Source organism: Microbacterium sp. ABRD28, from assembly GCF_003850245.1.
Classification (GTDB): Bacteria; Actinomycetota; Actinomycetes; order Actinomycetales; family Microbacteriaceae; genus Microbacterium.
Window position 1 is genome coordinate 114398 of record NZ_CP031015.1, and the last position, 53758, is coordinate 168155.

Sequence of the window (53758 nt, forward strand, 5' to 3'; positions counted from 1 at the left end):
GCGATCGTCGGCGATTCGTATGCTCGAGAGTCGTTCATCCTTCGTCCTCCTTGTTCATCAGGGCGCGTTCCAACGCGTCCAGCTCCTCGAACTGACCGGTGGCGATCAGGTTCGCGCGGTGCAGCACCTCGAGCTGAGCGACGTTGTAGAGCTGGCCGACTGCCTGACCGACGGTCGCCTCGGCGTGAGCGGCATCACGGCGGGCGTACGCGCCCGGGTCACGCAGCCACGGGTAGGCTTCGTGCGCTTCAGCCAGATCCGGCGCCAACTCCTCGCCGAGGCGGCGCCGTGTGGCGCGGTCGGCGTCGGCCGGCAACGCCGCGAGCGCGACCTCGGCCGGTGACACGGGAGTGTCGCGGATCATCTGCTCCAGCTCGCCGATGGCGTGATCGTCGAAGACGCGCGAATAGATCATGACCAGCGACTGATCCGGCTCGGTGAGCCGGTCGGCCAGCGGAGCGAAACGAGCGGGAAGCGACGCGGGAGAACGGTGCTGCAGGATGACGGCGAGCTCTTCCCGAACCCGTTGCAGCCGATCGATGGTCGCCGCCAGCTCGGCATCGAGCACCGCGATGGCGTCATCGGGACGCTCTTCGGAACGGTCCAGCGTCGCGATCTGTGCGAGCGGAACACCGAGCTCAGCGAGCCGCACGATCTGCAGCAGCCGGACGAGGTGCGCCACCTGGTACTGCTTGTACCCGTTCGACAGCCGCTCGGGCTCCTCGAGCAGGCCGACCTTGTGGTAGTGCCGAACGGCCTTCACCGTCGTGCCGGCCAGGTCGGCGAGCTGTCGCGTGCTCCAAGCCATGGTCGAGCTCCTCGGGGTCTATTCTGCGCAGCATCCATTCCAAACCATGCCCCAGGGGCACGGTCAACACCCAGCCCCAGACTTGACCGTGCCCCGAGGGCACGGTCTGAGGTGGGAGCCGACCCGAGATTCCGCCCGTCGCGCTTCGGTACGCGCGACGGATGACTTCCGAGGAGACCATCGTGCACCTATCCGCGCTGCGCTGCCGCACCCTCGCCCTCGGGGCGATCATCCCCCTCGCGATCGGCCTCGCAGCCTGCACCGAAGCCCCCGCGGCGACGGTCGCCGGCGACACCGAGGCCGTCACCCACGAGGAGAACGACCGCGTCCCCGAGGGCGCAGCCTGGACCCAGCATTACTTCCCGTCGGCACCGGGCCTCGACGGTGAGGAGGTCGAGCTGCACGCCGACGTCCTGCTTCCCGACGACCTCGCCGAGGGCGAGCAGGTTCCGGTCATCCTTTCGGTGGGATCGTACTTCGGCCACTCCGGCGAGATCACCGACGAGGACTGGACGCATCCCGGCCCTTCGGACCGGTTCGCCGACCTCATCGAGGGCGGCGATCTGTTCGACGAGCGCTATGCGTTCGTCATGGTCGACCTGCGCGGTTTTGGCGGATCGACCGGATGCTTGGACTTCATGGGCGACGGCGAGCAGGCCGACGTCGCCGCGGCGATCGAGTGGGCGGCGTCACAGCCGTGGTCGACGGGCGACGTGGGCATGTACGGCAAGTCGTACGACGCCATCACCGGGATCGTCGGCACCGTGCTCCAGCCGGAAGGCCTCCGTGCGGTCGTGGCGCAGGCACCCATGTGGGACAAGTACCGCAACAATCGGTCGGGGGGCGTCCCCCGGCTGCCGCTGACCGTCGCCGTGCAGACCTACAACGAGATCGCGACTCTGGAACAGCTGCCCGATGACACCGAGCGCTACCGCGAGAACGCCGCGTACGAGCAGGCACATCCCGAGTGTGTCGCGATCAACACGCTCAGTGCCCAGACCGCGGATCCGGCATCGCCGTATTGGACGAGCCGAGACTTCGCCGCGCGCGTCGAGGGGTCGACGACCCCGCTGCTGTTCACGCAGGGGTGGGCGGAGTGGAACACCGAGTCGGAGGCGATGGAGGAGTTCCTCGCGAACCACGAGGGCCCGGTTCGGGGCTGGTTCGGACCGTGGGATCACATCCGAGGCAACGAGGTGGATGAAGACGGCACCGTGAAGACCGGTCGCGAGGGGTGGTTCGACGAGGTCATGGCGTTCTACGACGAGCACCTCAAGGGCGTCGAGCCGACCGAGGAATACCCTGCCTTCGTGATTCAGGACAACACGGGGTCGTGGCGGGCGCAGGAAGACTGGCCCATCGTCGACGAGACCGCCGACATCGCCCTGCAGGGAGGCTCGTACCTCGACGACGGGGCCGAGGGCGACCCGACCGTCGACACCGGCAACCGCTTCGTGCAGACGTCGGAGCCGGTGGCCGCAGACACCAGGATCACCGGCACCCCCTCGATGACGCTCACGTCGGAGGGCCACGGCAACCTGATGGTGAAGCTGTACGACGTCGCCCCCGACGGCACCGCCGTGCTGATCAACGAGCAGGTCGCCGCCGTGACTCCGGGAGAGGTGACGCTGGAGATGAAGGCCGGCGACTGGCGGCTGGCCGCCGGGCACGCGCTGGCCGTGCAGATCGGTACCATCGAAGCCGGTCCGCTGAGCGACTGGATCGACACCCCGTCGAACGAGCGCATCGCGGTCTCGGACGTGCAGCTGAAGCTCGCGCTGCAGGACCCCGCCGCCGACGTCGACATCCCCGGCGAACGGGCACTGTACCTCGACAGCTATCTCGCCATCTCGACCGCCACGCTCCCTGAGGCGCCCACGACCTTCACGATCGACGGCGCGGAGGGCGGAACATCTTCAGGAGGGGAATGAACACCATCCCGTGGGTCAGAGCCGTCGCGGGGGCGCTCGTCGCGGCATCCGTCCTTCTGATCGCGCCGGCCTGCGCGCCGTCGACGGAAGTTCCGGATGCCGCGACACCGGCGCCGACGCCGACGTCAACGCCGACTCCCACGTCCACGCCGAGCGCGATCGATCTGGGCGCCGAGCTCGGCGCACTGGAGGCGACCTACGACGCCCGGGTCGGGGTCTACGCCCTCGACACCGAGACGGGGCAGACGGTGGCGCATCGCGCCGACGAACGCTTCGCCTACGCCTCGACCTTCAAGGCGCTGTTGGCCGGCGTGGTCCTGCACGAGATCGACGACCTCGACCGCGTCGTCACCTACAACAGCGAAGCGCTCGTGAGCTACTCCCCCGTCACCGAGCAGTACGTGGCGACCGGCTTGAGCATCGGCGAGCTGGCCGAAGCGGCCGTTCGCACGAGCGACAACACCGCCGCCAACCTGCTGCTCGACCAGCTGGGCGGGCCGGAGGGATTCGCCGCCGCACTCGCGCGATCGGGCGACGAGATCACCCAGCCCGAACGGCGCGAGCCCGAGCTCAACTCGGCCGTACCGGGCGATCCGCGCGACACCAGCACGCCTCGCGCGCTCGTGGAGACGCTGCGGCAGTACGCCCTCGGAGACCTCCTGGCCGACGCCGAGAAGCAGACGCTGATCGACTGGATGAGCGGCAACAGGACGGGCGACACCCTCATCCGCGCCGGAGCTCCCGAGGGATGGACCGTCGCCGACAAGTCGGGCACGGGCGGTCACGGCACGCGGAACGACATCGGCCTCGTCTGGCCTCCGGACGGCGAGCCGATCGTCATCGCCGTCCTCACGACGCGGGGTGTCGGCGACGCCGCCACCGACGACGCGCTGGTCGCCGAGGCGGCTGCCGTCGCGCTGGCGGGCCTCACGGAGGACGACTAGCTCACCGACTGTCGATCCGGCCGATCCCCCCGCCGGCGCGCGCGAAGGTCTCACGAGCCTCGTGCCAGACCTGCGGGTCGCCGCCGGCCGCCGCGCGCAGATAGGCCGCAGAGAGACGGGCGAGAACGGCGACGCGCTCGGGATTCTCGTCGGTGGTCTCCGCCGCTTCCCAGCTCGGAATGCCCCCGAGCGAATGCTCGGCGCCGAACAGCGTGAGCAGGTCGGTCGCGCCGGCGCTGTGGACATACGCGTCGGTGAACCAGTCCGGCCCCCGGCTCGACATCTTGGACTGATCCCGATCCCCCGCCACGACGAGGGTCGGGGTCGTCAGTTCTGCGAAGGACGGGTTCATGAAGGGGAAGTGCGCCTTCGCGAACGGATGCAGCTGCTCTCCCCCCAGCCCGGTCGCCGCGAGCAGGACGCCGGCGATGACGCGATCGTCGCCGTGGTCGCGACCGACCGCGCCGTCGGCGCCGATGGTGCGTGCACCGAGGAGCAGCTGCACGGTGTGCGCACCCCAGGAGTGCCCCGCCGCGACGACGGCGGCCCGGTCGATACGGCCCGCCAGCCCCGGCATCGATCGCTCGATCACGTCGAGCTGGTCGAGCACGGCCACGAGGTCATCCCGCCGCTGCAGCCAGATCGAACCGAACCGGTCGTCGTCGACGCCGATGCCGTGCCGGCGGGAGTCGAGGTGCGTGGGCTGGACCACGACGAAGCCCTGCGACGCCCAGAAGGTCGTGAGGGGAGCGTACCCGTCGAGCGACCAGCCGTTTCCGTGGGAGAACAGCAGCACCGGCAGGTCGCGACCGTGCGCGGGAACCGAGACCCGCACCTCGAGCGGGAACGGTCGCGCCGGCGCTGCGAGGGTGACGGGAGCGACGGACACGACGGGCGCCGACGCACCCAGCACGGGGTCGAGGGCGGCCACGATGGTGGAGTCGCGAAGCGGGGTGGGTGTGTGCACGAGGTCTCATTTCCAGGATGTCGGCGACTCCGCCATACTTAAGCGGAGCATCGTTCCGCAACGATACGGAATAGTGCTCCGTTTTGCAAGGAGGGCTGATGGGCGACGGTGAGACGCGCGGCAGACGACGCGACGCGCGACGCAATGAGGAGGCGATCCTCGAGGCTGCAGCGGCGGTGTTCGTCGAGGCGGGCATCCAGGCACCCGTCCGGGCGGTCGCGGAGCGGGCAGGGGTGGGAATGGGCACGCTGTACCGCCACTTCCCCACTCGTGCCGACCTGGTCGTGGCGCTCTACCAGCACCAGGTGGATGCCGCTGCCGCAGCCGGACCGGCACTGCTGCGCGAGAGCCCGACCCCGGCAGCGGCACTGCACGCCTGGGTGACGCTCTTCGTGGAGTTCCTCGTCACCAAACATGGCCTGGCCGACGCGCTGCAGGGCGACACGGAGCGCTTCGGCGCGCTCCACCAGTCCCTCACCGACCGGCTGGTGCCCGTCTGCGCCGATCTGCTGCACGCCGCCGCGCCGTACGCCCCCATCGAGGCGTACGCCTTCCTGCGGGGAATCGGCAACCTCTGCATCGGTGGCACGGCACCCGGGTACGACCCGGAGCGCCTCGCGCACCTTCTCGTCGACGGCGCATTGGCGTCATCCGGTTCGTGATTCTGGGCGAGTAACCCTCAGACCCCGTGCGGCCGCACCAGCCCGCCGGGGCGGAGGACCCGATCGGCGAAGCGTGCGCCGATGAGAGCGTGCGCCTCGGGGCCGGGGTGGAGATCGTCGGGGAGCGGCAGGTCTTCGGCATCTTCGGGGCCGTAGAGATCACGACCGTCGAGGTAGTGCAGGTGGGGGTCGTCGGCCCGCGCCGCGACCACCTGCTCGAGCGCCTCACGGATGACCTCGAGGGTCAACCGTCCGGCGGCGGTGTCTCCCGGCGTGCCCGTGGCGATGAAGCGGGTCTCGCCCGATGCCGCGGCGACGGGATCAATGCCTCCGGGACCGGGGGTGTTCTCATGGATGCCGCAGAAGATCGGCGACACCAGCAGCAGCGGGGTCTCGGGATGACCGTCTCGAATGGTGTCGAGGAAGCCGTGGACCGCCGGCACGAAGCTGCGGACCCGCATCGCGTCGAGGTTCACCACGTTGATGCCGAGCTTGACGCTGATGAGGTCGGCAGGCGTGTCGCGGATCACGCGCGACAGGAAGGGGTCGACCAGCGCGCTGCCGCCGAAACCGAGGTTCTGCAGCTGCACGCCTGCACGGCGCGCCGCCACGACCGGCCAGATGCCGGTGGGCGTCGCGGCATTGGAGCCGTGACTGATCGAACTGCCGTGGTGGAGCCATACGGGATCCGTCGACGGCGCGGGTCGCACGGGGGCGTCGGTGCGGAGCGAGACGATGTCGACCTGCTCGTTGTGCGGCAGCCACAGCTCGACGGTCCTCTCCCCTTCTCCCGGAAGCGAGACCTCCACCGTGTCAGGCGCTCCAGTGACCAGAGTCGTCGCCCCGGTCTGCATGTCGAGTTCGAGCGCGTCACCGCCCGAGAGGGCGTGGCTCCCGGCCGGCGCGCCATCGATCACGACGTCCACCGCCCCGCGGGGCCGGGCGAAGCCGCGATACGCCACCCGGGTGGTGTGCAGCTCGAGAACCGCGAGGGTCGCCGAGGTCACGAACCGGAGGCGGACCCCTGACGGCTGGGCCTCCATGAGGGTCAGCTGCGGGTCGGCGTCACGCTCACGGACGTGGCGCGGCAGGCGGTGGGGCCGCAGGCCCCGCTCGGTCGGTTCGATCTCGACGGCGCCGAGGACGAGGTCGGGGAGGGTCGCGTCGATCATGGATGAAGTCCTTCGATGTCAGTTGGCGAGCTCGTCGAGCCACGACGAGCGCAGGCGGAGGGCGCGCTCGGTGCTGGCGATGACGACGGCGATGGTGACGATCACGTTCAGAACGGGCGGGAGATGGATCGGAGACGTGAACGTGCCGATACTGTCGGCGATCGCCGGCACCTGCGAGATCGTCTCGATGATCTGCGGCACGGTGATGCACACACCGACGAGCACGACGAGTGTAGCGATGACGCCGATCACGGTGCTCAGAACCGGATGACGGTGATGAAGCCGCGCCCGCAGGCCCTCCGCCGAGCGAGGGTGAGGGGTCAGTTGACGCTCCTCTCCGGCATCCGGAACGAAATGGCAGCGCCGAAGGCCGGAGGCGCGCGCGGCGACCTCGATGTGACCGCCGGGCACGGCGAACCGCGCGGGAAGCCTCGACACCGCCATCTGGCGGCCGTCGCGGTAGAGGCGGGCGCGAACCTCGCCGTCGTCGCGATCACCGAGCTGGCGGACGTCGACGGCGAACGTGGTCGTGGCGCCGTCGACCGTGGCGAGGTCGAGGAGGAACAGCGACCGGCCGAGGGTCTGCCACCAGCGGAACGGCGGCAGGGGGCGCCCGTCACCGGGCTTCGCGCGGCGCTCGGCGAGGCGGGCGCGCAAGGAGGGGGTGTTCTTGTTGGAGGACATGTCAGAGCAGAAGCTGGCTGAGCGGGTGGGCGGAGACGCGGGCGTTCTCGCGGACGACGCGGAGGAACTGCGTGGTGGACATGGTTCCATCGCACCGCATGTCGGCCCGCGGTGGCAGTGTCGTGGCGACATCTTCTGGGGTGACATTCGTCAGGGGTGGGCTTTCGGGATGCGCATAAATGTTCTACAGAAGTGTGCTGAGTGGGAGAGCAATGTCGGAACCCCCTGCGATGATGTGGGCAGGTCATCGAGACGGGGATTCCAGTGGACGCGAACGAGAAGCGGCGGCGGGCGGAGGAGAGGCGCGCCGGGGTGTTCGCGGATGAGCTGGCCAAGCTGCGGCGGCGTCGGGCGGCGCTGGAGGCGAAAGAGACCCGGTTGCTGGCGGACGCGTATGCGTTGACCTTGGAGCAGCGGTCGCGGGTGGGGTCGGTGTCGTCGCGGGAACGCGATATGCCGCTGCGGTCGATGGCGCTGGAACTGGGGATGGCGGTCAGGGTGAATGACCGATCGATGCAGTCGCAGATGCACGACGCTCACGAGCTGATCGAGTTGTTCCCGCAGACGATGGAAGCCCTGGTGGAGGGGCGGGTGACGCGGGCGCATGCGCAGGTGATCCAAGACGCCGGCCGGGTGATCGAGGATGCCACCGACCGGGCGGCGTTCGAACGCATCGTCCTCGTCGAAGCCGAACGTCAGACCGTGCCGAGGACGAAGAAGTACGCCATCCAGCGTGCGGCGGTCCTGGACCCGCGGCCGTTGCAGGAGCGACATGACCGGGCTGTGCGGGAACGACGCGTGTGGGTCACCGACCTCGACGACACCCTGTCGACGTTGACGATCCTCGGCACGAACGTCTACATCCACGGCGCGTACAACCGGCTCACCGGGCAGGGCACCACGATCAAGGACGTCGACCGCGCGAAGCGGCGCGCGCACGCCGCCGCACGGGCCGAAGCTGAAGCGAACGGCGGGAGCGGCGGCACGGGGCCCCGGTCGGGGCCGGGGTCGGGTGCGGGGTTCACGCTCGGCGAGACCGGGACGGACGACAACGGGAACGTCAGCGGAAACACCGCGGAGCCGTGGTTCGACGACCGCTCGCTGGATGAGATCCGCTGCGACCTCGCCCTGGACATGCTCCTCGCCGGGTCCCCGGTGATCGATCCCACCGACGGGGCGAAGGGCGGGCTCGGCGCCATCCGGGCTGAAGTGCAGATCACCCTCCCGATCACCACCCTCACCGGGGTCACCGCGTCGGGGGCGGAGTTGAACGGGGTCACCCCGATCGACCCCGAAACCGCGAGACGGATGGCGGGAACCGCGAGGGTGTGGGACCGGGTGATGACCGACCCGATCACCGGAGTCGTCACCGCCGTGGACCGATACCAACTGCATCCCTCCCAAACCCGGTTCCTCAACGCCAGAGACGTCACCTGCCGAACACCCGGATGCCGCAGACCCGCGAAACTCTGCGACAAAGACCACTCGAAGGACTTCGCGTTAGGCGGACCAACCTCCAACGACAACCTCTGCAACGAATGCGTGAGGCACCACACGCTGAAACACGCCACGAACTGGCACGTCGAACAACTCCCCGGCGGGGTGCTGAAATTCACCAGCCCCGGCGGGAAGAACTACGACAGCCACCCACCCTCACGCGTCGCCTTCGTCCCCACCGACGACGGCGGACTCACCGTCGCCCCCTTCTGACATCAGGCGGTGCGGTCAGGCATCGGCGAGTTGAGACTGGGTGACGCGTCGCTTCTCGCGGATGAAGACCTCTCGACGGCAGCGCGCCACCACGTCTCCGCTCTCGTCGGTGATCGTGGTCTCGAACCACTCGCGAACCTTCGCGCCGCCGGCCGCGCGTGCACGAAGGTCGGCGACCTGGTCGGGCGACACGCGGAAGTGTGCCGTCAGCACCCCACGACCGGGCTTCAGGAACTCGATCTCGCCGCGGGTATCCCACACGACGTAGTCACGCCCCAGCTGATGCATCACCAGCATGAAGAAGTAGGGATCCGTCATCGCCGACATCGATCCCCCGAACGCCGTACCCACGTAGTTCCGCGTGAAGCGATTCACGTGCAGGTGGACGACCGCTTCCGTCCAGTCGTCGGCGAAATGCCGCACTCGAATGCCGCTGAACAGGTTCGGCGGCCAGAGGCTCATGCCCCAGGCCAACCGGCGAGGAGTAGCACGCATCTCACGATTGTCGAAGCGGCCCCCTCCGACGGACAAAACCCTTGTCGACGGGCGCACACCACCCGATCGTCGCCGCACGGGTTCCTCAACATTTCCACAGGACTGGCGCAATGAGCGGCCCACCAGCGCGGAGCGCGCCTATCGTGGGTCGCAACCCGTCCGGAAGCACCACCGAGACTCGAAGGAGAGTCTTATGGTCACCACCCTCCTCTTCATCGCGATCGTCGCCGTCGTCGTCTGGATCGCCCTCTCGATCACCGCAGGCCTGCTCGTGGGCCGCAGCATCTCCGTCGCCGACCAGCACGAGCGACCCGTCGTACCCGCCCGGACGATGTCAGCACGCAGCGCCCCGACGCACTGACCGATACCGAGGCACGGGCCGGCCCCGCGGCATCCGTCTGCGACGAATGCGTGAACAGGCCCGCGCGCCCGAAGACGCTCTCAGGCTTCCCCTCTACGCTGATCGAGGACTCCCCCGGTCTGGCAACGCCCGCACGCACTCCCCCGGCGTGCGGTGACGTGCGAACTCCCCCCGTTTCGCCGCCAGGCTTCGAGAGTCCGGGCCCCCTCGAGCGCCCCTCGCCAGACGTGCGCTCGAGGGGGCCGTTTCCGCGTGCGGGTCTGAGATGCGACGAGGCTGTCGATCACGCCGCGGACGGCGACGCGGCCTCGAGGTGCGGACGCGCGGCATCCATGAAGGCCGTCGGATCGTCGGCCCAGAAGCGGATCTCGTCGACACGCACGACGCCCTGCGGCATCGCCACCTCGACCGGACGCTCGAGCTCGACTGCGAGGTTGGTCTCATCCTGCATCGGCAGATGCACGATCCACGCGTCATCCGTCCGCCCGGGCGTGAACTTCTCGCCCTTGTGCCGGACTTCGCGCCGGCGGGCGACCGAGAGGACATCGTCCCAGGAGAGGGCGATCTCCAGGTCGGTGCTCTGACGGATGCGAAGGCCGTCGGGACCGACGGCGTGCGGACGCGTGAGGTAGCCCGCGAGCATCCCGAGCATGAAGACGACACCCCAGATTCCGAGGATGAGCAGAGGAATGCGCACGAACGGCCACGGATGCACGATGAGATCGACGATCGGGACTTCGAGCGCCGAAAGCACGATGAAGATGGTGAGGATGCCGGTGACCGGTCGGTGATACGAAACGGCCACCGCGCCCGCCGGTACCCGTGGCCGGAAGAAGACGAGCCGAGCAAGACTGACCCACCCCGCCGCCTCCATCTGGGCCGCACGCCGCGCGAGACGCTTCGCCCGATCGGCTCGCGTCTCGGCGGGGAAGGCGGGACCCGGAGCTCCCGGCTCTGTTCCGGCGGCCGACACCGGGGCCGATGCGGATGTCACGGGGCGTCCTTCCGCTCGCGGGCGGCGCCGAGCATGATCTCGTAACGGTCCGCCAGCTTGTTCAGGCCTGCGGCGAGCTCCGACTTCTCCGTCGGCGCGAGTTCGGCGACGAGATCATCGGCCATCTGATCGCGCTGAGCGACCATCTGCCGCATGACATCGCGCCCGAGAACGGTGAGGGTGACCAGCGTCGCGCGCCGATCGGTCGGGTGAGGGGCGCGCTCGACATGCCCGCTCGCCTCCAGCGCATCGACGAGTCCGGTGACGTTGCGGGGGCTGACCTCCAACGCCGTCGCCAGCGCCTGCTGCGTCGACGGCCCCGTCGACTGGAGAACCCAGAGAAGCGCGGCGCGAGACATCGTCAACGTCGTACCCGCGAAGGGCTCGGCCATGTCGCGCTGCACCAGTTCGGCCAAGCGCATCACGCCGTCGAGGATGCGCAGGGCGTCGCTCGTCATGCGTCCTCGCTCGACGGGACAGACTGCGAGGTGAGCTGGCCCAGGAGGGCGGAGACATCGGAGGCGATCCACTCCTCGGCGATGAGTCCGTCGCTCACGCGATAGTGCTCGAGGCTCTGCCACGAGACCGTGCGGCCCGTGGCCGCAATCCCCAGGAAGTCACCCGTGTGGCGAGCGGTGTACGTGATGTTGAAGGCGACGAGGTCACCGTCGGCCAGTTCGTGTCGGACGTCGAGCGTCAGGTCGGAGAAGGACGCATTCATGATCGCGACATTCCCGAGCCAGGCTTCACGACCGACGAGAGTTTCCGGCGCACCGTGGACGGTAATGCGGAAGTCGTCGGCGAGGAGGGGAAGAACCTCATCCGACCGGCCGGCGGCCACGAGGTCGAGCCCTCTGCGCAGGAGGGTGATATTCGGATGTCTCGCCTCGGCCATACCTCCGCCTTTCGTGAATATACTTCACAATGTATCAGCATCACGGTTGCGTCAGCGACTCTGGCCGGTCAGTTCTCGATGTCGTCTAGGCTCGCGGGATGGCAAACGGCAAGAAGCGGCCGAAGAACGGCATCGCGCTGGGCATCGCGCTCGGCCTGCCCTTCGGGGCCGTCATCGGCATGCTGCTGTTCGACAACATCGCGGTCGGGACGGCGCTCGGAATGGTCTTCGGCATCGCGATCGGCGCCGCCATCGACGCCCGATCGACGTCGGACGAAGAAACCGAGTAGCCGGGGTCAGCGACGCGTCGCGCGATCGTGCCGTACGCGGGCGATCACGGTCGCGAGGACGATCAGGACGACGGCGATGATCGCCGCCACACCCGTCGGGGGCGAGTAAGGCTCGTCGGTGAATCGCGCCACGGCGACCCACGCGATCCCCCAGGTGAGCGACAGCGCCGGAGCGATGCGTCCGCCACCCCAGAAGGCCAGCGCGATGCCGACCGCGGCCGCGACGGCGAGGACGAACGACGACCACACCTCGGGCGCGATGCCGAAGCCTTCGAAGCCGATCGCGTAGAAGATCGCCGTGGCATTCGCGGCAGTGGCGATGATGACCCAGCCGAGATAGAGGCCGATCGCACCGTCGGCGACGACGACCTCGACCTTGTTCTTCGGGCGCGTCTGCCGCAGGATCACGAAGATCCGGCACAGCACCACCAGCAGCAGGGCGATCACCGGCAGGCTGAGGAAGAGCAGGTTCAGCTGGACGACGCCGATCCAGACCGCGTTGAGGATGAGGGAGGCGGCGACCCACCAGCCGATCCGCTGCTGCCGCTCATCGAAGCGCTGCGCGGGCAGGGCCTGCCAGATCGCGTAGGCGAGCATGCCGGTGTAGATGACGCTCCAGATGCGGAACGCCCCGGTGCCGGGGGCGATGAGCGTGGAGTCGGAGTTGAGGAACCCGCCGGCGGCCTCTTGGATCGGGGTGCCGAAGAACACCCCCGAGCCGATGAAGGCCGCCACGATCGCGAGGATCGAACTGACGAGGATGATCACCTGACGCGCGATCGCCCGGGTGCGGGTCGTGGCCTCGGTGGTCGTGTGAGACGCGGTCTTGCTGGACATCGTGACTCCTTGCTCGTGGCATCGAACGCTCCGCCAGACACCGGGCGCTCACCAGGTTGTTCTCACGGTAGGCCGGTCGCGGATGCACCGCGAGGAGTTGCTATTCAGGGGTCGGTGTGCGGGTGTAGCGTTCGACGCACGCCACCATGGCCCCCAGAGAGCGAGCCTCACCGTGACCTCCATTTCCGTCATCCGTCGCCCTCGTCGCCTCGGACTCGCCCTTCTCGCCGGTATCGGCTCCGCGCTGTTGGCGCTCGGAGGTTCCTCGGCGGCGCAGGCATCGGGCGCCCCGGAGGTGACGACGGCTGAGAGCTCGATCGCCGTCGGCGACTCCACCGTGGTCACCGCCACGGGGCTCGGCGGACTCGAGCAGGCCTTCTTCGGACTCGGCGACCCGTCGGCCGGCGTCTACACCGAGAGCAACGACAGCATCTACGAGGCCCCCGTTTCGAACGGCGAGGCGACCGCGACCTTCAGTGCGCTGGCCGAGGGCACGAACACCATCTCGGTCGGCGATGGCGAGAACGTGCTCGCGACCGTCGAGATCACCGTCACCGCCGGCGGAGGCGGCGCCACGATCACCGCGAACCCGACGTCGATCGAAACAGGTGAGAGCACGACGGTCACCGCGACCGGGCTCGGCGGAATCGAGCAGGCTTCGTTCGGGCTGGGCGGCACCGGAGGCGGCACCTTCGACGGCGGAGGCACGTCGGCGCAGGTGCCCGTCACCGACGGCGAGGCGACCACCACCTTCACCGCCACCGAGGCGGGCGACCTCGTCATCGCGGTCGGCGACGGCGAGACGCCGCTCGCGTCGGTGGAGGTGACGGTCACGGCCGCACCGACGCCGACACCGACCCCCACCCCCACGACGGCGAGCCCGACACCGACGCCGGAGCCGGCGGGCGACGACTCGGGGCTGCTGATCGGGATCATCATCGCGCTCGTCGTGCTGATCCTCGCGATCGTCATCACCTGGATCGTTCTGTCGCGGCGAAGCAGGAAGGCGGGGGCGGGCTCGGGCACCAGCGGCCCCGGCGGGGACAGCATGCGGATGGACGGCGCGTGATCCGCGGGACTGCGTCATCATCCGCGGGGTTCCGCGGGACTTAGGGCCCTGGAAAGGGGCACCCTTGCGGGCGACGGTAGGCGATGGAAGAACCGGAACCCGCAAGGAAAGGAACCCCATGGCGATCGCAGCCGACCGCGACCTCGATGTGCAGACCCTGGTGAGCGACGAGCTCGCGTGGACTCCGGAGGTGGATGCCGCGGGGATCGGCGTCGCCGTCGAGGACGGAACGGTCACCCTCTCGGGCGAGGTGGACACCTATGCCGAACGCCTCGCCGCCAAGCATGCCGCCCTGCGCGTGCGGGGCGTGCGTGCCGTCATCGACAACCTCAGCGTGCACCCCAAGACGGCGATGTCGGTCACCGAAACCGACATCGCGAGGGAGGTCGAGCGGGCACTGAGGGCCTCGACCAACGTCCCGGACACGGTGAAGGCCGAGATCGACGAGCACCACGTGACCCTCATCGGCGAGGTCGACTGGGACTACCAGCGCCGGGCCGCCGCGCGCGCCGTGCACTACCTGCGCGGCGTGCACACGGTCAGCAACATGATCACCCTCGCGTCACGCCCGACCGCCGCCGACACCGAGGAGCGCATCAAGAACGCGTTCGTGCGCAACGCCCGTCTGGATGCCAGCCACATCCACGCCAGCGTCACCGGCAGCAAGGTCACGCTCACCGGCACGGCGACATCGTGGGCCGAGCGCCGCCACGCCGCACACGTCGCCTGGGCGTCGCCGCACGTCACCGACGTGGACAACCAGATCACCGTCCGCCCGCTCTGAAAGAGACCACATCATGGCACGCAGCATCGTCCGATTCGACCCGTTCTCCGGCCTGGAGACACTGCGCCGAGACCTGTTCGACGACGGGTTCTTCCGCGGCCTGCGCGGAATGAACCTCCCCACCACCGACATCTACACCGAAGACGACAAGGAACTCGTCGTCGAAGCACACCTCCCCCACTTCGAGGAGAAGGACATCTCGGTCGACGTCGACGGCTCGCAGCTGGTCATCCAGGCCGAGCGCCACGAGAAGGAAGAGGACAAGAAGAAGAAGTACGTGATCCGCGAGAGCAGCAGCAGCTTCTACCACAGTATCGCGCTGCCCGAACAGGCCCAGCAGGATGCCATCACCGCCGGGTTCGAGAACGGCCTGCTGAAGGTGAGGGTGCCGCTCGCGCAGGCGTCGAACCCGCGGAAGGTCGCCATCGCCAGCGGGAGCTGACATGGCTCTCGCCGCCCTCGCAAGGGTGCGCCCCCTCATCGATGCACGCGCACCCTGGTGCGTGACGATCTACGGAGAAGCCGCAGCCTGGCTGCACGGCAACCATCTGCCCGAGCCCGCACGCGCCCAGGTTCGCACCGCCGTCCGGATGCTTCTGGACGGCGGTGCCCCGGCGCCCGTCGTCGCGCAGATCCGCGGGCAGCTCGACCAGCTGGCCAAGCCCCGCGCCGACCACGAGGCGCGCAGCCACCGCGTCCACGGGGTGGGCATCTTCGCCACGCCAGAACATGCCGACCTGATCCCGCTGACCACGGCGCCCGCACCCTGGGTGGGGGTCGGCGACCGCTTCGTCATCGGACCACTCGTGGAGGGGATGCTGGCAGCGCAGCCCCGCGCGTTCGTGCTCGCCGCGTCGGAGAACCGGGTGCGCCTGATCGATGCATCCGCCACCCACGCCGAGGAGATCGACGTCCCGGGGCTCCCCGATGACCTTCGGAGCGCGGCACGCCTCGATGTCGGTGGAGACCGCGAGACCCTCGCGCATCTGAGGATCTCGGAAGACCCCGACGAGCGCCTGCGGGCGTATGCGCGCGAGATCCACCACGCTGTCGAGGAGGTGCGACGCCCCGCACGCGCAGTGCTGATCCTCGCCGCGGCCGAGCCGCTGCTGAGCATCCTCGCCGCCACCGCGCCGGAGCCGAAGCTCGTCGTCGGTCGGCTGACCGGCAATCACGACGATGACGGGCCCGAGCAGCTGGCCGACCTCGCCGACCCGCACATCCGCGCACACCGCGACCGCTGGCGCGGCGCGCGGGACGAGCGCATGGCCGAGTCACCGCCCGACCGCCGTCTTCGCGATCTCGACGCGATCGAGAAGGCCGCCGTCGAAGGTCGGATCGACACCCTCTTCATCGACACCGACTGGCGCGCGCCGGCCGCGGACGGTGAGAGCGGGGCCGGCGGAGCACGTCGGCCCGACCGCGGCGACGAACTCATCCGCAGCGCACTGGCGCACGACGCGACCGTCATCCCCGAGCATGTGCGCACCACCGGCGATGCCGGGGCGGTCGCGGCCCTGCTGCGCTACACGGTGGTCTCCTGACCTCCGGGAGACGAGGGGCACGGAGACGATCATGTTCGACGACCGGATCGACGCGGGGCGGCGCCTGGGGGCCCATCTGCGCCGATTGGGTGTGACGGCGAGTGTCGTGGCGGGGCTTCCCCGCGGCGGAGTGCCCGTGGCGGCCGAGGTGGCGACCATCCTCGGAGCACCGCTCGACGTGATCATCGTCCGCAAACTCGGCTATCCCCGCCACCCCGAGGTCGCGATGGGAGCGATCGGCGAGGAGGGCGTGCGCCTGGTCGACACCGACCTCGTCCGCCACCTCGGTGTCACCCGCGCCGAGATCGACGCGGTCGAAGCGCGCGAGCGCGATGTGCTGACCCGCCGTGCCGCGGCGCTGCGCGGTGATCGACCGCCGCGGAACCTCGCCGGCGCGAGCATCCTCATCGTCGACGACGGCATCGCGACGGGCGCCACGGCCTCGGCCGCGTGCCTGGTCGCCCGCGAGCGCGGCGCCGCCGAGGTGATCGTGGCCGCACCGGTCGGGGGCAGCGACGCCGTCCGCCGCGTGCGCGGCGCCGACCGGGTGATCTGCCTCGAGCAGCCCGCCGGCTTCCAGGCGGTGGGCGAGTACTACCGCGACTTCGGCCAGACCACCGACGCCGAAGTGGTGGCTCTGCTGGAGAGCACGAAGGAACACCCATGAGCGCTCGGATGGATGATCTGTTCGCTGACGCGCACGACCTGGCGCGACCGCTCGCGGGCGGCGATGCGGCATTCGATGCGCTCGTCGACGCCGCGCGCGGGCGCCGGTTCATCGCGATCGGCGAGGCCTCGCACGGCACGCACGAGTTCTACGCCTGGCGGGCCCGGCTCACCCGGCGCCTCGTCGAAGAGGGCGGCGTCACCTGGATCGGCGTCGAGGGCGACTGGCCCGACTGCTGGCGCATCGACCGCTGGGTGCGGGGCATCGCCGACACCGACCTCGACGCCCGCGGTGTGCTCGCCGGCTTCGACCGGTGGCCGACCTGGATGTGGGCGAACAGCGACGTCGCCGATTTCCTCGACGCCCTCCGCGACCACAACGCCCGCCTGCCCGCCGCCGAGAGGACGGGGTTCTACGGCCTCGATGTGTACTCGCTGTGGGATTCGCTGGCGCGCATCATGGCCTGGCTCCGCGAGCGGCAGCCCGACGCCCTGCCGCTGGCGGCGAGGGCGTGGCAATGCTTCGCGCCGTTCGACGAAGACCCGCACCGCTACGCCTGGAACACCCGGCTCGTGCCCGCCTCGTGCGAGACCGACGTCGTCGAGCTGCTGACCGAGGTGCGCCAGCGCGTCGCCGCAGACGGCGACGACGCCTTCGACGCCCTCCAGAACGCCACGGTCGCCGTGGAGGCCGAGAAGTACTATCGCGCGATGGTGCGCACCGATCGCGGCTCATGGAACATCCGCGACAGGCACATGACCGACACCGCCGACCGCATCGCCGCCCATCTCGGACCCACCGGCACCGGGGTGCTGTGGGCCCACAACACCCACGTCGGCGACGCCCGGGCGACGGACATGGCGAGCGCCGGGCTGCTGAACCTCGGTCAGCTGCTGCGAGAGCGCCACGGCGCTCGAGACGTGCTGCTGGTGGGAATGGCCGCGCACCGCGGCGAGGTCACCGCTGCCCGCGCCTGGGGCGATGCGGAGGAACGGATGCCGGTGCCCTCCGCGCGCGCCGACAGCCACGAGGGCATCCTCCACCGCGCGATCGGCGAGCCCGCCGTGCTCGCCTTCGGCGCCGACCGGTCACGGCCCTGGCTCACGCACCTCGCCGGGCACCGGGCGATCGGCGTCGTGTACGACCCCGCACGCGAGGTCGGCAACTACGTGCCCACGATCATGGGCGCCCGCTACGACGCCCTGCTGTGGGGCGAAGACACCGCTGCGCTCCGGCCCCTGCACCACGAGACCGTTCCCCACGAGGCGGAGTACGAGACCGAGCCCACCGGCTTCTGACCCCATGGTGGGGACTCTGGTCGATGACGGGAGAGGACGGGGAAGGCGGGACCGCGCCGAAGCCGAGCGCCGCGAGCCTGCACTCACCGCCCTCGCTGAGCTCGATGGATTGACGCCCGACCCGCCACGGGGGTGAGGGCCGGCACGACGCGGAGGAAGACGACCAATCCGACCAGCTCGACGAGCGTCTGAGTGACCACGGCCAGCGGAGTGAGCGCAAAGGACGCGGGCAGGGCAAGGGCGAGGGGCAGCACAACGAGCGAGTTGCGCGTGGCGCCGCTGAAGATGAGGGCCCGGGTTTCGGCAACCGGCAGCCGCGCGAGCCGCGCCGCACCCAGACCGGCGAAGAGCATGATCACGAGGAATGCGGCGTAGATCGGCATGAGGCGCACGAGCGCGGCGGCCGCGGCACCGACATCCGCGATCTGCGACCCGACCACCACCGCGAGCGTCGACATCATCAGCGGCACCATCGCCGCCGCGAAGAACCGCTCGATCCGACGGCCGACCCGGTGCCGGCGAGCCAGAGCCTGCACGATCGCGGCCGCCGCGAGGGGGACTGCGATGAGCCAAAGGAAGGCCTCGGCGAAAGGAGCGGGTGCGACGTCGGCGGCCACCGCTCCGCCGGCGAAAAGCCACAGGTAGACGGGGAGCAGCACGATCTGCACCAGCATGAGCAGCGGCGTCGCGGCGAGGAGGCGCGTGCGAGCGCCGCCGGCGAGTCCGGTGAAGACGATGACGTAGTCGACGCACGGGGTGAGCAGCACCAGCAGCACGCCGACGAGGAGGGCGCGGTCGTCGGCGACGAACCGGGAGAGGCCGAAGGCGACGAGCGGCACGATCACGAAGTTGACGGCGAGCACCGTGCCGAGGAACCGGATGTCGCGGAACGCCCGCCCCACCTCGATCAGCGGAACCCCGAGGAAGGTGGCGAACAGCAGCAGGGCGAGCACCGGCGTCGTCGCAAGCGACAGCGCGGGGCCGGCCGCGGGAAGCGCGAGCCCGACGACGACGCCGAGCGCGATGGCGGCGACGTACAGCCAGACCTGGTGGCGATCCCACCATGCGGCTGCCGACGTCACGGGCTCAGCCTAGGGACCTCGGTTGCCGCCGGAATTCACGTGCCGCAGAAGGTGACATAGGGGCCGAAGGCCTCGGGCGCCGGGTGCTCGTACCGGGTGAGCCCGGGACGGGCGGCGAAGGGATCGCGGATGACGCCGACCAGCTCGTTCAGGGGGGCCAGGTCACCGTCACCGGATGCGGCGGCGAGCGCCTCCTCCACCAGGTGATTCCGTGGGATGTAGAGCGGATTGACCCGGTCCATCAGGTCGGGGTCGGGTGCGAGAGCCAGCCAGCGCCCGACCCACAGGTCGAAGGGCGCCGGATCGGCGAAGAGGGCGCGCGCGGGCTCACGATCCCCCCGCGCCGCCGACGCGAGACGGCGGAAGAACGAGGTGTAGTCGACCCGCGCCATCGCCAGCATGTCGAACATGTCGTTCACCAGCGCGGCCGTCTGCTCATCGTCGGGCGTGCCGCCGAGCTTGGCGTGCATCCCCCCGGCCCAGGCGGCGTTGTAGGTCTCGCGGTAGGCGGCGAGCGACTGCTGGGCGGTCGCGACGGCAGCATCCGTGTCCGCCGCCAGCAGCGGCAGGAGGGCCTCGGCGAAGCGCGCGAGGTTCCACTCGCCGATCGCGGGCTGCGCGCCATACGCATAGCGGCCCTGCTGATCGATGGAGCTGAAGACGGCGCCGACGTCGAAGGTGTCGAGAAAGGCGCAGGGGCCGTAATCGATGGTCTCGCCCGAGACGGTCATGTTGTCGGTGTTCATGACGCCGTGGACGAATCCGACGAGCATCCACTGAGCGATGAGACGGGCCTGTGCGTCGATGACCGCGTCGAGAAGCGCGAGGGCCCGGTTCTCGGCGCCCTCGGCGTGGGGATAGTGGCGCGCGATCGCGTGGTCGACGAGGCGCTCGAGGAGCGGCACGTCGCCCATCGCCCGCGCGAGCACGAATGTGCCGACCCGCAGGTGGCTCGACGCGACCCGGGCCAGCACCGCGCCCGGCAGATCGCTCTCGCGCCGCACCGTGCGACCGGTCGCGACGACGGCGAGCGCGCGCGTCGTGGGGATGCCGAGCGCGTGCATCGCCTCGCTGATGATGTACTCGCGGAGCATCGGACCGACCGCGGCGAGGCCGTCGCCTCCGCGTGAGAAGGGCGTCGGACCCGAGCCCTTGAGATGGATGTCGCGGAGTGCGCCGTCTGGCCCCTCGACTTCGCCGAGCAGCAGGGCCCGGCCGTCACCGAGCCGGGGGTTGAACGCCCCGAACTGGTGTCCGGCGTAGGCCTGCGCGACGGGTCGGGCGCCGCCCGGCACGGCGGTGCCGGTGAGGAAGTTGACGCCCTCCGACGTGCGGAGGTGCGCGGGGTCGAGCCCGAGGTCGGCGGCGAGCGCGTCGCCCAAGACGAGCAGCCGCGGCGCCGGCGGCTCGACCGCCTGCCAGTCGACAGCGAGCTCGGGCAGCTCATCGGCGAAGCGATGCGAGAGGGTGATCTCTGCGGCGGCCGTCGGGGTCATGAGGTGAGGGTACGTCACCCTCCTGGGGAAGGGCGGGCCGAGGCGATGAGCATCGTCAGGCCCATCTCGAAGGCTCGCGTGGCGATCGGATCATCTGGGTCCTCGTCACGCAGGGTCGCGAAGGCTGCCGCGAAGGTGGGGAACTGCTCCTCCTGGCCCCGCGGATCGAAGACGACCGTCGGGCCCGACATGTCGAGCACGCTGCCGAGGATGAACGACTCGAACGCGGTGAGGAGGGGCAGGATGTCGCGATCGGGCCATCCCACCCCACGCGCCGCCACCGCGAAATCCTCGTACCCGGCCAGCAGCACCGGTGCGGATGCCGGATGGGTCATCAGCAGCGGCACCGCGCGCGGGTGATCTGCGAACGCCCGCCGGTAGGAGCGCGCCCACTCGCGCAACCCGTCCTCCCACTCCAGGGTGCGCAGCGGCGACGAGTCGATCCGGGCCGACACCAGGGACCGCACATCCTCGATCATCGCCGCGAGGTTCGGCACGTGGTTGTAAAGAGAGGTGGGGTTCACCGCGAGCTTCGTCGCCACCCGGCGGATGCTCGCCCCCTCGGCCCCGTGCCGATCCACGAGGGCGAGCGCCGTCTTCGCGATGAGTTCACGGCTCAGCAGGGGGCGGGGCGGTCGGGCGATGACGGACTCCTCGAGGTCGGTGCCGAGCCTACGCGGCAGGTGTCGGAAGAAGTGGTGGCGCAAAGAAAAACATACGGTGTATGTTTACGCCCATGGTCGCCCCTCCGTCCACCCCTCTGGCCACCGTGGTCGAAGCCGACATCGCCGAGCTCGCAGCCGCACTCGGCGAGGGCCGGGTCACGAGTGTCGAGCTCGTCGCCCGCTATCTCAACCGCATCGCGTTCTACGACCGCGCGGGCATCGCCCTGAACTCGGTGATCGTGCTGAATCCGTCCGCCTTCGCCGAAGCGCGCGCTGCCGATGAACGCCGCGCCCGCGGTGAGACGCGCGGGGTGCTCGACGGCATCCCGTTCACGGCGAAGGACAGCTACTGCGTCACGGGCCTTCCCGTGGCATCCGGATCCCCCGCCTTCGAGAACCTCATCGCCCAGCGCGACGCGTTCGCCGTCGCCCGGTTGCGTGAGGCCGGCGCGGTGTTCCTCGGCCTGACCAACATGCCGCCGATGGCGGCCGGCGGCATGCAGCGAGGGCTCTACGGTCGGGCGGAGTCGCCCTACAACGCCGCGTACCTCACCTCGGCGTTCGGTTCAGGGTCGTCGAACGGGTCGGGCACGGCGACCGCTGCGAGCTTCGCCGCCTTCGGTCTGGGCGAGGAGACCTGGTCGTCGGGGCGCGCCCCGGCATCCCACAACGCCCTGTGCGCCTACACCCCGTCGCGCGGAATGATCTCCGTGCGCGGCAACTGGCCCCTCGTCCCCACGATGGACGTCGTCGTCCCCCACACCCGCAGCATGGGCGACCTCGCCCACGTGCTCGACGCCGTCGTCGTCGACGACCCCGAGACCGACGGCGACCTCTGGCGGAGCCAGCCGTGGATCGCCCTCCCCGCGCCGTCGGAGGTGCGCCCGGACTCGTTCGCCGCCCTCGCACCGGCCGACCTCGCGGGGCTGCGGTTCGCCGTCCCGCGCATCTACGTCGGCGCCGACGACGACAGCGCCTACCCGATCGACCTGCGCCCGTCGGTGATGGAGCTGTGGCGCGCGCTGCGCGCCGACCTCGAAGCCGCCGGGGCGGAGGTGGTCGAGGTCGACTTCCCCGCGGTCAACAACTACGAAAAACTCCACGCCGGCGATGAGGACTTCGTCGACCGCGGGTTCGTTCCCCGCGAGTTCCTCACCGATGAGGTCGGCGACCTGGCCGTCTGGGGCTTCGACACCTTCCTGCGCCTGAACGGCGACCCGACACTGAACCGACTCGCCGATGTCGACGGCGACCGCATCTTCCCCCTTCCCACCGGCGCCCTCCCCGACCGCTACGGCATCTACCCGTTCGACATCGCGTACGACATCGCCGAGTACGTCGGCGCCGCGCGTGCCGGAGTGCGCGCGCCCACCGACATCCCGAGTGTGGAGCAGGGGATGCGAGGACTCGAGCACACCCGCAGAGTCGACGTCGACGACTGGCTCGTCGCCGAGGGGTTCGACGCCGTCATCTTCCCCACGCACTCCGATGTCGGGCCGGCTGACGCCGACGTGAACGAGGCCTCGGCCGACATCGCATGGCGAAACGGGGTGTGGGTCTCCCACGGCAACCTCGTTCCCCGGCACCTCGGCATCCCGACCGTGACCGTGCCGATGGGAACGATGGATGACACGGGCATGCCCGTCGGCGTGACGATCGCCGGCGCCGCCTACGCCGATGAGCGCCTCGTGCAGCTCGGCGCCGCGATCGAGGCCCTCGGGCGTCGGCGCACCCTGCCCCCGCGCACTCCGGCGTTGCCCGACGAGGCACTGTTCGACGCCCCGCGCCCCGCCGCGGCCGGACCCCTCGAGGTGCGGATCGACGAGGTGCGGATCGACCCGGATCACGACCACACCACCGTCACCTTCACCGCGACCGTCGAGGGCGGACCGATCGACGAGGTCGTCGCCTTCGTCGACGGTGTCCGCGCGACTCTCACCGTGAGCGGTTCGCGCGTCGACGGCCGCCATCACCTCGCCGCCCACGCGCACACGACGCCGTTCAGTGAGTGGCTGCCGCCGTTCGGACCGCTCGTCGTCGTCGTCGCACGCGGCTTCACCGGCGCTGCGGCGGGGGCCGTGGCAACCACGGAAGGATCTCCGCTATGACCGACAGCTCCACGCCGCCCCTCGGGTGGCGCATGCCCGCCGAGACCGCGCGGCACGAGCGGACGTGGATGGCGTTCCCCCGCGAGGGCTTCACCCTCGGCGACAGCGACGCCGAGCGCGAGGAGGGCTACGCCGCGTGGGCAGCGGTCGCCCACGCCATCACCGACTTCGAACCGGTCACGATGGTGGTCGACCCCACCGAGATCACCCGCGCGCGGCGGATGCTCAGCGCGGAGATCGAGATCGTCGAAGCCCCCATCGACGAGTTCTGGATGCGCGATGTCGGCCCCACCTTCGTCGTCGACGATGCGCGACCCGGCACGCTCGCCGCGGTGGACTGGGGGTTCAACGGTTGGGGCGCACCCGACTGGGCGGAGTGGCAGAAGTCCGCCCTCATCGGCCGATTCATCGGCGACCTCCTCGGCGTCGAGGTGATCAGCTCACTGCTGGTCAACGAGGGCGGCGGCCTGCATGTCGACGGGACGGGCACCGTCCTGCTGACCGAGACGGTGCAGCTCGACCCGCGTCGCAACCCCTTCGCCGACAAAGCCCGCGTGGAGGCCGAGGTGGCCCGCACGATCGGCGCGACCGACGCGATCTGGCTCTCGCGCGGACTCACCCGCGACTACGACGACCTGGGCACCAACGGTCACGTCGACATCGTCGCGACCTTCGCCGCGGAGGGCCACGTGCTGCTCCACGAGCAGCATAACCCCGACCACCCCGACTACGAGGTGTCACGCCAGATCCGCACCGAGCTCGAGGAGGCGTTCGCCGCCCGCGGTCGGGACGTCACGATCACGGGGCTGCCGGCACCGGCGACACTCCGCGACGACACCGGCGTCGTCGACTGGAGCTACGTCAACCACCTCGTCGTCAACGGCGGGGTGATCGCCTGCGGCTTCGGGGAGGAGCTCGCCGACACCCGCGCGCGTGAGATCCTGGCTGACGCCTACCCCGGTCGTCGCGTGGTGACCGTCGACGCGCGCCCGCTGTTCGACCGCGGGGGCGGCATCCACTGCATCACCCAGCAGCAGCCCGCCGTCTGAGCCGCGGTCAGGGCGTGAGGGGCGTGATCGTGAGGTCGACGCTCGCGAACGGGAAGGGGAACAGGAAGAAGTACCCGCTCGCCGGATCCCAGTCCCTGACCGGCAGCAGCGCGAACCAGACCTGCGCGATGACGACCGACAGCCCCGCGACGATCATGATCGCGAGGGCCGCGCGGCGGAGCATCCGTGTCGCCGACTCGAGATCGTCCGCCACCCGGATGACGCGACCGAGCGTCACCAGGACGATCGCCGCGATGGCAGCGAAGACGAAGGGGCCGGGCCCCATCTGCAGCGACAAGCACTGCGGCACGATGTCGGTCGGCTGTCCGTTGCCGTCGATGAAGCCCCCCTCTGCGCCGAATCCGCCGAGGCAGGAGGCGCTCGACGCCCGCGTGAAGCCCGGGTAAATCACGCACGCCACGAGCGTGACGACGAGCAGACGCCGGATCTGGACCACGAGCTCGCGGCCGGCAAGCCCCGGAGCCGGGGCGCGCGGCGCGGCGGCGTCGGGCTGGGGAGGCGAGAACGTGGGCATCGCCGCCACGCTACCTGAGCTGCGGAGCGCGGGAAAGGCCTCTCCGAGTCAGGCGGCGCCGCCGAAGAGGCGCGCGAGCATGCCGGCGCGGGGCGCCGACTCGTGACCGGGGCAGCGCTGACCGGCGGGAACGGCGGTCATAACCTGGTCGGCGTGCTGGCCGCATCCATCCCAGGTGGTCTTGCCGCAGGTGGCGCAGGGGACGGGGTAGCACATGGGAAGTCTCCTTCTCGGGTCAGGCGAGCATCATGAAGAGCTTCTCCAGCTCTTCGGGCGTGGTGCCGTCGTCTTCGAACGCGGCATCGGGGTCGGCCAGGCATTCCTTCATCGCGGTGGAGACGATGGCGAATCCGGCACGGTCGATCGCGCTGCCGACGGCCGCGAGCTGGGTGATCACGTCACGACAGGGCTTGTCCTGCTCGACGGCGGCGATGACCGCATCGAGCTGGCCGCGGGCGCGGCGCAGGCGGTTGACGATTCGGCGCTGGACCTCGGGGTCGGCGGTGCGCATCAGCGGACTCCTTCCTCACGGGCGGCGGGTTCGGACCGGACCCACAGCAGATCGGCGGCGCGCGATCCGAGCGCCGCACGCAGGGTGAGGATGCCGCCCGAGAGCGACGCGGCATCGAAGCCCGCCTGCACGAGCACACGGTAGGCGATCGCCGACCGCACCCCCGACGCGCACATCACGCGGACCGGACGGCCGTCGGCGGCATCCGCCACCTCGGCCAGCCGAGCACGCAGCTCCGTGTGCGGAATGTGCAGCGCGCCGGGCAGATGACCGGTGGCGACCTCGTCAGCCGTGCGCACATCGAGCACGAGCGCCGAGGCGAGCACCTCGTCGAGGTCGTCGGCGTACCAGAGGCGCAGTTGACCGGTGCGGACGTTCTCACCCAGCATGCCGACGAGGTTCACCGGGTCTTTCGCAGCACCGTAGGGCGGCGAGTAGGCGAGGTCGAGATCGATGAGGTCATCGACGGTGAGAGAGGAGCGGATGGCGGTGGCCAGGACGTCGATGCGCTTGTCGACGCCGTCCTCCCCCACCGCCTGCGCTCCCAGAAGCAGGCCGTCGTCCTCGCGGAAGTGCACGATGAGGTGCAGCTGCGCGGCGCCCGGGAAGTAGCCGGCGTGCTGAGTGGGGTGCAGGTGCAGGGTGCGGTAGCGCGTGCCCGCGGCGTCGAGCGACGCGCGGTTCGCGCCGGTGAGGGCTGCGGCGAGAGAGCCGACCCGCACGATCGCCGTGCCCACCGACGAGGGCACCGCCCGCGCGGAATCGGGGCGGAGGATATCGTCGGCGATGAGCCGACCGGCGCGGTTGGCCGGGCCCGCCAGGGCGATCGGACGCCGGCCGCCGGTGACCGCATCGACCGCGGCGGTGGCGTCACCGACCGCCCAGACTCGCGGAGCAGAGGTGCGTCCGTGTTCGTCGACGACGATGGCGCCCCGGTCGCACACGATGCCGGCCGCCTCGAAGGGGGCGGTGTCGGGGCGAACGCCCACCGACAGGACGATGAGGTCGGCGTCGATGCGGGTGCCGTCGGTCAGCACGACGACGTCGTGCTCGGTGCCGTGCTCGACCGCGTTCGCGCCGACCCCGATGTGCAGATCGACGCCGAGGTCGACGAGCTCGTCGGCGACGAGGGTCGCAAGCTCCCGCTCGAGCGGCGGCAGCACATGGTCGGCGAGTTCGACGAGCGAGACGGCGAGCCCCCGAGCGGCGAGCGCCTCGGCGGCTTCGAGCCCGATGAACCCGGCGCCGAGCACCACCGCCCGGCGTGCGCCGGCGTCGACGCGGTCTCGGAGGGCCAGGGCGTCGTCGACGGTGCGGAGGGTCCGCACCCGCGGGGAGTCGAGGCCCGGCAGCGGCGGACGCACCGCCTGCCCGCCCGGGGAGAGCACGAGGGCGTCGTAGTGGATCTCTTCGACCCCGTCGGCGGTCATGACGGTGACCGTCTGCGCCACGGTGTCGACCGCCGTGACGTCGTGGTCGGTGCGCACGTCGAGGTTCAGCGCGGCGCGAAGCGAGGCCGGAGTCTGGACGAGGAGCTTGTCGGCATCGGCGATCTCTCCGCCGACGTAGTACGGCAGACCGCAGTTCGCGAAGGAGACGTGCGGGCCGCGCTCGAGCACGATGATCTCGGCGGACTCGTCCAGCCGTCGCGCGCGGGCGGCGCAGCTCATTCCGCCGGCGACGCCTCCGACGATGACGATCCGGTGTGGGGCGGGACTCTGGGGCATGCTCCGATGATACCCCCGGGGGTATCCAGGGCACCTGGGAGTTGCCCGGGCTATCGACTTTCGTGGTCCTGGGGATCGTGACCCTCCAGGTCTTCGCCGTCTGCGTCTGGCGCCTCCTGACGATGGTGCGCCGCGACGCCGTGTTCACCCCGGCCGCGTTCCGCTACGTCGACGTGATCATCGGCGCGGTGATCGCGGCATCCGTCGTCACCTTCGCCTTCGCCGTCGTGCTCCGTTTCGGCGAGGCAGCCCCCGGAATCATCGGCCTCATCTCGGGCTTCGCCCTCGTGCTCGCCGGCATGGCCCTGCTGGTGGTGGTGATGAGGATGCTGCTGACGCAGGCCATCGCCCGCGAGGTCGAGGCGGGGCGGCTCCGCGCCGAGCTCGACGAGGTGATCTGATGCCGATCATCGTCGACATCGACGTGATGCTCGCCCGGCGCAAGATGGCCGTCGGCACGCTTGCCGACCTCATCGGCATCACCCCCGCGAACCTCGCCGTCCTGAAGAACGGCCGGGCCAAGGCGGTGCGCTTCTCGACCCTCGATGCGCTCTGCCAGGCGCTGAATTGCCAGCCCGGCGACATCTTGAGATTCGAAGCCGACGGGGCGGGACGCCCACTCAGTGACGGGGCCCCGGGCCGCGAAGCCACTCCATGACAGGGTGGGAGGAGAACCCGAACGAAAGAGCGCCATGCCCGAGTCATCCTTCTCCTTCCGCCCGCAGGGTCATGAGCTGCGGTTCCGCCGCCTTCGCCTGGCCGAACGCGAGTGGATCACGCCCGGGTATGTGAGGGTCCGGCTGATCGGGGACGACATGGCGGACTTCGTCTCGGCGGCACCCGACGACCATGTGCGCATCTTCTTCCCCGACGGCGACCCTCACACCGACGAGGAACTCGCCGCCGCGCCGAGCCGCGAATACACCCCGGCGCGGTGGGGCACCGACTGGCTCGATCTGGAATTCGTGCTGCACGGCGATCCGGTCGGGGAAACAGCCGGAGCAGCGTCGACGTGGGCGGCGACCGCCCCGACGGGGGCCCTCGCGGGTATCCGCGGACCGCGCGGCTCGAAAGTCGTCGACGGCCGGCCCGACTTCTGGCTGCTCGCGGGCGACGAGACCGCCGTGCCCGCGATGCGCCGCTTCGCGGCGATCATGGACGATCAGGCCCGCGGGCGTATCTTCGTCGAGGTGGCCGACGCCGCCCACGAGCTGCCGATCGACGCGCCCGCGGGTGTCGTCGTCGAACAGGTGCACCGCGGCACGACGGCACCCGGGTCGGCGCTGGCTGCGCGGCTGAGCGCGCTCGGCGGCGAGGAGCGGCCGACCGGCAGCATCCTGGGGTTCATCGCGGCCGAGCAGTCGATCGTCAAGCCCGGTCGTGAGCTGCTGCTCGAGCGCTGGGGCGTGCCGGCAGACCAGACCGTCATCAAGGGCTACTGGAAGCGCGGCGAGACCTCGGAGAAGAAGCCGCGCTGACGGGCGAGGGCGGTCAGCGCTCCCAGGTGTGCACCGGCTCGTTGGTGTGCATGCCGGCGGTGTAGTCCAGCAGGGTGGCCCGCAGGGCGTCGAAACGCTCCATGCCGCGGCGCTGGTGCATGCGCCCGATGAACCACTCCGCGCCGGTGACACCCGTGAGGCACCGCTGCTCGATGATGCCCAGCAGGCGCTCGCGCTCGGCGGTGTCGACACCCCATGCCTCCAGTCCGCGGTGGGCGAGGGGGAGCAGGCGCCGGAGCACGAGCTCGGTCGCCGCCACCTGGCCGACGCCGGGCCAGTAGACGCGCGCATCGATGCCGTCGCGCGCGCCGGCGTGGAAGTTCTCCTCGGCCGCGCTGAAGGACATCTGCGACCACAGCGGCCGCTCATCCTCGGCGAGCGCGCGCACGAGCCCGAAGTAGAACGCGGCGTTCGCCATGATGTCGGCGACGGTGGGACCGGCGGCGAGCAGCCGGTTCTCCACGCGGAGGTGCGGCATCCCGTCGGCGATGTCGTACACCGGGCGGTTCCAGCGGTAGACGGTGCCGTTGTGGAGCTTGAGCTCGGCGAGCGACGGCACCCGGCCCTCGTCGAGGGCGACCGCCGGGTCTTCGTCGTCGACCACGGGGAGAAGAGCCGGGAAGTACCGGACGTTCTCTTCGAACAGGTCGAACACCGAGGTGATCCACCGCTCGCCGAACCACACCCGGGGCCGGACGCCCTGGGCCTTCAGCTCCTCGCTGCGGGTGTCGGTCGCCTGCTCGAACAGCGGGATGCGCGTCTCTCGCCAGAGCTCCTTGCCGAGAAGGTAGGGCGAGTTCGCCGACACGGCGAGTTGCACGCCCGCGATCACCTGCGAGGCGTTCCAGTACGCGGCGAAGTCGTCGGGCGAGGTCTGCACGTGGAACTGCGTACTCGTGCACGCCGCTTCGGGAATGATCGAATCGGCCGTGGTGCGGAGCTTCTCGGCACCCGTGATCGAGATCGCGATGTCCTCCCCGCGCGCGTCGAGGATCTGCTCGCTGAGGAGCGCGTAGCGCGGGTTGGCGCTCAGGGTCTCGCGCGTGAGATGCCCCTCGGCGAGGGTCGGCAGGATGCCGATCATGACGAGATGTGCGCCGACACCCGCCGAGCGCTCCTCGGCTCGGTTGAGGCTGCGGCGCAGACCGTCCTCGAACGTCGTCAGCCCTCCCCCGCGCAGTCGCGCCGGGGGGACGTTCATCTCGATGTTGAACTGACCGAGCTCGGTCTGGAACGCCGGGTCGGCGATCGCGGCGAGCGCCTCGGCGTTGCGGAAGGCGGGATCGCCGACTTCGTCGATGAGGTTGAACTCGACCTCCAGCCCCGTCAGCGGATCGTCGGTGTCGAACCGCGATTCGCGCAGCATCTGCGCGAAGACGTCGAGGTTCTGCCGCACCTTCTCACGGTGGCGGGTGCGGTCGGCGCGGGTGAACTCCTGCGGTGCGACATCCTCTCCCATGGGGGCACTCTAGGGGCGCGGGCCCGGCCGGGCGAGGGGTTGCGGACGAGTGCGACCGCGGTCAGCCCGTGCCGGTCGCCCTCAGATCGAGCTCGCGCACCAGCTTCTTCGGCGCCGTGACGCGGTACGACGCGTCGATGAGTTCGGCGACCTCGGCCCACTCGGCATCGGGAGCGTCGCCGGCCGGAACGTCGACGCCGAGCCACCCGGCCGGCCAGAGGTACGCGGGCTCCCAGAATCGGGGGTCCTGCCGGAGGGCCGGCTCGTCGACCGGATCGGGCCGGACGAGGATGGCGCGATCGTGCCGCGCCCCCACATGGTCGCCGCGTTCCGACCCGCCGAAGTAGCAGAAGGTCTTCGTGGTGAAGAAGTTCGGCCGGCCGTGCGAGACCCGCTCCGCCGCACCCGGCAACGCCAGGGCGATCTCGCGGATGCGCCGCAGCGCAGCATCCGCCTCATCGAACATGATCGGATGACTCACGCGCCGCACGCTACCGCCGCGCGCCGCCGTCGGCAATGATGAACCCATGCCGACGCCGGTCACAGTGCGATTCGCCACCGAAGAGGATGCCGCGACGGTCGGCGCGCTGCTTCACGACTTCAACACCGAGTTCGAATCGGCCACCCCCGGTGCCGCGTTCTTCGGCGAGCGTTTCGACGCACTCCTTCCTCGGGACGACGTGCTGGTCGTCCTCGCCGAGGATGACACCGGCGCGGCTGTGGCCTTCGCCTTCCTCACACTGCGGCCGACGCCGTACTACCGGGGTCCGCTCGCCCAGCTCGAAGAGCTCTACGTGCGCCCGCCCCTGCGCGACGAGGGCATCGGCACCCGCGTCCTCATGGCCGCGATCGACGAGGTGCGTCGCCGCGGGGCCGGCGAGATGCACATCAACGTCGACGAGATCGATCACGACACCCGCCGGTTCTACGAGCGGCACGGCTTCGTGAACATCGAGCCCGGCGAGGACTATCGGATGCTCTGCTACCTCCGTGAGCTCTGATCGCTCTCCGGGTCGCCCGGCGTCGGAGTGAGCAGCCGGCGGACGCCCGCCCGCGCGAGCGTCAGCACGATGATGAGCGCCGTGACGGCGAAGAACCCGCCGAGGCGCACCTCGTCGCCGAAGACGAGGTCGACCAGCAGCAGCACCGCGAACTTGCTGCCCGGCAGGATCAGCACGAGCGCGACAACGTTGACCGAGCGTGTGAGCGCGGTGCTCGAGGCGCGGATGCGCGCGACCACGCGCTTCTTCAGCCACAGCACGACCTCGAGCACGACCTTCAGCAGGATCGCGGTGAGGAGGGCGAGGAGGAAGGTCTCGGAGATGACCTCGGGGAAGAGCTGAATGAACACGCCCAGCACGACGAGGTAGACGAAGACGTCCACGAGATCGATCGGGCGAAGGCGCATCGGCGGCAGGCTATACCCGGCGGGTGGATCTCAGGAACGGGTGCCACCATGTGCGGGTGCGCTCCTCCGCGGCATCCCGCATCCAGACCGTGCTCGCGGGGCTCGTCACCGTCGCCGTCGTCGCGGTGATCGCCGTCGTGGTGCTGTTCTCGCCCCGCGGGAGCGCACCCGAATGCCGCACCTGGACCGCCGAGCAGCGCGAGAACGCCGCGACCGTCATCCGGGCGGGTCGGGATCTCGGGCTCTCAGAGCGCGACCAGACCATCGCCGTGATGACCGCCATGGGCGAGTCGTCACTGCGGAACCTCGACTACGGCGACTGGGAGACCAGCGGCGTGCGAAACCCCGACGGCAGCCCCACGACCTCGGTCGGACTCTTCCAGCAGCAGGACGAGTGGGGCCCGCGCGAGGCACGCATGGATCCGTACACCGCCGCGACGATGTTCTACCGGGCGATGCTCGACGAGGTGCCCGAGGCCGAGCGCCTGGCGATGGAGCCGACACTCGTCGCCCATCGCACGCAGATCAACGCCCAGCCCGACCACTACGCGCCGTACTGGCCGGCCGCCGAGGCGCTGGTCGCGGAGCTGACCGGCGCGGAGAGCACGCCGGACGAGTCGGATGCCGCGGTCTCAGGAGGCTGCTGACGGCGTCGTCGCAGCGGGGTCGCCCACCCCTGCGCCGGCGAGTGCGCGCACGAAGATGCCCGTGAGGGCGTCGTGCCCTGCCGGCGAGAAGTGACGGTCGTCGACGAGGAACGGCGAAAGACCGGATGACGCGACCCAACCGGTCGTGTCGACGAACGCGATCCCGCGCGCCCCGGCGACCTCGGCGAGCGTCGCGCTCACCGCACGGCGCTGGGGCGCCCATGCCTCCACCTGCACGAGCGGTCCGACGACGACGATCGTCGCCTCGGGGAAGGCGGCGCGCAGCTGGTCGAGCGAGGCCTCTGCGGCGGCGCGCACGTGCTCGATCGGGAAGGTCTGGTCGTTGCCGCCGGACTGCACGACGATGAGCGCGGGATCGGCGGGCGGTTGCCACAGCCCGCCGGCGAGGGCATCGCGGATGCTCGGATGCCCCGCCGAGGCGTCAGAGCCCGGCGGTGCAGCGACGAAACCGATGCCGCCGCGCGCGGAGAGGGTGACGTCGTAGCCGAGGTCGGCCGGGGCGCGCGCCACCCACGACGCCTCCGCGGCGGCCTGCGAGTCACCGATGACCCAGGCGGCGGGCGGGGGCGGGGGTGCGGGTGGGGCGGGGTCCGCGGGCGCGTCGTCGAGCACCGGGGTGGGCAGGAGCGGCGTCGCCGCGGGTGTCGGGGCGGAGGGGGCCTCGGCGGGGACCGGTGCGGGCGTCAGGGGAGCCGCGGCCCGGGCGACGCCGTTGAGGGGCCCGAGCGTGAGCGCGAGCCACCCGACCGTGAGGGCTGCGATGAACAGGATGCCGCCCAGCACCGTCCCCGCGCGACGCAGGCGAGCGCGGCGTCGACGTCGTGCACGCTCCCCCACTCGGCCAGGCTAGGCAAACGCACCAGATCCGCGGAGGAGACATGCAGGAGTACCTGGTTTTGTGTTCCCTATGGATTCACGCGTCGCCTTGGTCACCGGAGCATCCTCGGGAATCGGAGAGGCCACCGTCCTCGAACTGATCCGCCGCGGATTCGTCGTCTACGCGGGAGCGAGGCGTGTCGAGCGCATGGCGCACCTCGCCGATCACGGCGCCCGCGTCATCCACCTGGATGTCACCGACGACGAATCGATGACGGCTGCCGTCACCGGCATCCTGAATGATCGAGGGCGCATCGACGTGCTCGTCAACAACGCCGGCTACGGCTCGTACGGGGCCGTCGAAGACGTGCCGATCGACGAGGCGCGACGCCAGTTCGAGGTCAACATCTTCGGGCTCGCGCGGCTCACCCAGCTCGTGCTGCCGACGATGCGGCGCCAGCGCCGGGGCACGATCGTCAACATCTCCTCGATCGGGGGCCGCATCTACGAGCCGCTCGGCGCCTGGTATCACGCGACCAAGTACGCCGTGGAGGGACTCAGCAACTCGCTGCGGGTCGAGGTCGAGCCGCACGGGGTGCGGGTGGTGCTGATCCGTCCCGGGGCGATCCGCACCGAGTGGAACGAGATCTCGCGGCGGAGCGCCCTCGAGGTCTCGGGCGAGACCGCGTACGGCCCGCAGGCGCACGCGCTCGTGCGGGCGCTGAGCGCGGCCGACACCGAGAGGGCGCCGGGGCCGGCGGTCGTCGCCGAGGCGATCGGGCGGGCCGTGGATGCCGCGAAGCCGCGCATCCGGTACACCGTCCCCTTCGCCGCGAAGGCGATCGTGTTCGCCCGCTGGCTGCTGCCCGACCGGGTCTTCGACGCCGCGGTGCACCGCGTGTTCGGGGTCACTCCCGCCGATCGGCTGGCCGCGGAGGAGTCGGCCGCGGGCGCGCGGGTGGAGAGCGTGGGCTGACGGAGACTCGCGCGGGCGGGCCCGGTCAGTCCGCGGTGGCCCGCAACAGGCACGCCTCGGCGGCGACCCAGCCGAGCATCGCGCACTTCACGCGCATGACGTAGCGGGCGACGCCCCGAAAGGCTGCGGCATCTTCGAGACGCTCGGGCGGCTCGACGCCCGGCGAGCGCAGCATGGTGCGGAAGTCCTCGATGAGCGCCCGCGCCGTGTCGACGTCAACGCCCGTCAGCAGGCCCGACATCACCGACGCCGATGCCATGGAGATGCTGCAGCCCTGCCCCTCCCAGGCGAGCTCGCTCACGACTCCGTCCTCGACCGCGAGGCCGAGGGTGATCTCGTCGCCGCACGACGGGTTCAGCTCGTGATGGGTCACGGCGAAGCCCGCGACATCGCCTCGGCCCTCGGGGTGACGCGAGTGGTCGAGGATCACCTCGCGGTACAAGCTCTCGAGATCACTCATCGGTCGGCTCCGAAGAAGGGGCGCACCTCGGCGAGCGCGGCGGCGAAGCGCGCGACCTCGGCGGCGTCGGTATAGACGTAGGCGCTCGCGCGCGTGGTCGCCGCCACCCCGAGACGGCGGTGCAGGGGTTGGGCGCAGTGATGCCCGGTGCGCACCGTGATCCCCCGGTCGTCGAGGAACTGCCCGACGTCATGCGCGTGCACGCCGTCGACGACGAAGCTCACCAGCGGCCCCCGCGCGGCCCCGGCGGGCGCGCCGACCAGGCGCACGCCCGGCGTGCCGACGACCGCGTCGACCAGGAGGCCCGTCATCTCGTGCTCATGGGCGGCGACAGCCGGCATCCCGATCGCCTGCAGGAAGTCGGATGCCGCAGCGAACCCGACCGCCTGGCTCACCGGCTGCGTGCCCGCCTCGAAGCGGGACGGGGCGGGGAGGAACTGCGCAGACTCCATCGTCACCGTGGTGATCGTCGACCCGCCGGTGCGGGCGGGCGGCAGCAGGTCGAGGAGGTCCTTGCGGCCCCACAGCGCGCCGATGCCGGTGGGCCCCAGCATCTTGTGGGCCGAGAACGCCGCGAAGTCGACCCCGAGGGCGGAGAAGTCCACCGGATGATGCGGCACCGACTGACACGCATCGAGCACCGTCAGCGCACCCACGCGCTCGGCGAGGGCGACGACGTCGGCGACGGGAGCGACCATGCCGGTGACATTGGAGACGTGGGCGAAGGCGATGACCCGGGTGCGCGGGGTGACCACGGCCGCGAGCGCATCGACGTTCCAGAGACCGTCATCGTCCGTCGCCGCCCACCGGAGGGTCGCACCGGTTCGTGCCGCGAGGCGCTGCCAGGGGATGAGGTTGGCGTGATGCTCGGCCTCGGTAACGACGATCTCGTCACCGGGCCCGAGGCCGAACCGGGCCCGGGCGTCGTCGCCGCCGAGGCCCAGCGCGGCATCCGACATGCCCAGAGACACCATGTTGATCGCGTCGGTGGCGTTCTCGGTCCACACGATCTCATCGGCCGCCGCCCCCACGAACGAGGCGACCCGCGCGCGGGCGTCTTCGAACGCCTGGGTCGCCGCCCCGGTCGCCATGCTCGAGCCCCGATGGACCGCGGCGTAATCGGCGGCCACGAACGTCGCCTCGGCGTCGATCACCTGCCGCGGGCGCTGCGAGGTCGCCGCGGAGTCGAGGTACGCGCGACCGGGATGCGCGGCGAGGAAGGGGAAGTCGTCGCGCACGCGAGTCGGGATGGTGTTCATCACCCTCCAGTCTCTCGCGGATCGACGCCGCGCGCTCCCGGTCAGGCGGTCGTGGTCGACGGCCGCCGCGGCGGCACGAGGGCGATGCAGACGACGGCAGTCGCGGCCAGCACCGCCGCGGCGACCCAGGATGCCGACCCGAGGCCGATCGCGAAGGCATCGCGCGCAGCCTCGGCGATGGCGTCGCCTGCCGGGCCGAAGGCCTCGGAGGCCCCGATCGCCGCACCGGCCCCCGACTCGATCACCTCCTGGGCCGGCTCGGGCACCCCGTCGAGCACGCCGGCGATCTCGTCGCGATAGCTCGACAGCAGCACGCTGGAGAGCACCGCGATGCCGAGCACCCCACCGACCTCGCGGGTGATGTCGTTCACCGCGCTCGCGATCGACCGACGCTCGGCGGGCAAGCCCTCGATGATCAGCTCGGTGCCCGGGGTGATGCCCATTCCGAACCCGACCCCGAAGACGGCCAGCGCGACGGCGAGCACCCAGATCGAGGCGTCCGTTCCCTCGGCGAGCGTCACGGCGGCCCCGGCGAAGCCGGCCGCCATCAGCACGAGGCCGAGCGCGCCCGGCGTCCCCTGCCCGAACCGCTTGGCCAACGCCACCGATCCGCCGATGCCCGCCCCCACTCCCACCGGAATGACCAGCAGCGACAGCGCCGCCCCGAGAGGAGTGAACTCCTGCACGAGCTGGAGGTACTGCGGCGCCAGAACGAAGAGACCGAGCGAGGCGAAGAACTGGGCGGTGACGATGAGAGACCCGGCCGACAGGCCGCGACTGCGGAACAGTCGCACGTCGAGCGACGGATGCTTCGCCCGCAGCTGATGCACGATGAACGCGCCGACACCGAGGATGCCGACGACGAGCGCCGCGAGCACCAGCGGGTCGTCCCACCCCCGCTTGGGCCCCTCGATGACGGCGAAGACGATGCCGGTGAGCGCGAGAACCGACCAGAGCGCCGCGAGCGGGTCGGCCGACAGGCGCGGGTTGCGGTTCTGCGCCACGAGGATCACCGACGGGATGACGAGAAGCAGCGCCACCCCGCCGAAGAGAAGCTGCACACTCCCCCACCAGAACCACTCCAGGAGCACCCCCGCGACGATCGTCCCGCCGACAGCGCCGGCCGAACTCACCCCCGACCACACGGCGATGGCGAAGGTCCGCCGCTCGGGCGGATAGGCGTCGACGAGCGCCGACAGGGTCACCGGGAAGATGGCCGCGGCGCCCGCCCCCGAGATCGCGCGGAGGGCGATGAACCAGGCGGGATCGGGCGCGAAGGCCGAAGCGACGGATGCCGCGCCGAAGACGGCCAAGCCGACGATGATGACCGTCCGCCGACCGATCTTGTCCGCCAACAACCCCGCCGTCAGCAGGAACGCGGCGAAGGTGAGCGCGTAGGCGTCGATGATCCAGGTCAACTCCGACTGATCGGCCTCGAGGTCGGTCGCGATGTCCGGAAGAGCGATCGCGAGGGCGGAGTTCCCCGCGACGACGAGTGCGAGCGCGACGCACAGGCTGATGAGAAGGCCCCGCAGCCGCCCCTCGGACGAGGTGCGGGGCGTGGTGACGCTCTGAGCGGACATGACTTTCCCTTCGGATTCGGAATGATTTGGTTTCCATATTCTTCCGATTCCGCAGAGTTGTCAATAGACTCGGGATATGGCCTCCGCCCCCTCCGACGACCACGCCCAGCCCGACGACTACGACGACATCGAGCACCTGGAACGCGGACGCACCGACGCCCACGAGGTGAGCTGGGCGCTGCGCGACCTCAATCGCGCGACGGCGGATGTGGAGCGGGCACTCGCGGAGCACATGCACCTGCGCCCCATGGACTACGACGCCATCGGACACCTCATGGAATCCGAGCGCTCGCCGCTCGGCACCCTCGAGCTGGCCGCACGCCTGCGCATCAGCCCGGGGTCGGCGACCGAGCTGGTCGACCGCCTCGAGCGGGCGGGTCACGTCGCCCGGGAGCGCAGCCCGCGCGATCGCCGCCGGGTTCAGCTGACGGTGCAGCCGCAGGCGGTCGACCAGGTGATCGGAGGGCTCACACCGCTGTTCCGCACCCTCGACGATCTCGCCGACGAGTACTCCGAGGAGCAGCAGCGGGCGATCGCCGACTACCTCCGGCGGGCCGCCGCGCACACCCGCACGTTCATGGCGGGCCTGGATGCTGATAACCTCCCTTCGTGACCCTGACGTGTCGTTGTTGTGAGTGAGCGCCCCTCGGCGCGCCTTCGACGACCACTCACCTCCGGTTGCCACGAGCAGCCCTTACTCAGGAACACACCGTGCGCTACGCCTCCCACGTCGCCGACCTCGTCGGCCACACTCCCCTCGTCCGCCTGAACCGCGTCGTCGCTGATGTCAAGCCGACCGTGCTGGCGAAGGTCGAGTACTTCAACCCCGGCGGATCGGTCAAGGACCGCATCGCGCGTCGCATGATCGACGCCGCCGAAGAGAGCGGCCAGCTCCAGCCCGGCGGCACGATCGTCGAGGCCACGAGCGGCAACACCGGCGTGGGCCTGGCCCTCGTCGCCCTCCAGCGCGGGTACCGCATGATCTTCGTGGTGCCCGAGAAGTTCTCCGGCGAGAAGACCGCGGTCCTCCGGGCCTACGGCGCCGAGATCGTCACCGTTCCGACGAACGTGCCGCCGGATCATCCCGACTCCTACTATTCGGTCAGCGACCGGCTGGCCGAGGAGATCCCGGGGGCGTTCAAGCCCAACCAGTTCGCCAACATCAACGGGCCGCTCTCGCACTACGAGACCACCGGCCCGGAGATCTGGGACGACACCGAGGGCCGGGTCACCCACCTCGTCGCGGGCATCGGCACCGGGGGCACGATCACCGGCACGGGCAAGTATCTGAAGGATGTCTCCGACGGCCGCGTCACGGTCATCGGCGCCGACCCCGAGGGCTCGATCTACTCCGGCGGCCCGGTGCACGGCTACCTCGTCGAGGGCGTGGGCGAGGACTTCTGGCCCACCACCTTCGATCCGAACGTGGTCGACCGCTATGAGCGGGTGGATGACCGCGAGTCGTTCGAGATGACCCGGCGCCTGGCGCGCGAGGAGGGCCTCCTCGTCGGAGGATCGTGCGGGATGGCGGTCGTCGCCGCCCTTCGCACCGCACGCGATCTCGGCGAGGACGACGTGGTCGTCGTCATCCTTCCCGACTCCGGCCGCGGCTACATCAGCAAGATCTTCGATGACGAATGGATGACGAGGAACCTGCCGTGAGCGTCGACAAGAGCACCCACCGCTTCGACAGCCTCGCCGTCCACGCCGGTCAGGAGTTCGACCCCACCACCGGAGCGGTGATCCCCCCGGTGCATTTCTCCACCACCTTCGCGCAGGACGGCATCGGCGGGCTCCGCCAGGGCTACGAGTACGGCCGGAGCGGCAACCCGACCCGCACGGCCCTACAGCGTCAGCTCGCGGCCCTCGAGGGCGGCGCCCACGCCTTCTCGTTCTCGTCGGGCCTTTCCGCCGAAGACGCGCTGCTGCGCGCGACACTGAAGCCCGGCGACAGCGTGCTGCTCGGCAACGACGTCTACGGCGGCACCCACCGGCTGCTGGCCCGCGTGCTCGCGCCGTGGGGTGTGCAGATGCGCACGGTCGAGATGTCCGACGCCGCGGCGGTCCGCTCCGCCCTCGCCGAGCGCCCCGCGCAGCTGGTGTGGGTCGAGACGCCGTCGAACCCCCTGCTGAAGATCACCGACATCGCCGAGCTCGCCGCGATCGGGCACGAGGCCGGAGCGCTCGTCGTCGTCGACAACACCTTCGCCACCCCAGCGCTGCAGCGTCCCCTCGCCCTCGGCGCCGACGTCGTCGTCCACTCGGTGACGAAGTACCTCGGCGGGCACTCCGATGTCGTCGGCGGCGCGCTCGTGCTCGATGACGACGAGCTCGCCGAGAAGATCGGGTTCCTGCAGTTCGCCGTCGGCGCGGTCTCGGGGCCGATGGACGCGTGGCTGGCCTCACGGGGTATCAAGACCCTCGGAATCCGGATGGCACGCCACAGCGCCAACGCGGCCGCGATCGCCGCCTTCCTCCGAGACCACTCCCACGTTGCGCACGTGTACTACCCCGGGCTGGAAGACCATCCCGGTCATGCCATCGCGGCGCGTCAGATGTCGGACTTCGGCGGCATCGTCTCGGTCGCCTTCGAGTCGGGCGAACTCGCCCGCCGGTTCGCGGAGTCGACGGCGCTCTTCCAGCTCGCCGAGTCGCTCGGCGGCGTGGAGTCGCTCGTGAACTACCCCGATGCGATGACCCACGCCTCGGTGCGGGGTACCGACGCAGCCGTGCCGGTCGAGGTCGTGCGCCTGTCGGTGGGGATCGAAGACCCCGCCGACCTCATCGCCGACATCGAGCAGGCGCTGCGCGCCTAGCCCACGCCTCCACCTCACCGGAGGCGAAACGGCCCCGGCATCCGCAGGGGATGCCGGGGCCGTCGGTGTCGTGGGAGGACGTCTTACTTGAAGGCGTCCTTGACGTTCTCGCCGGCCTGCTTGACGTTGGCCTTGGTCTGGTCGCGCTCGCCTTCTGCCTCGAGACGCTCGTTGTCGGTGGCCTTGCCGAAGGCCTCCTTGGCCTTGCCCGTGGCTTCTTCGGCGGCGTTCTTGATCTTGTCGTCGAGTCCCATGATGGTTCTCCTTTCGATCGGCTGTCGTCGACGCTACGCCGACCGGCCTGAACGGGAAGGGACTTGCCAAGCCGTTGCGGGTGCGTTACACCGCGGAAAAGGTGAACGCCCCGACCGCTGTGGGACGGTCGGGACGTTCGAGGGGCCGGCTTACTTCTTGAAGGCGTCCTTGACGTCTTCGCCGGCCTGCTTCATGTTCGCCTTGGACTGGTCGGCCTTGCCCTCGGCAGCGAGCTTGTCGTTGTCGGTCGCGTTGCCGATGACCTCCTTGGCCTTCCCGGCGATCTCCTGCGCGGCGTTCTTGATCTTGTCGTCGAGTCCCATGGGGGTCTCCTTTCTGTGTGTGTGTTTCTTCGGATGGGAGGGAACGTGAGGGGCCGGCTCAGGCGAGTCGGCGGTGGTCTGCGGCGAGCTTGGCCCGCAATCCCGAGTGCACCGAGATGTACGTGGGGATCTGCTGCCCGGTGACGATGGCGAGATTCGCCACGAGCCGATCGACGTCTTCGGCCAGCGCCCGCGGATCGGTGTTCTGGCGGGGCGTGACCGCCACGTGCATGACCGGCTGCCGACGGATGTCGGCGGCCGACACCGACACCGACAGCACGTCGGGCCTGGTCGACAGTGCGTTCTTGAGCGCGTCGGAGGCGAACCCCTCCCGCACGACCACGCGGCCGAGAGGCGTCTCGGACGCAGCCGATCGCAACACCACTCGGGAGCGCCCGCCTCCCACGCGGGTGAGGAGGAAGATCAGCAGGGCGACGGCGAGGACGATCACGGCGACCCCGCCGACGGCGACCCACGAGGCCGTGGTGGCACCGATGGCGGTGGCCTCCGCTGCACCCGCGAGCCAGGAGTCGCCGGCCCCGGTCGCCGCCGACCACGCGTCCCGCGCGGGGTTCCAGGCGGTGGCGAGGACGGCTACGGCACCCAGAGCGATGAGCACGAGGCCCACCACGAACAGAACGACGCGGTTCAGTACGCGATTGGTGTCGTTCATCGGAAATCGTCCTCCTGTCGGGCCTGCTCGATACGCGCCCGGACCTTGACCCGGGGCACCAGGCGGTAGGCGTCCAGCGCTTCGGTGGCGGCACGGCGAACGCTCTCGCGCTCGATCTCCACCCCGGGATCGGGACGAACGGTCACGTCGACCGTGCGGTGCGCGACCCCGACGGTCACCCGGTCGCGGGCGACGCCGGAATCGGCGCTGACCTTCTGGGCGACCGCTGCGGCGATCACGCCGTTGTCGACGACGACGGCGCGCTCGGAACCGTCGAAGGCGAGCTCATGCTTGGACAGCCGTCCCGGGGTCACCGCCAGGATGACGAACACCAGGCCGAGGATGGCCACGATGACGCCGCCGACGATGACCAGCGGGGCGGGCTGGTCGCCGGGAAGGGCCACCAGCCACTGCGCGATCGCCCCCGGCGCGGCCACGAGCGCCGGCTGCGCGAGCAGCGACAGCACCAGTTCCACACCGACGTAGATCAGAGCGAGGATCAGCAGGATGACCGCGACGAACATCGCCACGGTGCGCGGCGAGTGCGTCTCACGACGCACGACGCGCGACAGCGCCCGATCGGTCATCTCACTCTCCTTCGTTCGGGGGTCACCGCTCCGGTGACCGTGATGTCGATTCGTGTGATGTCCCGGCCGGTGAGGCGTGACAGGCGCTCCTGCAGGTGTTCCTGCAGAGCCCTGCTGCGCTCGATCACTCCGGGCATGGCCCGGACGGCATCAGGATCATCGAGGGGGGGTACGGGGAGGGGTGTCGCCAGGCGTACGGCCAGACCGCCGCGGTATCCGGCGACCTCCGCCCTGAGGGCATCGCGTCCGATCCCGATCAGTTCGGCGGAGGCCGCCCGTACCACCTTGGTGAAGACGCGCTCCGTGACGTCGACCCGGCCGGCGGGGGTGGCCGTCTGCCGGCCGCCCACCGCCTGTCCCACCGAGTCGGCCAGGGTCATGACGTCCGCCTCCCGCTGAATGCTCCGGCGACGGCCCGGAGGTCGAGCTGGCCCGAGGCCACGCGCGCGACCCCCGCGCCGATCGCCATGAACAGGGCGACGAGGAGGAATCCCCAGAACCCGAACAGCAGAGCGGCGAAGGCGAGCACCGCCCCGACGAGTACTCCGGTCATCGTGGCACTCATGAGACGCGCGACTCCTCGGCGCTGTCGTCGTCGTCACCGGGCAGGTGCACGTCGTTGACCTCGACGTTGACCTCGACGACCTCGAGTCCGACCAGGCGCGTGATGGCGCCGGCGACGGCGGTGCGGACGTGGGAGGCGACCTCCTGGATGGGCGCCGGGTACTCCACCACGATGGTGAGGTCGGCGGCAGCCTGGGTCTCACCCACCTCGACCTTCACGCCCTGCGTGAGGTCGGTGGCGTTGATGGCGTCGCGGATCGCACCGAAGGCACGCGAGGCTCCGCCGCCGAGGGCGTAGACGCCCGAGACCTCGCGAGCGGCGATGCCGGCCACCTTGGCGACCACGTTGTCCGCGATCACGGTGCGACCGCCGGCGGAGCTGTCCGCGCCCGTCAGCGAGCTCGAGACGGAGCGGTCGACGCGCGACGCGACCTTGGGCGCGGCGGGGGCGGCGGGGGCGGCGGGGTTCTGGTCCGAAGTGGCCATGAGAAGTCCTTTCACTATCTGATCGTTCCGGGGTGCGCAAGAGCATGCGCTCCGGCACCGAAGCAGTACGTTCGCTTCAGAGATAAGAGGGTCGTCGGAGCGGATTCGTCACGAATTCGTCGCAAGATTTTTCTGAGAGGTCGCTGTGGCCCAAGGGCTCGTCGAGGTGTCCGACGCGATGCTCGTCGCGCGCTCGCTCGACCAGGACACCGTCGCCTTCGGCGAGCTGGTGCGTCGCCACTCGGGACTCATGCGCGCCTACGTCATCCGGATGGTCGGATCGCGCAGTGAAGCCGACGACGTGGTGCAGGAGGCGTTCGTCACGGCGTGGCGCCAGTTGCCGAGCCTGCGCGACCACTCGACCGTGAGGGCCTGGCTCATGCGGATCGCCAGCCGCGAGGCATCCGCGTACCTCCGCCGGCGCCCGAGGGACGCCGACATCGCCGATCTCGACGCGCCGCACAGCGCCGACACTCAGCCGGAGAACGTCGCGATGCGCCACGCGCAGCTGACCGCGCTGTCGGCAGCGCTCGACACACTGCCCTCCGATCAGCGACGATGTTGGCTACTGCGTGAGGTCGCCGAACTCAGTTACGACGAGATCGCCGACGAGATGCAGATGCCGGTGAGTACCGTGCGGGGCACCCTCGCCCGTGCGAGAGCGCGGATCACCGCGCAGATGGAGGGATGGCGATGAGCGAGGACGGTCGGGTGGTTCTCGACTGCGGGAAGACGATCGAGGAACTGAGCGAGTACCTCGATGCCGACCGCGCGCCCTACGACGCCGACATCGAGACGTGCCCCGAGTGCCTCAACGCCCTCGACGCGCTCGCGCGGGTCGGGGCGCTCTCGCGCGACCTCGTCGCCGACGACGCCTCACGCCTCCCCCCACCCCCGGACAGCTGGTTCGACGCCCTCTTCGCCACGATCCAGGCCGAGCTGAAGGCGGGGCGGAGCTTCCCGATCCACCACCCCGACCCGCGGGTGAAGATCACGGTCTCGGAGGGGGCGGTGCGCACGCTGCTGCGGGCGACCGGCGACGCCCTGGACGGCGTGGTGGTGGGCCGGACGCAGATCGTCGGCGACGCCGAGATCCCCGGCGCCCCCGTGGAGATCAACATCAGCGCCTCGGTGGCCTACGGTGAGCCCTTCGCCACTGTGGCGGGCACCCTCCGTTCCCTCGTCTACGACGCCCTCACCCGCCACACCGAGCTGAACGTCGCCGCCGTCAACGTCACGGTGGAGGATGTGCACGGGAGCCGTTCCTCGAAGGAGAAGCGATGAGCACACCCCTCACCAGCACCGGGCTCTCGCCGATCGTCCGCGGCGTCGCGGGCGTCACCGACGCGTACTCGCCGAGACCCGCTCTCACCCAGGTCGCCGACATGGCCACCGCCGCCCTGCGCGGCGCCGCGGTTCCGCCGCCCGAGGTCGTCGTCGAGACCGCGGGCGACGTGGTGTCGGTGTCGACGCGGATCGCGGTCGACCGGGCGGCGAGCGCCGCGGATGTTGCGCGGGGCGTGGCCGACGCGCTTCTGGATCAGCTTCCGGACGGAGCCACGGTGTCGGTGGACGTCGGACGCATCAGCTGAGCATCCTTTTCGACCGCCCGAGGGGCGAGGTCGGGAAGGAACACCAGCCCGCACGCCGGACAGCGGTACCCCCGGCGGATGTCACGGAGCGCCGTGCCGCATTCCGGACACGCCGGCTGGGCGAGCACGTCGAGGCCGTCCAGGTCGTCGCAAGCGGTCATCGCGGCACCGGACGCCGACCCCAGTCGGCGATCGCCCCACCGCCGGGCCCGTGGGCGCGCAGGTACGCGCGGTGGATCTGCTCGCACGCCAGTCGCAGGGTGGTCGACCACCCTAGGATCTCGCCGCGATACATCGCCCGGTACCGCACGTCCGCACCGTTCATCACCCGTCGAATCTCCACCGTTCCGTAATCGTCGCCGGCCGGATCGACCATCCGCCACGTTCCGGTCGGGCCCTCGACCGCGGCGAGGATCGGGTTCCATCCTTCGGCCATGGGAGTCCTCTCTCCGGCCGATGACCACAGGGTACTCCGACGCGCCGACACCGCCCAGTGGCGGTCGCCGGTGCGCTGCGCGGTCAGCGGGACAGGAGCCCTGACGAGGCGAGGAATCGGTCGGGATCGATCCGGATGACCACCCGTCGCGGATTCTCCCGGGGCGTCCGGTAGCGCTCGGCATAGAGACGCTCGGCCCATCGCACCGCGTCGGGGTCGCGCTCGATGCGCGCGGAGCCGGCGATGCTCAGCCATCGTGCACCCTCGACCTGAGCGACCGTGGCGCGGGCGTCGCGCTCGACGTTGCGCACCTTCTGCGTCCCCTCGGTGGTGATCACGCGCACGACACCGTCGACGAGGGTGAACCCTACCGCCACGACGTGGATCCCGCCGTGCGGCCCGATGGTGGAGAGGGTGGCCAGATGCCGGTCGGCGACGAACCGCTCTCCCTCGGGGCTGAGACTCACGAGGCGGGCCCGAGGTAGCGGCGGAGGGTGACCTCGACGGTCGAGAACGCCCGGCGGATCCGCACCTGCGAGACGCCGAGCGCGAGAAGCGACCGCGCCGTGTCGGGGTCGAGACGCTGATCCTTCACCGGCTCCCACCCGCGCATGCCGTGGTATTCGGCGATGATCTTCGGGGTCGCGTCGACAGCCCCCAGCTTCTTCCGCCGGTAGACCGCGGTCGCTCCGTCCGGCGCTCCGGCGGACGAGCGCGACGAGGTCGAGGTTCGCCGCCGCCGAGGCGGCTCATCGACGTCGGACATGGGTCTCCTCACTTCGCCCGCAGCTTCGGGTGATGCGGACCTTCGTCATTGTGCTCCTGCCCCCGAGGGGGCCGCCAATCGAATCGCCCGCTGTCACGAGATGTTCACGGTTCATGCGCCGGAATACGTCGAGGACGACGGCGGCGGCGTTCGAGAACGGTCACGATCCCCCAGCCCACGAGACCGCCGAGGGTGTTGGCCACGACGTCGCGGAGCGTGGCGGTGCGTTCGGGAAGGAGGAGCTGTCCGCCCTCCACGAAGAGGGTGGTGGCGAGGATCACCGGGAGCATCAGCGGGCGCTCGGCGCGAAGGATCAGCGCCAGCAGCACCCCGAGCGGCACGAAGAGCAGGATGTTGGCACTGAACTCGATCACGTCGTACGTCAGCCACGGAAGCGCCCTCGTGAGCCCGCGCAGCAACGGGCCCGCTCCCCGATCGACCGGGGTCGGCCAGAAGGCGATCACGAGGAGGGCGAGTCCGTAAGCGCCCAGCAGGAGAACCGCACCGAGTCGCGGGGCGCGGGGGCGAACAGGAGACGTCGGATGTGCGGTCACGCGGTCCCTTCGGGTCCGGCGCCGCGACCCTGCCGCGCGATGATGGGTGCGAGCATACCCCCTCGTGCACCGGCGCGCGCGGACAAGACCGCTTAGGGTGATCGGGTGAGCGAATCGGCCAACCCCCGCGCCCTCCGCCAGGCCGGCGTCGTCTTCGCCTGGGTCGTCGCCGCCTTCCTCATCGCGCTGGTCTTCCTCGCCGGCTGGGTGGGGGTGCGCGGGTTCCTCGCCTCCCAGCACCTCATCGACGCGCAGGCGACGGCCACCGCGGTGCGCGAAGACCTGACCGACCCGGCGCTCGCGTCCGCGGCGATCGCCGATGTCGCGGCCGACACCGCCGCCGCCCGTGCTCTCACCTCCGACCCGCTCTGGCAGGTCGCCGAAGCCCTTCCGTGGGCGGGGCCGCAGCTGTCGGCGGTCTCGACCGTCGCGGCCGCCGTCGACGACGTCGCGGGGTCGGCCCTGGCTCCTCTCGCCGATGTCGCGAGCGGGTTCGACCTCGCCGCCCTCCGTCCCCAGGACGGCAGGATCGATCTGGCACCGTTCACCGACATCCGAGAGGCCGCCGCCACCGGCGCCGCATCGATCGGCGGCGCAGCCGAGGCGGTCGCCGCGATCGACCGGGCCCCCCTGATCCGCCCGCTGCGCGAGGCCGTCGACGAGGTCGGCGCCCTCCTCGACGAGACCGAGACCGCCACCGGCGCGCTGACCCGCGCGGCGACCCTGCTGCCGGCGATGCTCGGCGCCGATGGACCGCGGTCCTACCTCGTGCTGTTCCAGAACAACGCCGAGTGGCGCTCGCTCGGTGGCATCCCGGGCGCGACCGCGCTCGTGCGCACGGACGGCGGAGCGATCTCGCTGGCCGAGCAGGCGTCATCCTCCGACTTCCCCCGCTACGACGAATCGGTGCTGCCGCTCGGCTCGGATGTCGAGGGGATCTTCTCGGCACGACCCGGACGATTCATCCAGAACGTCACCCAGATCCCCGACTTCGCCGTCTCCGGCGCCCTCGCCCGCGAGATGTGGGCGCGTGAGCGCGGCGGCGAGCAGGTCGACGGGGTGATCGCGATCGATCCCGTGGCACTGTCGTATCTCCTCGCCGCCACCGGGCCTGTGACCCTCCCCACCGGCGACGTGATCACGGCGGAGAACGCGGTGCCGCTGCTGCTGAACGAGGTGTATTTTCGCTACGAGGACCCCGCCGACCAGGACGCCTTCTTCGCCGCCGCGGCGGCCTCGGTCTTCAGCGCGCTGACGGCGGGCGGCACCGACCCCACCGCGCTCGTGGACGCTCTGACGCGTGCGGGCGACGAGCGACGGCTGCTGCTGTGGAGCGCCCGCGAGGACGAGCAGACCCTCCTCGACGGCACGTCCCTCGCGGGGCCCCTGCCCGAGACCGACGACGACATCGCCCGGTTCGGGGTCTACCTCAACGACGGCACGGGCTCGAAGATGGACTATTACGTCAGCGCGACTCCCACCCTCACCTGGGACTCCTGCGTCACCGGGGGCTCCGCTGCCTCGCCCACGGCGTCGGGCACGGCCACCCTCACCGTCACGCTGACCAACAACGCGCCCGCCGACGCGGCCACCTCGCTCCCCCGCTACATCACCGGCGGCGGCGCGTTCGACGTCGATCCCGGCATCGCGCGGACCGTCGGCTACGTGTACCTGCCCGAGGGCTTCGAGCTGCAGGATGCCACCATCACCGGCGACGTCGGATTCGGCGGCGGCACCCACGACGGGCGGCGGGTGCTGAGCTTCGCCGTCGACGTGGCACCCGGGGCATCGGCGACGGCGACGGTCACGGTCACCGCCCCGGAGGGCTCGGCTCCGCAACTGGAGCTGGTGTCAACCCCCACGCTGGTTTCGCCTCCCGACCTCGTCGCCGTCTGCGAGCCCGCCTAGACTCGAGGCGTGTCCCGCCGCTCCCCCCGCGTCGCGCTCATCGCCCTCCTGGCGATGGCGGCTGTCGGCGCGCCGGGCGCCGCGCACGCGGCATCCCCTGCCGACGCCTCATCGATCTACCCGCCCTCGGGGTCGTGCACGACGAGCCCCGCGACCGTCGAGCCGGGCGGCGGCTTCGCCTTCCAGTGCGCGCCGGCGACATTCTCCAGCGCCGAGCAGGTGACCATCACCGTCACCGGCGAGAGCGGCGCCGGTGCCGACATCGGCATGGTCCGCTTCGCCATCACCACCGCCAGCGGCACGACGACCTCGGCCGGCGACGGTTCGATCGCCCCGGTGCGCATCACCCTCCCGCAGAACGCCTCGGGCACGTACAACATCGCCGCGGTGTCGTCGACCTCGGCGGGCAGTACGGCCGCGGTGACGGTGACCGCTCCGGACGGGGCGCTCCCGGTCTCGGGGATGGATTCCGGCTCGCTCATCGGCCTCTTCGTCGGTGGCGGTGCGCTGGTGCTGGCCGGCGTCGCCCTCGCCGTGGCAGCGCTCCTCCGACGCGGGCGCGCGCGCCGATAGGGTCGGGACCCTCGGTGCTCACCGCCCCTCTCCCGACCGGTCGGCACTTCGCCGTGACCTGGTCGATCCCGGACGACTTCGGGGGGATGACCGGCGCCCTCCTCCATCGTTCCCGGGGCTTCCGACGCGAGGCCGGCGTCGCCGTGACGGTCCTCACCCTGGATGACCGCATCGACTACGCCGACGTCGCGTCGCGCCTCCGGGACGCGGGGGAGCTGATCGACGGGGTGTCGCTGCTGAACCTCTACGACTGGCTCCGCACCCATCCCCTCCCCGGCGAGCGGGGATCCGGCGCTCGTCATCCCTTCCGTCCCCTCCGCCCGGACGACCCCGACGTCGTCGGCCTCGAGCATGACGGCAGGGTGTTGCGCCGAGAACGGCGGGGCCCAGGCGGCGAGATACTGCAGGTCGACCACTACCGCCAGGACGGATCGCTCGTCGTCTCCGATCGACGTGACCTCGACAGACGCGGCGGGTCGGCCAAGCGATCGGTCGTGGTCTGCGATCAGCGCGGTCAGCCGCATCGCTCCTGGTCCCACATCTCAGGGCTCTACGCGGCATGGATCGACGCCCTCGTCGCCGGATCGAGGGCGTGGCTCGTCATCGACAGCAAGACCGCGGCCCGGAGCCTGCTCGGCTACCGCAGACGCGGGACGGTCGTCGTGCACGTCGTACACGGCGCGCACGTGTCGTCCTCGCCAGGTTCCGACGTGATTCCGTCACGTCGGAAGGTGTTCTCACGACTGGACGCGTTCGATGCCGTGGTCTTCCTCACCCGTCGACAGCGCGACCACGCCGCGCGGCTGACCGCCCACCGCGGCCGGCTGGTGACCATTCCGCTCGGGATCACCCTCCCCCCTTCGAACCCCCCTGCCGAAAGCGAACGAGCGGGAGCGGTGGTGCTCGCCCGGCTGTCCGCCCTGAAACGGGTGGACCACGCGATCGCGGCGATCGAGCGGGTCAATGCCGTCGTCACACCGCCCCTGACCCTCGACATCTGGGGCGACGGCTCACGCCGCGCCGCCCTGATGCGAAGGATCGACGGCGACCCGGTGCTCACCCTGCATCATCATGATCCGGCCGCCAGAGGCGTGCTGCGAGAGGCCTCCGTCCTCCTCGTGACGAGCCGGTCCGAAGGATTCGGATTGGCGATCCTCGAGGCCATGGCGGCGGGATGCATCCCCGTCGCCTACGACGTTCCCTATGGCCCCGGGGAGATCATCCGGCACGGACGGAACGGGATGCTGGTGGCGGACGGCGATGTCGATGCCTTGGCCGACGCCGTCCGCAGCGTGATCGCGCAACCCCCGGCCGCACGCGACGCCCAACGCCGCGCGGCTCGCGAACGGGCGGCGCAGTTCTCCGACGATCGCGTGACCCGGCTGTGGGGACGGGCACTGCGGCGCGCGCGACGTCGCGGCATGTCGCGACGCACGGTCGAGGGCGTGACCTGGCGCGCACGCCGCTGGGCGCGCGTGCTGACTCGCCGGCGCCGATAGCATCGCTCTCGTGGCCACTGCCCCCGCACCCGTGCGTCGTCGCCGCCGCGGGTTGCCGCGGTGGCTCATCATCGCGTTCGTCGTGCTGGCCGCCTCGGGGCTGCTGGCCATCCTCGCGGCGATCGGCTGGGTCGCCACCTGGGGGTTCCAGATGCTCAGCGCCCGTCCCCCCGCCCTCGGCACGACGATCGTCGTGCCCGACGAGTCGAAGGCGGCCAAGGCCCTTGCCGCCGAAGATCCCGGCACCGACGCGTACGCCGCGACGGAGTACCTCGCCGCACAGCCCACCGCGTACTGGCTCACCCCCGAGGAAGACCCGATCGGCGAGGTGTTCGGCCGCATGACGCACCTCGCCGAGGAGGCGCGCGCTCAGGACGCCTCGATCGCCGTCGTGGTCTACGGCCTTCCCGGACGAGACTGCGGCAACTTCTCCGCCGGGGGCTTGGACGAACCCGACTACGTCACGTGGACCGAGGAGATCGCCGCGGGCCTGCGCGCGGCGGGCGACCTGCAGAAGATCGTCGTCCTCGAGCCCGACAGCCTGGCCCTCGCCCCCGAGTGCGGGAACGTCGCCGAGCGGGTCGCGCAGCTGCGCGGGGCCATCGATCGCCTCGCGGGCCCGAACACCTGGATCTACGTCGACGGCGGCCATTCCACCTGGCTTCCGCCTGAGGAGATGGCCGGCCTCATCTCGCAGCTCGATCGCACCGGCAGCATCCGGGGATTCGCCACCAACGTCTCCAACTACAACCACGCCACCGAGGAGTTCGCCTACGCCCGGCAGCTGTCGGGTCTGCTCGGCGGCGCGAAGGCCGTCGTCGACACGTCGCGCAGCGGCGCCGGTTCCAACGGCGAATGGTGCAACCCCCGCGGCCGCCTCATCGGCGAGCCCGGCGGCACCCTCGCCGACGACGTGGTGGACACCAACCTCTGGATCAAGCCTCCCGGCGAGTCCGACGGCGAATGCAACGGCGGCCCGGCCGCGGGGGTGTGGTGGCCGAAGGCCGCCATCGAACTGACCCGCGAGGTGGAGTGATCCCAGACCCGGCCGCGGTCGATCCGACCCGGGTCAGGCGCCGGCGACGAGCTCCGAGGTGAGGCGATAGCCCACGCCGCGCACCGTCTCGATGTACCGGGGGTTGGTGGGGTTGTCGCCGAGCTTGCGGCGCAGGTTCGTCATGTGCGCCTCGATCGCGCGCTTGTCGGCTTCGCCGACGAAGTACGAGGTGACGTACGACTCTCCCCGGAGGACCAGCGTCAGGTCGGCCTTGCTGCGGACGCGGCGCTTGGACTCCATGAGGGTCGCCAGCAGGTCGAACTCGGTGCGGGTGAGATCGAGGGTGTCGCCGGCGACCATGACGATCCGCGTGTCGGGGTCCAGCTGGAGGTCGCGGTGAGCGAGCACATTCACGCCGGCGAGCTCGCGCGGCCCCTGGTCGGCGGGCACGAGGTCGGTGCCGGCGTTCGGATCTGCGACGGGGTCGCCCGAGGATGCCGACTGCGCGGCCATGATGATCGGCTCGAGCGGCGATCCCGGACCGGTCTGCGGCGCCGGCTGCCCGGGGTGTCCGCCCTGTTCGCCGGTGTAACCGGGGAAGGGCATCGCGGGACCGCTCGGCATCTGCGACATCCCGGGCATGCCCTCGTAGGGATACGGGTAGGGCGCCGGAGCCTGAGGATCGTACGGGCGCTGCGCGATCGGGCGGGCGCCGGGGAAGGATGGACCGACGCTGTCCTGGCGCGGCGCATGAGCGACCTGCTGGGTGCGGGGACGGCGCAGCAGCGCGTCGATGCGGGCACGCAGCTCGCGCGGGCGGAACGGCTTGACGATGTACTCGTCGGCGCCGGCGCCGAGCCCGAGCACGACGTCGGCCTCGTCCTCGAGGCCCGTGAGCATGATGATGTAGGTGTCGGACTGCGCGCGGATGCGGCGTGCCGCCTCGAACCCGTCCATGCCGGGCATGTTGACATCGAGCGTGGTGATCAGCGGCTGGTAGGACACCACCGCGCGGACCCCGTCGATCCCGTTGCCGACCGAGACCGTCGAGAACCCCGCCGCCTCGAGCACCTCGACGAGGAGGTGACGGATGTCGGGATCGTCTTCGACGATGACGGCCGTCCGCAGAGCCATCGAGGGGTCGCTCATCGGCGGTTGCTCCCAAAAGTCGAAGAAGGGCGAAGGTGCCACGGCGGTCCGCCGTGCGTAAGCGCTGTCCACGGTCATGCTACACATCTCCCGTCCTGCGAGGCCGTCACGGCCGCTCGAGGTCAGACCTTGTATCCCTGGTAGCGGCGGATGAGCTTGAAGAACATCAGCAGCGTCTGGAGCACCGTGACGACGCCGACGATGGGCCACCCGATCCACAGGATGGTGGACTGCACCATGGGTCCGAGCATGGTCCAGATGACCGCCATGGCCACCAGCACCGCGACCAGGAGAACCAGCGGGAGCCAGTGGGCGCTTCCGCCGCCCTTCTCGGCCTTGGCCTGCATCGCCCAGTTGTCGACCTTCTTGCGCGAGAGGAACCGCGTCCACGACCGCAGGAAGTGGCTGAGGCGGATCCACATGAAGATCTCGGCGGGGAACATCAGGCCCGCGAACAGCAGGTCGCGCGAGTTGTGGCTCTTCATGGTGCGCGCGATCCGCAGGTTCAGCAGCGTCGCCACGACCGGCGGGATCAGCCACCACGGCGAGAAGATGAACGCGCCGATCGAGAGTGACCCGGCGAGGAGGATGAGGAAGGCGACGCGCACGAAGAGGTTCGTCAGCATGCCGAAGTTCTCGAACCACCGCAGCCGCAGGTTCGGGTGCAGGGGCTGTCCCTTGGTGTCGCCCCGCTGCCCCGGCCACATCAGCTCGATGGCGCCGTACGTCCACTTCACCTGCTGGGCGTCGTAACCCTTCAGCGTGGTCATGCCACCGACATCCGCACGGGCATAGGGGCTGATCTTGGTGAGGTACCCGGCGCTCTTGATCTGCAGCGACAGCAGCGAGTCCTCCACCTCGCTGTCGCGCACCCACGGCGTGGACTGGTGGTTCTGGCGCATGACGTCGCGGAGGGCGTTGGTGGAGAAGATCGAGAACTGCCCGCCCAGCACCGCCATGTTGCGTCCGCGCAGCAGGTTCTGCAGGTTGAACGCCGCGAACTGCGTGCGCTGACCGGCGATGAGGAACTTGCCGACGAGACCCTTGATCGGCCGGTCGTCGATGGAGTAGATGGCCGAGATGCCGCCGATGCGCGAGTCCGAGACCGCCTCGGTCTCGAGGAACTCGACAGCCTTCGGATCGGCCATGGTGTCGCCGTCGACGCCC

Annotated in this window: 66 protein-coding genes and 1 pseudogene (2 of these 67 cut by a window edge); 30 read left to right on the forward strand and 37 right to left on the reverse strand. The window is 70.5% G+C overall.

The window, feature by feature from the left end; genetic code table 11:
• Both DT073_RS00525 and DT073_RS00530 read right to left on the reverse strand, forming a co-directional pair.
• On the reverse strand, positions 1-38 hold the beginning of the coding sequence (locus DT073_RS00525) for a GOLPH3/VPS74 family protein (protein ID WP_164478109.1). 649 nt of this gene lie to the left of the window's left edge; only the first 38 of its 687 coding nucleotides appear in the window; it begins with the start codon at positions 36-38; its stop codon lies off the left edge, out of view.
• Positions 35-808, reverse strand: coding sequence for a MerR family transcriptional regulator (locus DT073_RS00530; RefSeq protein ID WP_124291628.1), 774 nt, complete (start codon positions 806-808; stop codon positions 35-37). The genes DT073_RS00525 and DT073_RS00530 overlap by 4 nt, the downstream gene beginning before the upstream one ends.
• Positions 809-969: 161 nt before the next feature.
• Here DT073_RS00530 and DT073_RS00535 point away from each other — a divergent pair, with 161 nt between their 5' ends.
• Positions 970-2739 (forward strand): CocE/NonD family hydrolase, encoded by a 1770-nt coding sequence (locus DT073_RS00535; RefSeq protein ID WP_124291629.1) that lies wholly within the window; start codon positions 970-972, stop codon positions 2737-2739.
• Positions 2736-3683 carry a class A beta-lactamase gene (gene bla / locus DT073_RS00540; protein WP_124291630.1) on the forward strand — a complete coding sequence of 316 codons (948 nt, stop codon included), beginning with the start codon at positions 2736-2738 and terminating at the stop codon, positions 3681-3683. The genes DT073_RS00535 and bla overlap by 4 nt, the downstream gene beginning before the upstream one ends.
• 1 nt (position 3684) lies before the next feature.
• On the opposite strand, the gene DT073_RS00545 is transcribed toward bla, so the two are convergent.
• Positions 3685-4650: an alpha/beta hydrolase family protein gene (locus tag DT073_RS00545; RefSeq protein WP_205782968.1), complete on the reverse strand. Its 966-nt coding sequence runs from the start codon at positions 4648-4650 to the stop codon at positions 3685-3687.
• 98 nt (positions 4651-4748) lie between these two features.
• Here DT073_RS00545 and DT073_RS00550 point away from each other — a divergent pair, with 98 nt between their 5' ends.
• Complete coding sequence (locus DT073_RS00550; RefSeq protein WP_124291631.1) at positions 4749-5312, forward strand: TetR/AcrR family transcriptional regulator; 564 nt, start codon at positions 4749-4751, stop codon at positions 5310-5312.
• Between the two features lie 17 nt (positions 5313-5329).
• On the opposite strand, the gene DT073_RS00555 is transcribed toward DT073_RS00550, so the two are convergent.
• Together DT073_RS00555 and DT073_RS00560 are read right to left on the reverse strand one after the other, a co-directional pair.
• On the reverse strand, positions 5330-6484 hold the full coding sequence (locus tag DT073_RS00555; RefSeq protein WP_124291632.1) for a GDSL-type esterase/lipase family protein: 1155 nt from the start codon (positions 6482-6484) through the stop codon (positions 5330-5332).
• An 18-nt stretch (positions 6485-6502) separates the two neighbouring features.
• Entirely contained in the window at positions 6503-7168 is a 666-nt protein-coding gene (locus DT073_RS00560; protein WP_124291633.1) for a hypothetical protein, read from the reverse strand.
• A gap of 264 nt (positions 7169-7432) precedes the next feature.
• On the opposite strand from DT073_RS00560, the gene DT073_RS00565 reads away from it, so the two are divergent.
• On the forward strand, positions 7433-8878 hold the full coding sequence (locus tag DT073_RS00565; protein ID WP_124291634.1) for an HNH endonuclease signature motif containing protein: 1446 nt from the start codon (positions 7433-7435) through the stop codon (positions 8876-8878).
• Positions 8879-8893: 15 nt separating this feature from the next.
• Here the strand turns inward: DT073_RS00565 and DT073_RS00570 are convergent, their stop codons facing one another.
• The gene (locus tag DT073_RS00570) at positions 8894-9373 is read right to left on the reverse strand and encodes a DUF4442 domain-containing protein (protein WP_124291635.1); all 480 of its coding nucleotides are present in this window, start codon (positions 9371-9373) and stop codon (positions 8894-8896) included.
• Positions 9374-9566: 193 nt separating this feature from the next.
• Here DT073_RS00570 and DT073_RS15740 point away from each other — a divergent pair, with 193 nt between their 5' ends.
• Complete coding sequence (locus DT073_RS15740) at positions 9567-9734, forward strand: hypothetical protein (RefSeq protein WP_164478110.1); 168 nt, start codon at positions 9567-9569, stop codon at positions 9732-9734.
• Positions 9735-10017: 283 nt separating this feature from the next.
• Here the strand turns inward: DT073_RS15740 and DT073_RS00575 are convergent, their stop codons facing one another.
• From DT073_RS00575 to DT073_RS00585, 3 genes are read right to left on the reverse strand one after another with little or no spacing between them, the layout of a single operon-like run.
• The gene (locus tag DT073_RS00575) at positions 10018-10728 is read right to left on the reverse strand and encodes a hypothetical protein (RefSeq protein WP_124291636.1); all 711 of its coding nucleotides are present in this window, start codon (positions 10726-10728) and stop codon (positions 10018-10020) included.
• On the reverse strand, positions 10725-11186 hold the full coding sequence (locus DT073_RS00580; RefSeq protein ID WP_124291637.1) for a MarR family winged helix-turn-helix transcriptional regulator: 462 nt from the start codon (positions 11184-11186) through the stop codon (positions 10725-10727). Before DT073_RS00580 ends, DT073_RS00575 begins: the two co-directional genes overlap by 4 nt.
• Positions 11183-11623: an ester cyclase gene (locus DT073_RS00585; protein WP_124291638.1), complete on the reverse strand. Its 441-nt coding sequence runs from the start codon at positions 11621-11623 to the stop codon at positions 11183-11185. Before DT073_RS00585 ends, DT073_RS00580 begins: the two co-directional genes overlap by 4 nt.
• Before the next feature lie 98 nt (positions 11624-11721).
• Here DT073_RS00585 and DT073_RS00590 point away from each other — a divergent pair, with 98 nt between their 5' ends.
• Complete coding sequence (locus tag DT073_RS00590) at positions 11722-11913, forward strand: glycine zipper domain-containing protein (RefSeq protein ID WP_124291639.1); 192 nt, start codon at positions 11722-11724, stop codon at positions 11911-11913.
• Between the two features lie 6 nt (positions 11914-11919).
• Here the strand turns inward: DT073_RS00590 and DT073_RS00595 are convergent, their stop codons facing one another.
• Positions 11920-12750, reverse strand: a complete 831-nt coding sequence (locus DT073_RS00595) for a TspO-related membrane protein (RefSeq protein WP_124291640.1) — start codon at positions 12748-12750, stop codon at positions 11920-11922.
• Positions 12751-12922: 172 nt separating this feature from the next.
• Between DT073_RS00595 and DT073_RS00600 the strand changes: the two genes are divergently transcribed.
• From DT073_RS00600 to DT073_RS00625, 6 genes are all read left to right on the forward strand, one after another.
• A complete protein-coding gene (locus DT073_RS00600) occupies positions 12923-13819 on the forward strand; it encodes a hypothetical protein (RefSeq protein WP_124291641.1) in 897 nt (298 codons plus the stop codon).
• 118 nt (positions 13820-13937) lie between these two features.
• A complete protein-coding gene (locus DT073_RS00605; protein ID WP_124291642.1) occupies positions 13938-14603 on the forward strand; it encodes a BON domain-containing protein in 666 nt (221 codons plus the stop codon).
• 13 nt (positions 14604-14616) lie between these two features.
• Positions 14617-15045, forward strand: a complete 429-nt coding sequence (locus tag DT073_RS00610; protein WP_124291643.1) for an Hsp20/alpha crystallin family protein — start codon at positions 14617-14619, stop codon at positions 15043-15045.
• A 1-nt stretch (position 15046) separates the two neighbouring features.
• Positions 15047-16147, forward strand: a complete 1101-nt coding sequence (locus DT073_RS00615; protein WP_124291644.1) for a baeRF3 domain-containing protein — start codon at positions 15047-15049, stop codon at positions 16145-16147.
• Positions 16148-16178: 31 nt separating this feature from the next.
• Positions 16179-16814, forward strand: coding sequence for a phosphoribosyltransferase (locus DT073_RS00620; RefSeq protein WP_205782969.1), 636 nt, complete (start codon positions 16179-16181; stop codon positions 16812-16814).
• Positions 16811-18112: an erythromycin esterase family protein gene (locus tag DT073_RS00625; protein ID WP_124291645.1), complete on the forward strand. Its 1302-nt coding sequence runs from the start codon at positions 16811-16813 to the stop codon at positions 18110-18112. Before DT073_RS00620 ends, DT073_RS00625 begins: the two co-directional genes overlap by 4 nt.
• 83 nt (positions 18113-18195) lie before the next feature.
• On the opposite strand, the gene DT073_RS00630 is transcribed toward DT073_RS00625, so the two are convergent.
• From DT073_RS00630 to DT073_RS00640, 3 genes are read right to left on the reverse strand one after another with little or no spacing between them, the layout of a single operon-like run.
• Positions 18196-19194 (reverse strand): arsenic resistance protein, encoded by a 999-nt coding sequence (locus tag DT073_RS00630; RefSeq protein ID WP_124291646.1) that lies wholly within the window; start codon positions 19192-19194, stop codon positions 18196-18198.
• Positions 19195-19229: 35 nt separating this feature from the next.
• Complete coding sequence (locus tag DT073_RS00635) at positions 19230-20690, reverse strand: protein adenylyltransferase SelO (RefSeq protein WP_124291647.1); 1461 nt, start codon at positions 20688-20690, stop codon at positions 19230-19232.
• A gap of 14 nt (positions 20691-20704) precedes the next feature.
• Entirely contained in the window at positions 20705-21397 is a 693-nt protein-coding gene (locus DT073_RS00640; protein WP_124291648.1) for a TetR/AcrR family transcriptional regulator, read from the reverse strand.
• A gap of 29 nt (positions 21398-21426) precedes the next feature.
• On the opposite strand from DT073_RS00640, the pseudogene DT073_RS00645 reads away from it, so the two are divergent.
• Positions 21427-23112: pseudogene (locus DT073_RS00645) on the forward strand (amidase); the annotation flags it as partial.
• 347 nt (positions 23113-23459) lie between these two features.
• Positions 23460-24512, forward strand: a complete 1053-nt coding sequence (locus tag DT073_RS00650; RefSeq protein ID WP_240638661.1) for an agmatine deiminase family protein — start codon at positions 23460-23462, stop codon at positions 24510-24512.
• 7 nt (positions 24513-24519) lie between these two features.
• Here the strand turns inward: DT073_RS00650 and DT073_RS00655 are convergent, their stop codons facing one another.
• Genes DT073_RS00655 through DT073_RS00665 form a run of 4 tightly spaced genes read right to left on the reverse strand, consistent with a single transcriptional unit; the run spans position 24520 to position 27285 of the window.
• Complete coding sequence (locus tag DT073_RS00655; protein ID WP_124291650.1) at positions 24520-25047, reverse strand: hypothetical protein; 528 nt, start codon at positions 25045-25047, stop codon at positions 24520-24522.
• A gap of 48 nt (positions 25048-25095) precedes the next feature.
• Positions 25096-25263: a DUF8730 family Cys-rich protein gene (locus tag DT073_RS15745; protein ID WP_164478111.1), complete on the reverse strand. Its 168-nt coding sequence runs from the start codon at positions 25261-25263 to the stop codon at positions 25096-25098.
• A 19-nt stretch (positions 25264-25282) separates the two neighbouring features.
• Positions 25283-25558 (reverse strand): metal-sensitive transcriptional regulator, encoded by a 276-nt coding sequence (locus DT073_RS00660; protein ID WP_124291651.1) that lies wholly within the window; start codon positions 25556-25558, stop codon positions 25283-25285.
• A complete protein-coding gene (locus DT073_RS00665; RefSeq protein WP_124291652.1) occupies positions 25558-27285 on the reverse strand; it encodes an FAD-dependent oxidoreductase in 1728 nt (575 codons plus the stop codon). Before DT073_RS00665 ends, DT073_RS00660 begins: the two co-directional genes overlap by 1 nt.
• A 62-nt stretch (positions 27286-27347) precedes the next feature.
• On the opposite strand from DT073_RS00665, the gene DT073_RS00670 reads away from it, so the two are divergent.
• From DT073_RS00670 to DT073_RS00680, 3 genes are read left to right on the forward strand one after another with little or no spacing between them, the layout of a single operon-like run.
• The gene (locus DT073_RS00670; protein ID WP_353681943.1) at positions 27348-27686 is read left to right on the forward strand and encodes a DUF2975 domain-containing protein; all 339 of its coding nucleotides are present in this window, start codon (positions 27348-27350) and stop codon (positions 27684-27686) included.
• Positions 27686-27943 carry a helix-turn-helix domain-containing protein gene (locus tag DT073_RS00675; protein WP_124291654.1) on the forward strand — a complete coding sequence of 86 codons (258 nt, stop codon included), beginning with the start codon at positions 27686-27688 and terminating at the stop codon, positions 27941-27943. The genes DT073_RS00670 and DT073_RS00675 overlap by 1 nt, the downstream gene beginning before the upstream one ends.
• A 34-nt stretch (positions 27944-27977) precedes the next feature.
• Positions 27978-28763, forward strand: a complete 786-nt coding sequence (locus DT073_RS00680; RefSeq protein ID WP_124291655.1) for a siderophore-interacting protein — start codon at positions 27978-27980, stop codon at positions 28761-28763.
• Between the two features lie 13 nt (positions 28764-28776).
• Here the strand turns inward: DT073_RS00680 and DT073_RS00685 are convergent, their stop codons facing one another.
• Both DT073_RS00685 and DT073_RS00690 read right to left on the reverse strand, forming a co-directional pair.
• Positions 28777-30243, reverse strand: a complete 1467-nt coding sequence (locus DT073_RS00685) for a glutamate-cysteine ligase family protein (RefSeq protein WP_124291656.1) — start codon at positions 30241-30243, stop codon at positions 28777-28779.
• A 61-nt stretch (positions 30244-30304) separates the two neighbouring features.
• Entirely contained in the window at positions 30305-30724 is a 420-nt protein-coding gene (locus DT073_RS00690) for an MmcQ/YjbR family DNA-binding protein (RefSeq protein WP_124291657.1), read from the reverse strand.
• 46 nt (positions 30725-30770) lie between these two features.
• Between DT073_RS00690 and DT073_RS00695 the strand changes: the two genes are divergently transcribed.
• Positions 30771-31244 (forward strand): GNAT family N-acetyltransferase, encoded by a 474-nt coding sequence (locus DT073_RS00695; protein WP_124291658.1) that lies wholly within the window; start codon positions 30771-30773, stop codon positions 31242-31244.
• On the opposite strand, the gene DT073_RS00700 is transcribed toward DT073_RS00695, so the two are convergent.
• Positions 31226-31651, reverse strand: coding sequence for a hypothetical protein (locus DT073_RS00700; RefSeq protein WP_124291659.1), 426 nt, complete (start codon positions 31649-31651; stop codon positions 31226-31228). The genes DT073_RS00695 and DT073_RS00700 overlap by 19 nt on opposite strands.
• Before the next feature lie 23 nt (positions 31652-31674).
• Between DT073_RS00700 and DT073_RS00705 the strand changes: the two genes are divergently transcribed.
• The gene (locus DT073_RS00705; protein ID WP_205782970.1) at positions 31675-32298 is read left to right on the forward strand and encodes a peptidase M23; all 624 of its coding nucleotides are present in this window, start codon (positions 31675-31677) and stop codon (positions 32296-32298) included.
• Here DT073_RS00705 and DT073_RS00710 read toward each other — a convergent pair.
• Positions 32284-33156 carry an SGNH/GDSL hydrolase family protein gene (locus DT073_RS00710; RefSeq protein WP_124291660.1) on the reverse strand — a complete coding sequence of 291 codons (873 nt, stop codon included), beginning with the start codon at positions 33154-33156 and terminating at the stop codon, positions 32284-32286. The genes DT073_RS00705 and DT073_RS00710 overlap by 15 nt on opposite strands.
• Before the next feature lie 70 nt (positions 33157-33226).
• On the opposite strand from DT073_RS00710, the gene DT073_RS00715 reads away from it, so the two are divergent.
• On the forward strand, positions 33227-34111 hold the full coding sequence (locus tag DT073_RS00715; protein ID WP_124291661.1) for an oxidoreductase: 885 nt from the start codon (positions 33227-33229) through the stop codon (positions 34109-34111).
• A 25-nt stretch (positions 34112-34136) separates the two neighbouring features.
• On the opposite strand, the gene sufU is transcribed toward DT073_RS00715, so the two are convergent.
• The 3 genes from sufU to DT073_RS00730 are packed head-to-tail and all read right to left on the reverse strand — an operon-like array spanning position 34137 to position 37413.
• Positions 34137-34571 (reverse strand): Fe-S cluster assembly sulfur transfer protein SufU, encoded by a 435-nt coding sequence (gene sufU / locus DT073_RS00720; protein ID WP_124291662.1) that lies wholly within the window; start codon positions 34569-34571, stop codon positions 34137-34139.
• A complete protein-coding gene (locus tag DT073_RS00725) occupies positions 34568-35830 on the reverse strand; it encodes an aminotransferase class V-fold PLP-dependent enzyme (protein WP_124291663.1) in 1263 nt (420 codons plus the stop codon). The genes sufU and DT073_RS00725 overlap by 4 nt, the downstream gene beginning before the upstream one ends.
• A 41-nt stretch (positions 35831-35871) precedes the next feature.
• Entirely contained in the window at positions 35872-37413 is a 1542-nt protein-coding gene (locus tag DT073_RS00730) for an MFS transporter (RefSeq protein ID WP_124291664.1), read from the reverse strand.
• A 76-nt stretch (positions 37414-37489) separates the two neighbouring features.
• On the opposite strand from DT073_RS00730, the gene DT073_RS00735 reads away from it, so the two are divergent.
• The 3 genes from DT073_RS00735 to DT073_RS00745 all read left to right on the forward strand — a co-directional run bounded on the left by DT073_RS00735 (position 37490) and on the right by DT073_RS00745 (position 40229).
• Positions 37490-38026 (forward strand): MarR family winged helix-turn-helix transcriptional regulator, encoded by a 537-nt coding sequence (locus DT073_RS00735; protein WP_124291665.1) that lies wholly within the window; start codon positions 37490-37492, stop codon positions 38024-38026.
• Positions 38027-38124: 98 nt separating this feature from the next.
• Positions 38125-39075 carry a cystathionine beta-synthase gene (locus DT073_RS00740; protein ID WP_124291666.1) on the forward strand — a complete coding sequence of 317 codons (951 nt, stop codon included), beginning with the start codon at positions 38125-38127 and terminating at the stop codon, positions 39073-39075.
• Positions 39051-40229, forward strand: a complete 1179-nt coding sequence (locus tag DT073_RS00745) for a cystathionine gamma-synthase (protein WP_124291667.1) — start codon at positions 39051-39053, stop codon at positions 40227-40229. Before DT073_RS00740 ends, DT073_RS00745 begins: the two co-directional genes overlap by 25 nt.
• 83 nt (positions 40230-40312) lie before the next feature.
• On the opposite strand, the gene DT073_RS00750 is transcribed toward DT073_RS00745, so the two are convergent.
• The 7 genes from DT073_RS00750 to DT073_RS00780 all read right to left on the reverse strand — a co-directional run bounded on the left by DT073_RS00750 (position 40313) and on the right by DT073_RS00780 (position 43117).
• Complete coding sequence (locus tag DT073_RS00750; protein WP_124291668.1) at positions 40313-40483, reverse strand: CsbD family protein; 171 nt, start codon at positions 40481-40483, stop codon at positions 40313-40315.
• Positions 40484-40633: 150 nt separating this feature from the next.
• Positions 40634-40807 carry a CsbD family protein gene (locus DT073_RS00755; protein ID WP_124291669.1) on the reverse strand — a complete coding sequence of 58 codons (174 nt, stop codon included), beginning with the start codon at positions 40805-40807 and terminating at the stop codon, positions 40634-40636.
• 58 nt (positions 40808-40865) lie between these two features.
• Positions 40866-41480 (reverse strand): hypothetical protein, encoded by a 615-nt coding sequence (locus tag DT073_RS00760; RefSeq protein ID WP_124291670.1) that lies wholly within the window; start codon positions 41478-41480, stop codon positions 40866-40868.
• Positions 41477-42067: a DUF6286 domain-containing protein gene (locus DT073_RS00765; protein ID WP_124291671.1), complete on the reverse strand. Its 591-nt coding sequence runs from the start codon at positions 42065-42067 to the stop codon at positions 41477-41479. The genes DT073_RS00760 and DT073_RS00765 overlap by 4 nt, the downstream gene beginning before the upstream one ends.
• On the reverse strand, positions 42064-42447 hold the full coding sequence (locus DT073_RS00770; protein ID WP_124291672.1) for a hypothetical protein: 384 nt from the start codon (positions 42445-42447) through the stop codon (positions 42064-42066). Before DT073_RS00770 ends, DT073_RS00765 begins: the two co-directional genes overlap by 4 nt.
• Positions 42444-42632, reverse strand: coding sequence for a DUF2273 domain-containing protein (locus DT073_RS00775; protein WP_124291673.1), 189 nt, complete (start codon positions 42630-42632; stop codon positions 42444-42446). The genes DT073_RS00770 and DT073_RS00775 overlap by 4 nt, the downstream gene beginning before the upstream one ends.
• Positions 42629-43117 carry an Asp23/Gls24 family envelope stress response protein gene (locus DT073_RS00780; protein WP_124291674.1) on the reverse strand — a complete coding sequence of 163 codons (489 nt, stop codon included), beginning with the start codon at positions 43115-43117 and terminating at the stop codon, positions 42629-42631. Before DT073_RS00780 ends, DT073_RS00775 begins: the two co-directional genes overlap by 4 nt.
• A 145-nt stretch (positions 43118-43262) precedes the next feature.
• Here DT073_RS00780 and DT073_RS00785 point away from each other — a divergent pair, with 145 nt between their 5' ends.
• Genes DT073_RS00785 through DT073_RS00795 form a run of 3 tightly spaced genes read left to right on the forward strand, consistent with a single transcriptional unit; the run spans position 43263 to position 44709 of the window.
• Complete coding sequence (locus tag DT073_RS00785; RefSeq protein WP_240638663.1) at positions 43263-43814, forward strand: RNA polymerase sigma factor; 552 nt, start codon at positions 43263-43265, stop codon at positions 43812-43814.
• Positions 43811-44401: an Asp23/Gls24 family envelope stress response protein gene (locus DT073_RS00790; RefSeq protein ID WP_240638664.1), complete on the forward strand. Its 591-nt coding sequence runs from the start codon at positions 43811-43813 to the stop codon at positions 44399-44401. Before DT073_RS00785 ends, DT073_RS00790 begins: the two co-directional genes overlap by 4 nt.
• Positions 44398-44709: a hypothetical protein gene (locus DT073_RS00795; protein ID WP_124291676.1), complete on the forward strand. Its 312-nt coding sequence runs from the start codon at positions 44398-44400 to the stop codon at positions 44707-44709. The genes DT073_RS00790 and DT073_RS00795 overlap by 4 nt, the downstream gene beginning before the upstream one ends.
• A 157-nt stretch (positions 44710-44866) precedes the next feature.
• Here the strand turns inward: DT073_RS00795 and DT073_RS00800 are convergent, their stop codons facing one another.
• From DT073_RS00800 to DT073_RS15750, 4 genes are all read right to left on the reverse strand, one after another.
• Positions 44867-45145 (reverse strand): hypothetical protein, encoded by a 279-nt coding sequence (locus tag DT073_RS00800; RefSeq protein WP_124291677.1) that lies wholly within the window; start codon positions 45143-45145, stop codon positions 44867-44869.
• A gap of 83 nt (positions 45146-45228) precedes the next feature.
• Positions 45229-45612, reverse strand: coding sequence for a PPOX class F420-dependent oxidoreductase (locus DT073_RS00805; protein WP_124291678.1), 384 nt, complete (start codon positions 45610-45612; stop codon positions 45229-45231).
• Positions 45609-45911, reverse strand: a complete 303-nt coding sequence (locus DT073_RS00810) for a hypothetical protein (RefSeq protein WP_124291679.1) — start codon at positions 45909-45911, stop codon at positions 45609-45611. The genes DT073_RS00805 and DT073_RS00810 overlap by 4 nt, the downstream gene beginning before the upstream one ends.
• A gap of 104 nt (positions 45912-46015) precedes the next feature.
• The gene (locus tag DT073_RS15750) at positions 46016-46465 is read right to left on the reverse strand and encodes a VanZ family protein (protein WP_164478112.1); all 450 of its coding nucleotides are present in this window, start codon (positions 46463-46465) and stop codon (positions 46016-46018) included.
• Between the two features lie 105 nt (positions 46466-46570).
• Between DT073_RS15750 and DT073_RS00820 the strand changes: the two genes are divergently transcribed.
• Genes DT073_RS00820 through DT073_RS00835 form a run of 4 tightly spaced genes read left to right on the forward strand, consistent with a single transcriptional unit; the run spans position 46571 to position 51481 of the window.
• Positions 46571-48373 carry a DUF4012 domain-containing protein gene (locus DT073_RS00820; RefSeq protein WP_124291681.1) on the forward strand — a complete coding sequence of 601 codons (1803 nt, stop codon included), beginning with the start codon at positions 46571-46573 and terminating at the stop codon, positions 48371-48373.
• 9 nt (positions 48374-48382) lie between these two features.
• Positions 48383-48946: a cell wall protein gene (locus tag DT073_RS00825; RefSeq protein ID WP_124291682.1), complete on the forward strand. Its 564-nt coding sequence runs from the start codon at positions 48383-48385 to the stop codon at positions 48944-48946.
• 14 nt (positions 48947-48960) lie between these two features.
• Positions 48961-50445, forward strand: coding sequence for a glycosyltransferase (locus tag DT073_RS00830; RefSeq protein ID WP_124291683.1), 1485 nt, complete (start codon positions 48961-48963; stop codon positions 50443-50445).
• Between the two features lie 10 nt (positions 50446-50455).
• Positions 50456-51481: a glycoside hydrolase family 6 protein gene (locus DT073_RS00835; protein WP_240638665.1), complete on the forward strand. Its 1026-nt coding sequence runs from the start codon at positions 50456-50458 to the stop codon at positions 51479-51481.
• Positions 51482-51514: 33 nt separating this feature from the next.
• On the opposite strand, the gene DT073_RS00840 is transcribed toward DT073_RS00835, so the two are convergent.
• Positions 51515-52591, reverse strand: a complete 1077-nt coding sequence (locus DT073_RS00840) for a response regulator transcription factor (protein WP_124291684.1) — start codon at positions 52589-52591, stop codon at positions 51515-51517.
• Between the two features lie 122 nt (positions 52592-52713).
• A protein-coding gene (locus DT073_RS00845; RefSeq protein ID WP_205783075.1) for a glycosyltransferase family 2 protein crosses the window boundary here: on the reverse strand, positions 52714-53758 show its 3' portion. 389 nt of this gene lie beyond the right edge of the window; only the last 1045 of its 1434 coding nucleotides appear in the window; its start codon lies beyond the right edge, outside the window; it ends in the stop codon at positions 52714-52716.

Excerpts from the sequence above, each read along its gene's own strand:
- DT073_RS00635 (WP_124291647.1), bottom strand. The coding sequence starts at position 20,690 with ATGACCCCGACGGCCGCCGCAGAGATCACCCTCTCGCATCGCTTCGCC.
- DT073_RS00650 (WP_240638661.1), top strand. The coding sequence starts at position 23,460 with ATGACCGACAGCTCCACGCCGCCCCTCGGGTGGCGCATGCCCGCCGAG.
- DT073_RS00620 (WP_205782969.1), top strand. The coding sequence starts at position 16,179 with ATGTTCGACGACCGGATCGACGCGGGGCGGCGCCTGGGGGCCCATCTG.
- DT073_RS00680 (WP_124291655.1), top strand. The coding sequence starts at position 27,978 with ATGCCCGAGTCATCCTTCTCCTTCCGCCCGCAGGGTCATGAGCTGCGG.
- DT073_RS00810 (WP_124291679.1), bottom strand. The coding sequence starts at position 45,911 with ATGTCCGACGTCGATGAGCCGCCTCGGCGGCGGCGAACCTCGACCTCG.
- DT073_RS00770 (WP_124291672.1), bottom strand. The coding sequence starts at position 42,447 with ATGACCCTGGCCGACTCGGTGGGACAGGCGGTGGGCGGCCGGCAGACG.
- DT073_RS00570 (WP_124291635.1), bottom strand. The coding sequence starts at position 9,373 with ATGCGTGCTACTCCTCGCCGGTTGGCCTGGGGCATGAGCCTCTGGCCG.
- bla (WP_124291630.1), top strand. The coding sequence starts at position 2,736 with ATGAACACCATCCCGTGGGTCAGAGCCGTCGCGGGGGCGCTCGTCGCG.
- DT073_RS00595 (WP_124291640.1), bottom strand. The coding sequence starts at position 12,750 with ATGTCCAGCAAGACCGCGTCTCACACGACCACCGAGGCCACGACCCGC.
- DT073_RS00765 (WP_124291671.1), bottom strand. The coding sequence starts at position 42,067 with ATGACCGATCGGGCGCTGTCGCGCGTCGTGCGTCGTGAGACGCACTCG.
- DT073_RS00665 (WP_124291652.1), bottom strand. The coding sequence starts at position 27,285 with ATGCCCCAGAGTCCCGCCCCACACCGGATCGTCATCGTCGGAGGCGTC.
- DT073_RS00800 (WP_124291677.1), bottom strand. The coding sequence starts at position 45,145 with ATGGCCGAAGGATGGAACCCGATCCTCGCCGCGGTCGAGGGCCCGACC.
- DT073_RS00715 (WP_124291661.1), top strand. The coding sequence starts at position 33,227 with ATGGATTCACGCGTCGCCTTGGTCACCGGAGCATCCTCGGGAATCGGA.
- DT073_RS00755 (WP_124291669.1), bottom strand. The coding sequence starts at position 40,807 with ATGGGACTCGACGACAAGATCAAGAACGCCGCGCAGGAGATCGCCGGG.
- DT073_RS00675 (WP_124291654.1), top strand. The coding sequence starts at position 27,686 with ATGCCGATCATCGTCGACATCGACGTGATGCTCGCCCGGCGCAAGATG.
- DT073_RS00585 (WP_124291638.1), bottom strand. The coding sequence starts at position 11,623 with ATGGCCGAGGCGAGACATCCGAATATCACCCTCCTGCGCAGAGGGCTC.
- DT073_RS00555 (WP_124291632.1), bottom strand. The coding sequence starts at position 6,484 with ATGATCGACGCGACCCTCCCCGACCTCGTCCTCGGCGCCGTCGAGATC.
- DT073_RS00745 (WP_124291667.1), top strand. The coding sequence starts at position 39,051 with ATGGATGACGAGGAACCTGCCGTGAGCGTCGACAAGAGCACCCACCGC.
- DT073_RS00625 (WP_124291645.1), top strand. The coding sequence starts at position 16,811 with ATGAGCGCTCGGATGGATGATCTGTTCGCTGACGCGCACGACCTGGCG.
- DT073_RS00700 (WP_124291659.1), bottom strand. The coding sequence starts at position 31,651 with ATGCGCCTTCGCCCGATCGATCTCGTGGACGTCTTCGTCTACCTCGTC.
- DT073_RS00795 (WP_124291676.1), top strand. The coding sequence starts at position 44,398 with ATGAGCACACCCCTCACCAGCACCGGGCTCTCGCCGATCGTCCGCGGC.
- DT073_RS00560 (WP_124291633.1), bottom strand. The coding sequence starts at position 7,168 with ATGTCCTCCAACAAGAACACCCCCTCCTTGCGCGCCCGCCTCGCCGAG.
- DT073_RS00695 (WP_124291658.1), top strand. The coding sequence starts at position 30,771 with ATGCCGACGCCGGTCACAGTGCGATTCGCCACCGAAGAGGATGCCGCG.
- DT073_RS00790 (WP_240638664.1), top strand. The coding sequence starts at position 43,811 with ATGAGCGAGGACGGTCGGGTGGTTCTCGACTGCGGGAAGACGATCGAG.
- DT073_RS00750 (WP_124291668.1), bottom strand. The coding sequence starts at position 40,483 with ATGGGACTCGACGACAAGATCAAGAACGCCGCCGAAGAAGCCACGGGC.
- DT073_RS00615 (WP_124291644.1), top strand. The coding sequence starts at position 15,047 with ATGGCTCTCGCCGCCCTCGCAAGGGTGCGCCCCCTCATCGATGCACGC.
- DT073_RS00775 (WP_124291673.1), bottom strand. The coding sequence starts at position 42,632 with ATGAGTGCCACGATGACCGGAGTACTCGTCGGGGCGGTGCTCGCCTTC.
- DT073_RS00610 (WP_124291643.1), top strand. The coding sequence starts at position 14,617 with ATGGCACGCAGCATCGTCCGATTCGACCCGTTCTCCGGCCTGGAGACA.
- DT073_RS15745 (WP_164478111.1), bottom strand. The coding sequence starts at position 25,263 with ATGTGCTACCCCGTCCCCTGCGCCACCTGCGGCAAGACCACCTGGGAT.
- DT073_RS00550 (WP_124291631.1), top strand. The coding sequence starts at position 4,749 with ATGGGCGACGGTGAGACGCGCGGCAGACGACGCGACGCGCGACGCAAT.
- DT073_RS00735 (WP_124291665.1), top strand. The coding sequence starts at position 37,490 with ATGGCCTCCGCCCCCTCCGACGACCACGCCCAGCCCGACGACTACGAC.
- sufU (WP_124291662.1), bottom strand. The coding sequence starts at position 34,571 with ATGAGTGATCTCGAGAGCTTGTACCGCGAGGTGATCCTCGACCACTCG.
- DT073_RS00840 (WP_124291684.1), bottom strand. The coding sequence starts at position 52,591 with ATGAGCGACCCCTCGATGGCTCTGCGGACGGCCGTCATCGTCGAAGAC.
- DT073_RS00780 (WP_124291674.1), bottom strand. The coding sequence starts at position 43,117 with ATGGCCACTTCGGACCAGAACCCCGCCGCCCCCGCCGCCCCCGCCGCG.
- DT073_RS00660 (WP_124291651.1), bottom strand. The coding sequence starts at position 25,558 with ATGCGCACCGCCGACCCCGAGGTCCAGCGCCGAATCGTCAACCGCCTG.
- DT073_RS00725 (WP_124291663.1), bottom strand. The coding sequence starts at position 35,830 with ATGAACACCATCCCGACTCGCGTGCGCGACGACTTCCCCTTCCTCGCC.
- DT073_RS00730 (WP_124291664.1), bottom strand. The coding sequence starts at position 37,413 with ATGTCCGCTCAGAGCGTCACCACGCCCCGCACCTCGTCCGAGGGGCGG.
- DT073_RS00760 (WP_124291670.1), bottom strand. The coding sequence starts at position 41,480 with ATGAACGACACCAATCGCGTACTGAACCGCGTCGTTCTGTTCGTGGTG.
- DT073_RS00655 (WP_124291650.1), bottom strand. The coding sequence starts at position 25,047 with ATGCCCACGTTCTCGCCTCCCCAGCCCGACGCCGCCGCGCCGCGCGCC.
- DT073_RS15740 (WP_164478110.1), top strand. The coding sequence starts at position 9,567 with ATGGTCACCACCCTCCTCTTCATCGCGATCGTCGCCGTCGTCGTCTGG.
- DT073_RS00580 (WP_124291637.1), bottom strand. The coding sequence starts at position 11,186 with ATGACGAGCGACGCCCTGCGCATCCTCGACGGCGTGATGCGCTTGGCC.
- DT073_RS00685 (WP_124291656.1), bottom strand. The coding sequence starts at position 30,243 with ATGGGAGAGGATGTCGCACCGCAGGAGTTCACCCGCGCCGACCGCACC.
- DT073_RS00605 (WP_124291642.1), top strand. The coding sequence starts at position 13,938 with ATGGCGATCGCAGCCGACCGCGACCTCGATGTGCAGACCCTGGTGAGC.
- DT073_RS00535 (WP_124291629.1), top strand. The coding sequence starts at position 970 with ATGACTTCCGAGGAGACCATCGTGCACCTATCCGCGCTGCGCTGCCGC.
- DT073_RS00530 (WP_124291628.1), bottom strand. The coding sequence starts at position 808 with ATGGCTTGGAGCACGCGACAGCTCGCCGACCTGGCCGGCACGACGGTG.
- DT073_RS00590 (WP_124291639.1), top strand. The coding sequence starts at position 11,722 with ATGGCAAACGGCAAGAAGCGGCCGAAGAACGGCATCGCGCTGGGCATC.